The 44,104-nt window shown below is 64.9% G+C and carries 31 protein-coding genes; 10 read left to right on the top strand and 21 right to left on the bottom strand.

The genetic code is table 11. The features are described from left to right. Both VMR39_RS20075 and VMR39_RS20070 read left to right on the top strand, forming a co-directional pair. The coding region (locus VMR39_RS20075; protein WP_325418368.1) for a GMC oxidoreductase at nucleotides 1-830 on the top strand (830 nt) is incomplete at its 5' end. A 1-nt stretch (nucleotide 831) separates the two neighbouring features. After that, the gene (locus VMR39_RS20070; protein WP_325418366.1) at nucleotides 832-2,007 is read left to right on the top strand and encodes a hypothetical protein; all 1,176 of its coding nucleotides are present in this window, start codon (nucleotides 832-834) and stop codon (nucleotides 2,005-2,007) included. Nucleotides 2,008-2,014: 7 nt separating this feature from the next. Here VMR39_RS20070 and VMR39_RS20065 read toward each other — a convergent pair whose 3' ends face one another. Genes VMR39_RS20065 through VMR39_RS20045 form a run of 5 tightly spaced genes read right to left on the bottom strand, consistent with a single transcriptional unit; the run spans nucleotide 2,015 to nucleotide 6,173 of the window. Beyond that, nucleotides 2,015-3,445 carry a hypothetical protein gene (locus VMR39_RS20065; protein WP_325418364.1) on the bottom strand — a complete coding sequence of 477 codons (1,431 nt, stop codon included), beginning with the start codon at nucleotides 3,443-3,445 and terminating at the stop codon, nucleotides 2,015-2,017. Further along, nucleotides 3,442-4,713: a hypothetical protein gene (locus tag VMR39_RS20060; protein ID WP_325418363.1), complete on the bottom strand. Its 1,272-nt coding sequence runs from the start codon at nucleotides 4,711-4,713 to the stop codon at nucleotides 3,442-3,444. The genes VMR39_RS20065 and VMR39_RS20060 overlap by 4 nt, the downstream gene beginning before the upstream one ends. 8 nt (nucleotides 4,714-4,721) lie before the next feature. After that, nucleotides 4,722-5,159 carry a hypothetical protein gene (locus tag VMR39_RS20055; protein ID WP_325418362.1) on the bottom strand — a complete coding sequence of 146 codons (438 nt, stop codon included), beginning with the start codon at nucleotides 5,157-5,159 and terminating at the stop codon, nucleotides 4,722-4,724. Between the two features lie 36 nt (nucleotides 5,160-5,195). Further along, the gene (locus VMR39_RS20050; protein ID WP_325418361.1) at nucleotides 5,196-5,384 is read right to left on the bottom strand and encodes a hypothetical protein; all 189 of its coding nucleotides are present in this window, start codon (nucleotides 5,382-5,384) and stop codon (nucleotides 5,196-5,198) included. A 12-nt stretch (nucleotides 5,385-5,396) separates the two neighbouring features. Then, nucleotides 5,397-6,173 carry a hypothetical protein gene (locus tag VMR39_RS20045; RefSeq protein ID WP_325418360.1) on the bottom strand — a complete coding sequence of 259 codons (777 nt, stop codon included), beginning with the start codon at nucleotides 6,171-6,173 and terminating at the stop codon, nucleotides 5,397-5,399. 227 nt (nucleotides 6,174-6,400) lie between these two features. On the opposite strand from VMR39_RS20045, the gene VMR39_RS20040 reads away from it, so the two are divergent. The 3 genes from VMR39_RS20040 to VMR39_RS20030 all read left to right on the top strand — a co-directional run bounded on the left by VMR39_RS20040 (nucleotide 6,401) and on the right by VMR39_RS20030 (nucleotide 13,906). Next, nucleotides 6,401-9,277 (top strand): CHAT domain-containing tetratricopeptide repeat protein, encoded by a 2,877-nt coding sequence (locus tag VMR39_RS20040; protein ID WP_325418359.1) that lies wholly within the window; start codon nucleotides 6,401-6,403, stop codon nucleotides 9,275-9,277. Between the two features lie 158 nt (nucleotides 9,278-9,435). Beyond that, a complete protein-coding gene (locus VMR39_RS20035; protein WP_325418358.1) occupies nucleotides 9,436-10,728 on the top strand; it encodes a surface lipoprotein assembly modifier in 1,293 nt (430 codons plus the stop codon). A gap of 13 nt (nucleotides 10,729-10,741) precedes the next feature. After that, nucleotides 10,742-13,906, top strand: a complete 3,165-nt coding sequence (locus VMR39_RS20030) for a hypothetical protein (protein WP_325418357.1) — start codon at nucleotides 10,742-10,744, stop codon at nucleotides 13,904-13,906. Between the two features lie 373 nt (nucleotides 13,907-14,279). On the opposite strand, the gene VMR39_RS20025 is transcribed toward VMR39_RS20030, so the two are convergent. From VMR39_RS20025 to VMR39_RS19955, 15 genes are all read right to left on the bottom strand, one after another. Then, complete coding sequence (locus tag VMR39_RS20025; protein ID WP_325418356.1) at nucleotides 14,280-17,612, bottom strand: glycosyl hydrolase; 3,333 nt, start codon at nucleotides 17,610-17,612, stop codon at nucleotides 14,280-14,282. Between the two features lie 20 nt (nucleotides 17,613-17,632). Then, nucleotides 17,633-18,073: a hypothetical protein gene (locus VMR39_RS20020; protein WP_325418355.1), complete on the bottom strand. Its 441-nt coding sequence runs from the start codon at nucleotides 18,071-18,073 to the stop codon at nucleotides 17,633-17,635. Further along, nucleotides 18,070-18,978: an alpha/beta hydrolase gene (locus VMR39_RS20015; protein ID WP_325418354.1), complete on the bottom strand. Its 909-nt coding sequence runs from the start codon at nucleotides 18,976-18,978 to the stop codon at nucleotides 18,070-18,072. Before VMR39_RS20015 ends, VMR39_RS20020 begins: the two co-directional genes overlap by 4 nt. Before the next feature lie 13 nt (nucleotides 18,979-18,991). Next, on the bottom strand, nucleotides 18,992-20,296 hold the full coding sequence (locus VMR39_RS20010) for a family 1 glycosylhydrolase (protein WP_325418353.1): 1,305 nt from the start codon (nucleotides 20,294-20,296) through the stop codon (nucleotides 18,992-18,994). A 27-nt stretch (nucleotides 20,297-20,323) separates the two neighbouring features. Next, nucleotides 20,324-21,172 (bottom strand): alpha/beta hydrolase, encoded by an 849-nt coding sequence (locus VMR39_RS20005; protein ID WP_325418352.1) that lies wholly within the window; start codon nucleotides 21,170-21,172, stop codon nucleotides 20,324-20,326. Beyond that, on the bottom strand, nucleotides 21,163-22,152 hold the full coding sequence (locus tag VMR39_RS20000; protein WP_325418351.1) for an MBL fold metallo-hydrolase: 990 nt from the start codon (nucleotides 22,150-22,152) through the stop codon (nucleotides 21,163-21,165). Before VMR39_RS20000 ends, VMR39_RS20005 begins: the two co-directional genes overlap by 10 nt. A gap of 80 nt (nucleotides 22,153-22,232) precedes the next feature. Continuing rightward, a complete protein-coding gene (locus tag VMR39_RS19995; protein ID WP_325418350.1) occupies nucleotides 22,233-24,569 on the bottom strand; it encodes a TonB-dependent receptor in 2,337 nt (778 codons plus the stop codon). Between the two features lie 38 nt (nucleotides 24,570-24,607). Continuing rightward, nucleotides 24,608-25,438, bottom strand: coding sequence for a fumarylacetoacetate hydrolase family protein (locus tag VMR39_RS19990; RefSeq protein ID WP_325418348.1), 831 nt, complete (start codon nucleotides 25,436-25,438; stop codon nucleotides 24,608-24,610). Then, nucleotides 25,438-26,373: a VOC family protein gene (locus VMR39_RS19985; protein ID WP_325418347.1), complete on the bottom strand. Its 936-nt coding sequence runs from the start codon at nucleotides 26,371-26,373 to the stop codon at nucleotides 25,438-25,440. The genes VMR39_RS19990 and VMR39_RS19985 overlap by 1 nt, the downstream gene beginning before the upstream one ends. Further along, on the bottom strand, nucleotides 26,370-26,813 hold the full coding sequence (locus VMR39_RS19980) for a GlcG/HbpS family heme-binding protein (protein ID WP_325418345.1): 444 nt from the start codon (nucleotides 26,811-26,813) through the stop codon (nucleotides 26,370-26,372). The genes VMR39_RS19985 and VMR39_RS19980 overlap by 4 nt, the downstream gene beginning before the upstream one ends. Further along, complete coding sequence (locus tag VMR39_RS19975) at nucleotides 26,810-28,309, bottom strand: bifunctional 3-(3-hydroxy-phenyl)propionate/3-hydroxycinnamic acid hydroxylase (RefSeq protein ID WP_325418343.1); 1,500 nt, start codon at nucleotides 28,307-28,309, stop codon at nucleotides 26,810-26,812. Before VMR39_RS19975 ends, VMR39_RS19980 begins: the two co-directional genes overlap by 4 nt. Before the next feature lie 16 nt (nucleotides 28,310-28,325). Beyond that, nucleotides 28,326-29,561 carry an amidohydrolase family protein gene (locus VMR39_RS19970; protein ID WP_325418341.1) on the bottom strand — a complete coding sequence of 412 codons (1,236 nt, stop codon included), beginning with the start codon at nucleotides 29,559-29,561 and terminating at the stop codon, nucleotides 28,326-28,328. An 80-nt stretch (nucleotides 29,562-29,641) separates the two neighbouring features. Further along, a complete protein-coding gene (locus VMR39_RS19965; RefSeq protein ID WP_325418339.1) occupies nucleotides 29,642-30,538 on the bottom strand; it encodes a LysR family transcriptional regulator in 897 nt (298 codons plus the stop codon). A 130-nt stretch (nucleotides 30,539-30,668) separates the two neighbouring features. Further along, nucleotides 30,669-31,400, bottom strand: a complete 732-nt coding sequence (locus VMR39_RS19960; protein WP_414712560.1) for a UTRA domain-containing protein — start codon at nucleotides 31,398-31,400, stop codon at nucleotides 30,669-30,671. Between the two features lie 2 nt (nucleotides 31,401-31,402). After that, nucleotides 31,403-32,782 carry a formimidoylglutamate deiminase gene (locus tag VMR39_RS19955; protein WP_325418335.1) on the bottom strand — a complete coding sequence of 460 codons (1,380 nt, stop codon included), beginning with the start codon at nucleotides 32,780-32,782 and terminating at the stop codon, nucleotides 31,403-31,405. Between the two features lie 87 nt (nucleotides 32,783-32,869). Here VMR39_RS19955 and hutI point away from each other — a divergent pair, with 87 nt between their 5' ends. From hutI to VMR39_RS19930, 5 genes are all read left to right on the top strand, one after another. After that, nucleotides 32,870-34,066, top strand: coding sequence for an imidazolonepropionase (gene hutI / locus VMR39_RS19950; RefSeq protein ID WP_325418333.1), 1,197 nt, complete (start codon nucleotides 32,870-32,872; stop codon nucleotides 34,064-34,066). After that, entirely contained in the window at nucleotides 34,063-35,592 is a 1,530-nt protein-coding gene (hutH, locus tag VMR39_RS19945; protein ID WP_325418331.1) for a histidine ammonia-lyase, read from the top strand. Before hutI ends, hutH begins: the two co-directional genes overlap by 4 nt. Then, nucleotides 35,589-36,398 (top strand): N-formylglutamate deformylase, encoded by an 810-nt coding sequence (gene hutG, locus VMR39_RS19940; RefSeq protein ID WP_325418330.1) that lies wholly within the window; start codon nucleotides 35,589-35,591, stop codon nucleotides 36,396-36,398. The genes hutH and hutG overlap by 4 nt, the downstream gene beginning before the upstream one ends. Nucleotides 36,399-36,403: 5 nt before the next feature. Beyond that, nucleotides 36,404-38,071, top strand: coding sequence for a urocanate hydratase (hutU, locus tag VMR39_RS19935; RefSeq protein WP_325418329.1), 1,668 nt, complete (start codon nucleotides 36,404-36,406; stop codon nucleotides 38,069-38,071). Nucleotides 38,072-38,238: 167 nt separating this feature from the next. Then, nucleotides 38,239-41,187, top strand: a complete 2,949-nt coding sequence (locus tag VMR39_RS19930; RefSeq protein WP_325418327.1) for a TonB-dependent receptor — start codon at nucleotides 38,239-38,241, stop codon at nucleotides 41,185-41,187. Nucleotides 41,188-41,302: 115 nt separating this feature from the next. Here the strand turns inward: VMR39_RS19930 and VMR39_RS19925 are convergent. Next, nucleotides 41,303-44,104 (bottom strand): acyl-[ACP]--phospholipid O-acyltransferase (locus VMR39_RS19925; RefSeq protein WP_325418325.1); only part of this gene is annotated, 2,802 nt, incomplete at its 5' end.

Raw genomic sequence — 44,104 nt, 5'->3', positions numbered from 1 at the left:
GCATCGGCGAGGCTGCGCATCTTGCAGATCATGGCATCGTATCGCGTGTCGACCTGCCCGACGTCGGCCGCAACCTTCAGGACCGGTATGAGATAAGCCTGGTGCATCGGATGCGGCGGCCCTGGCGTTCGCTGAAGGGCGCCCGGTTCGCGCCGGGCGATCCGCTGCACCGGGCATGGCGGCAAGGCCGGGGCATGTATATCTCGAACGGCGCCGCGCTGGCGGCGCTGCGTCGATCCAGCGGCGCGCGCGACAGGACGCCCGATCTGTTTCTCATGGGATTGATGGCGCGGTTCAAAGGCTATTATCCGGACTATGCCAAAGCGCTGATGGAGGGGCTGGACGGGTTCAGCTGGACCATCCTCAAGGGCCAGACCGGAAACCGGGCGGGGCAGGTCAGGCTAGCATCAGCCGATCCGCGCGACGTGCCCGACATCGACTTCGCCTATTTCGAGGAGAAGGGCGAAGAGGATCTGGCCGGGCTGGTCGAAGGCGTGGACATGGCGCGCGCGCTTGCGCAACCGCTGATCGCACGCGGAGTCATCGCCGAAGAGGAATTGCCGGGACCGGGGCTGGACGGCCCGGTGCTGCGCGATTGGGTGCGAGCAAACGCCTGGGGACATCATGCCTGCGGGACGGCGGCGATCGGGCCGGTGCTCGATGCGGCAGGACGGGTTCATGGCATAGAGCGGCTGCGTGTCGTCGATGCCGCGATCTTTCCGCGCATTCCGGGCCTCTTCATCGCTGCGCCGATCTATTTCGCGGCGGAGAAGCTCGCCGCCGACATTCTCCGCGCCAGTCCCGCGCCGAATCAGCGAAAGGACGACTGAGATGCTGCATTTCCTGCATCGCCTGCTGGAGCTTGGCCTTCACGCCGAGCGGCGTTTCGATCCTTTCTTCCGGCCGCTGGTCGACCGGCCGCTCCGCATGTCGCTGACGCGCTTCTTCAACTGGACGATCAACCTGACGCGCGATCGCGATGTGCCGCCGATCGCGGGAGAGCGGATCGCGCCCGACGAAGACATCAGCCTCGACGCGATCATCGCCGAAATGCAGCACCATCTCGATCTGGACTTCACGCCCGGCCATTATGAGCGCGCCGGCAACACCAAGACCCATGGGCTGGTTCACGGCATCTTCACCGTCCTGCCCGACCTGCCCGCCCATGTGCGGCATGGCATCTTTGCCACCGAGCGCAGCTTCCCGGCGTGGATCCGCTTTTCCAATCCCGGCCCACATGTCGAGCCGGACATTGACGATGTCGGCTTCGGCAGCATGAGCGTGAAGCTTATGGATGTACCCGGCGCCAAACTTATGGAGGATGAGCGTCACACGCAGGATCTCACATCCGTCACCGTCATCACCTTCCCCACGCCTGACACGCGCGAAAACGCGCATCTGCAATATTGGAGCCGGCGCGAGATGGCCGTGTGGTATTTCCTTAATTTCAAGCGCCCGCATGTCCGCGATTTCATCATGCAGGCCCTGTGGAACCGCACGCTCGCCAATCCGCTGGCCAATGACTATTTTTCCTGCACGCCCTATCTGCTCGGCGAGGGGCAGGCGATGCAGTACAGCTTTCACCCGATCGGCAAGATCGATACCCGCATCCCGCGTCTGCCGCTGCGGCCGCGTGACAATTATCTGCGGGACAATCTGGCCGCATCACTGCGGGCCGGCGATGCGCGCTTCGAAATGCGCGTGCGGTTGCAGCAGGATCCATTCCTCCAGCCGATCGAACAGGGCGCGGTGTTGTGGGATCCGGCGAAGACACCCTATATTCCCGTCGCGCAGATCATCATCCCGGCGCAGGAATTCCAGTCCGCGCAGCAATTTGCCTTCGCCCGCCAGCTGACCTGGAATCCCTGGCACTGCCTGGCTGAACACCGGCCGCTCGGCAATCAGAACCGGGCGCGCCGACGGCTCTATCTGGAAATGTCGCGCTATCGGCAGGGCAAGAATGGCGAGATGCATGTCGAGCCGACAGGAGCGGAACGCTTCGGCTGACCCTGCGTCAGTCGCGCAGGATGCGCGAGAGACCGGCAATGCCCGGCAGGAAGAAATAGGCGCCGCCGACGACGGTCACGAAATGTGGCATACTGGAGAAAAGACGTGGGTTGCCGCTTGCATCATGGCAGGCGAAGGCATCGGTCGGCAGGCCCCCATTCGCCGGGCAGCGATTGCCCAGCAGCGGATCCTGCTCCCCCGACAGTCCGGCAAAATAGGGGCTGGAAATCCAGCTACCCTGCACGAATTCGAACTGCCGCGCGAGGCTGGCGTTGAGGCAGATGAAATGCAGACCGCTTTCTTCCACGAGGTCCGGGGAGACCGCCGGCATCATGCTCGCCCACGGGTCCGGTACCGGACCATAGGGCCGACCACGCCGGAGCAGACGATGGAAGCGCGCCGAGGCGACGGCATCATGCACGGCCGTGCCCTTGAGACCCAGAGAAGAGAGGATATCGTTGAGGAAACCCTGCCTGCCTTGCGGGTCGTCGCCATTGCGGGGGTTGGCGCGGCGAATATGCGCGCCGATCGGGCAGGCGATCCCGTCAGGGTCCGCGCCGAACAGGAATCCGTTCCGTCCCTTCCCCGCCTGCTCCAATGCCGGGAGAGGATCGCCATCGATGCGCCGACCGACCATCAGTTCGGCCAGGGCAATCGCCTTGTTCCTGCCCGCCTGCTCCGCGATCCAGCCCCAGAAGCCGGCGACATCCTGCTTCAGCTGGCGATAGACGAGATAGGTGCCGTTTCGGCCGATGCCATCGGCGACCGGATAGTCGGCAACGAAACCATATTCGTTGGGATAGCCCAGCACAAATTCGCCCAGTGCGATACGGTCCCGATAGAGCCGGTCTTTCGCGCCGCCGGGCCGAAGCGTTCCGCCCCAGTCCACATTCGGCTGCGAAATACCATCCACGAAACCGAATGGCTCGCGATCGACATGGGTGCTGGCGGCGTTGATGGCGACCAGCGTGCAGGCCGCGTGCGGCATCGACTCCAGCGTCTGCGCCAGATGATCCTCTATGGCGTCCTCCTCCGCCAGCAGGATCAGCAGCATATGCGGCTCTGCCGCGCCATACCCCCAGCGCCAGTAGGACGGATCGTTCGGTCCGACATCGCCCAGCCTGCGAGACCGGGACGGATCGCCCGCCAGCCCGTCGAGAAACTCCGGGGCGAAGCCGGGGATGCCGTCGACCGGCACGTCCAGCGCGCGCAGTCCGGCGGCCGTAAAGGCGATCTGACTCACCTGCTTGAGTCGACCGACCTTCGCCGCCGCCAGGCTTGTGACGGTCAGGCTGCGCAACCACAGCCTCGCCTCCCGCGCGTCGCCGGGTGCGTCGCCGACGCGCAGCAGCACATAGCGCGCGCCGTGCAACGAGCCAAAGCCGCGTTCGACCAGCGCCTGCGCATCCTCCGGCGCGAAGTCATGCCTGCCGCTCATATTTCCGCAATCCAGCGGCGCAGCGCCGCCCCGACCGGCGCGGCCTCGAACCCCGCGCGAATGCGGGCGTTTCGCGCCATGTCGTAGTTGGATAGGCCGGGAAACGCCTTGTACCAGACCTGGGTGGGGATCTGGTGGTGGAAGAGATAGCGCTTGAAATCCTGTTCATGGCGCGCGCCGCCCAGGATCAGCCAGTCGGTGCGCGGGTAGCCGAGGCCATTGGAAAAGGAGAGGTTGAGGCCGAATGCCACCTTGTTGATGAAATCGTCATTATAGGCTTCGCGGCTGCCGTCATAATTGCTGGCGAAATAGACGCGCCGGCGATCGTCGAGGAAGGTCCAGCTTGCAAAATGGATGGTGTTGACCCGCGCCAGCCGCCCCTTGCGATAGATATGGCGCGCGCCCCAGCCAATCACCCAGAGGATCGCAATCGTCAGCCAGCGGCGGAACAGTCCCGGCTTGAGCGAGCCGATCGCGCCATATTGGTTGGTGATGTCATGATCCTCCTGCGCCGAAAGCAGGCGATTGCGCGCGCGATCAGGGACCGGCGCGAGGATGGGATCGGTGCGCTCGCGGTGGCGCAGAAGGAGGATGAAGGGAACAAGACCGATCAGGATCAGCGGCAGCAGGACCAGCCCGATGACAGGGAGCAGCAGGAAATGGCCAAAATCGCGCAGTCTCGACGCGATGCCGGGGCGGTCCAAGGGCGTGAGAGGAACGGCCCGCCCAGCTTCCGCCAGCTTCGGCCAGAGCGCTTCGGGCGCGGTTCCGTCATGGGCGATCCGCACCGCGCGCAATATCCGATGCAGGGCCACTTCCTCGGCGATCTGCCTTGTGCCGCGACCGGGCCAGTTGATGTAATTGGCGGCCGAGCGCACCGCGTGGCGGCGCATCCATTGGATCAGGTCGGTGTCGTCATCAAAGTCGATACAACAGGAGAAGATTTGCCTCAGCCCTGTGGCCGCCAGCTCGGTGATCGCCCGAACGAAATCATCCTCGTCACCGTCGAAATCCGCCACGAAGGCGAGCCGGACGGGTTCATGGATCGGCAGGCTTTCGGCCAGCGCGATCCGGTCGGGCAGCGAGGGATCGTCGAGCAGAACGAAGCGTGCGACATGAAGCTGCTCCAATTGCCCGAAGGGAAGCAGCGCATTGTCGGGGTCGGCCTGGCCCGGCGCATGCGTCATCGTCGCCAGAAGGCTTTCGAGATCATCGCGCAGCCCCCGGCGGATCGGCGCGGCGACGAAGAGGTGGCCTTGCCGGACCACCGCCGCATTCACCCGTCAAACTCAAGCGCGAAGTCGATCAGGCGCCTTTTATCCCAATAGACCTTGCCCAGATACAGGCCCGGCTGGATCATCCGGATTTCGTCGCGAATATGCGAGGCCAGCAGCGAGGTTTCGGAATAATCGAGGACGATGCATTCCTTGCCGTCGAGCCAGCTTGGTTCCTTGTACACTTTCGCGACGATCGCCTTCAGCCCGAAGGGCAGGATCGTGTTGCGCAGAAAGCCCCGATCGGCGTCGAACAGCTTGCCCTGCCATGCGAAGATGTTGATCACTTTGGCGATCTCGTCGGAAAAGGTCGTGCCCGGTACGATGATGGCCGTCCCTTTGGCCTCTCCGTCCGGAATCGGGCCGGCGTCATGGGCGGAAAAAAGCGTGTCGAGTTCCGCTTGCGACATTTTGAGCCAATCGGAAACCGTCTGTGTCATGGCATCTCTCCCAAATCCGTTTTTCGATATGCTCCCTCATCGCCTTCGCCAGAGCGCGTGCAGTTTCCCCACGATCGCAGCCACCAGATAGACAAGGGCGAAACAAGCGACGAAAAGGAGGATGATCGATGCGATGGGCAAAGGGCTGAGCCAGGCGGACAGCAGCAGGCCTAGCAGAAAGGCCAGCGCGGTCCGCCAGTCGGCAAGGCTCTTGAAGACATCCATCTACGTTGCTCCTCACTTTACGGTTGAGGCCGAAGCGGTGGGGATCGGCACGAGGCGGGAGACGACGAGGGCGACATTGCCCAGATCCTCGCCGACGAACTTCCGCATCTGCTGCCGCAGATTTGCCTTCTTGTAATAGGCCTGCTTCCAGATCGCCGGATTGCGGGACATATATTTGACGACCGCATCAAATTGCCGGTCGAATTCGTCGGCCGGCAAGGCCGAAAAGTCGAACAGCGCCATCATCTCCCGGTCTTCCCGGATGATCATGACGAACGGCCCTGCCCCGGCCATACGGTCGGGATCGGGTACGTTGGACCAGGCCCGATCGAAGTCATAGCTGCGCAGCAGGGTTTCGCACGTCACCCGATCGGGAGCGCGGGTCACGGGCCAATAGATGGGACGCCGGTAGAGGAATATCCCGTCGACAGCGTCAGCCCGCCCGTCGACGGGCGCGACCTCGAACGTCAGAACCCTGCGCATCGCCTCGCACGCCTGTCTGTTACGCGGGCCAGCGCGATTGATCAGGATGATGCCATAGCCCCCGCCTTCCGACGCGAGCGGCATCGCCGGCGGCAGGATGCGGCCGACGGCAGAAAAGCGGTTCTGGCTGCTACCCTGTCCTCCTCCCATCGTCGGCGTCCCCGCGATTTCCAGGGTCAGGCGCGCATCCTCGACTTCCCTTGCACATTCCGGATGGCTGGCGATGAACGACCGGATCGCATCCAGCGTGCCTGCCCGGCGGGCCGCGGCCCATGCCTCGACGCAGGTCTGATCCGCGGCACTCATCCTCGGACGGGCCTGACCGGATTGCGCCTGGACCGACGGGGTGCTGCACATGAGGGCAATTGCGAGAGTGAAGACGTTCAGAAGAGAAAAGGAGGATCGCATTTCAAACATCACCATGAAGTGTGTTTCACGACTCAATCGCAATCATGATACAGAATATACAATTTTTCTTTCATTCTATTAAAGGTAAATCCCTATGCGCATGATATCGCGGATTTAATCATGCCATGATCAAAAAAATCCTGCCGCTGGCCTTATCCGTGGCCTGTATCCCTGCGAGAATTCTTGCCTGTGAACCGCCACCGTTCTCGCCTGCGCCGCCCTCCAGCCGGCCGGACATTGATCAGGCCCTGTTCGAATTGTCCGCAAGCAATGGCGTGGAAAGGGTCGGACGGGCGCAAAAGCTGTCGCGGCAGTTGGTCGCGCAAGGAAGGCCGCAGGAGGCGATCGCCCTCCTGAAAGCAGAACGCGACCGGGCCGGATTCAGCGGATCAGATCAGCGGCAGGTCGCCTTTCTGGAGGTGGACCTCGCGATCGCGTTGTTGCGCGCCGGCGCAAGTGATGAGGCGGAGGCGACGGCTTCGCGCGCCGCAGGCATCCTTGGTACCGCCGCCTATGGCGCAACCACCCATATCGCTGCGCTGCTCGCCCTTGCACGGAGCGAAAATGCCCGTGCAATGTCTCAGGAGGCGACAGCGCATCTGGAAACGGCCAGCCAGTTGGCGCTGCGAGGCGGGTACAAGCTGTTGCTCGCGCAGATACGGGAAGTCCAGGGCAACCAGTTGCTGGTGCGCGGCGATGGCGTGAACGCCCGAAAAGCCTATGAAGAGGCCCTTTCCCTGTTCGAACAAGGCGGGACCAGCGAGAGCAGGCTGCATTCGCCGATGGTCGGACTCGCCAACGCCGAATTTCTGTCGGGCGATTTCGAGCGCGCCAATGTCAGTTTCGACCGGGCGGTGGCAGCCGCGGCACGATCCTGGGGAAGCGGTTCGATACAGGTGGCCCGGGTCCGGATCGAGCAGGCGCGACTGCTGACGGCCACGGGCGACTTTGCCGAAGCGGCTTGCAACGCGCAGCAGGCGCGAGACAGCTTGGCTGCCGACAAGGATTATGATCGGGGCCTCGCTTCGTCCGCCCTCGGCTTCGCCGAAATGGGAAGGGGTGACCTGAACGCCGCGTTCGAGAGTTTCCGCGAGGCGGCCAGCGCCATCACTCGCGCGCGGGGGGACGGCTCGCCCGACCTGCCCCCGTCCCTCATGCAACTCGCGAAAATCTCGATGAAGCGAGACGCACCGCAGGTCGCCGAAAATTACGGCCGAACCGCACAGGCCATATTGGAACGGCAGGATCCGGGTTCGCCCCAACTGGCCGAGGCCATCAGCCTGAGAGCCGAGGCGCTGCTGGCGATGGGCGATGGGCGGCAGGCGCTCGCGCTGGCGACGCGCGCGCGCGACATCATCAGGGCGCGCGGCACCAGCCTGGAGCGCTTCACGACCAGCCTCGCCCCGGCGCTCAGCGAACAGGTCAGCAATCGGCTGATCTACGAACGCTATCTCGACATCGCCTATCAGGTGGGCGGCAAAGCCGCGATGACGCGCGACGAGGCCTTTGTTACCGCGCAGAATCTTCATCGCGGGAAGACCAGTTCCGCCCTGCTGCGCCATCTGGCTCAGTCCGCGGAGATGTCACCGCAACTTCGTCCATTGCTGGACCAGCGGGCCGAGGTTTCGGCACAGTTGGCCGACGCCATCGCCCGCGAGGATGAAGCCTATCTTTCCGGGCCGGCCAATGCCCCGCCGAACCGGCTCGATCTGTCGGGTCGGCGCCGCGAACTGAGCGCCAGGCTGGACGATCTGGACCAGCAGATCGGCGCCGCGGCCCCCGACTTCGCCTCTGCGCGGTCCGACCTTGTGAGTGCGGCCGAACTGCGCAAGGCGCTGCGGCCGGGGGAAGCCTTTCTGATGCAGGCGACGACGGAGCGGGCGACCCATTTGTGGCTGGTGAAGGCCGACGACCCGGACCTGCATTATGCCCGCACGGATGTGGCTGGCGCTGCGCTGCGCCGCCTCGTGCAGGCACTGCGCGCCAGCCTCGGCTATAAGCAGGACGGACTGGCGCCGCCCTTCGACGCCAGCAGCGCCTTTCACATCCATCAGGCTGTCCTGCACCCATTTGCCGGGCAACTCGCGGATGTCCGCACCCTCGTCTACTCGCTGGATCGACAGGCCGAAGCGCTGCCGCTCGCCATATTGGTCGCGACCGACCCCGCCGGCCAGACCGAACCGGACCGACTGGATTTCCTGGTCAGGCACCATATCGCCACGGCCATGGTTCCATCGCCTGGAAGCCTGGTGGCGCTGCGTCAACCGCGTGCCGTCCGGATCGCGCCCCTCCCCTTCCTCGGTATCGGCGCGCCGATCCTGCAAGGCAGCGCCACTACGCAGGCCAGCGCGATGAGGCGGCTGATGGCGCGGATGCGGGTCGCCATCGATCCGTCGGACATTCGCGCACTCGAACCCATATCGAACGGCGCGCAACAGCTGGAAACGATGGCCGCCAATTTCGAGAAGCCTCCTGCCGACCTGCTTCCGGGTGAGAAAGCAACGGAAACCCGGCTCCACGCGACCGCGCTCGATCAATACAAGGTCATGGCCTTCGTCACCCATGGTCTGGTCGCAGGGCAATTCTCCCATCTCGCCGAGCCGGGCCTGGTCATGACCCCGCCGGATGCGCCAAGCCCGACCGATGACGGATTGCTGACCGCCAGCGAAGTCGCGAGGCTGAAGCTGAACGCGGACCTCGTCATCCTGTCCGCCTGCGACACGGCCGCGGGGGACGGCAGCTTCAATGCCGACGGATTATCCGGTCTGTCCCGCGCCTTTTTCGCCGCCGGGGCGCGGGCCTTGATGGTCAGCGGCTGGCCCATCAAGCCGCAGGCAGCCACCCGATTGACGTCGGAGGTGCTGCGGACCCTGTCCGCGCCCGACCCACCCGGAAAGGCCGAAGCGTTGCGCGCGGCAATGGAAACTATGCTGATCGGACAGGTGTCGGTCCTGAAAGAACCATCCATGTGGGGGTCGCTCTTTATAGTCGGCGATCCGTGAGCGTCTGTGATCCGTGCAAATTAATGCCTCAATCTTGGTAAATTAGCAGGCGAGATTGCGATGCTTTCGACAACGGTCGAGAATATTCATTCGATAATCATTCAATCATGACCCCATAATTCCTTTATAGTTCGCTCCCCAACAAGGGGGCGGTATCGATGAACTCTTCTGCCAGCTGGCTGGCTTTATGTTGTGCGACGATGCTTCTGGCAGAGGCCGATGCTCATGCTCAGGCGGTCGAGCAACCAGCCCCTTCAAGCGACGACGTGGCGATCGTCTATCGCGCAGCCCGTCAGGCTGCGGAAGCCGGAAATGTGGCGGCCGCGATAGCGAATCTCGAACGTCTTCTCCTGCTCAGTCCCAACCTCCCCAATATCCGGTTCGAACTCGGCATCCTGTATCTGCAGGCTGGCTCCCCACAACTTGCAGCCTATCATCTCGACGCTGCCCTCGCCGCCCCCGCCATGCCGCCTGCCATCCGCGCCCGCGCGCTGGAAGCCCGGGCGCAAGCCGCCAGCGCAATGAGCAACAGCTTCTTGACCGGCGTCCTGGCGATCGGCGCACGTTACGAGAGCAACGCCAACGCAGGGCCGGCCAGTGCAAATATATTGTTGTTCGGGCTTCCCGCGACCCTCGATGCAACCAGCATGCGCGATGCGGACATGTCGTTCACCGGGCAGGTTTCGATAACCTACGCTGTCGGCCTGGGATCGCAGCGGGGCCACCTGCTGGAAACGGACCTCGATCTCTATTCGAGCAGCTATGCCGACCGCGACGATCTTAACTACCAGATTGCGGCAGTACGCATTGGCCCCCGCTTCTTCCTGTCCCGACCGGGCACGACGTCTCACTCGATCCGGCCGTTCGGGACGGCAAGCTACCAGCGCCTGGGTGGCGATGATTATCTGCTGACCTATGGCGGGGGCGTCAACCTGCGCAGCACGCTCAACAGCCGTGTCCTTTTGGCCGCATCGGTCGAATATATACGCGAGGATTATCAAACGTCTCCGGACCGCTTCCTCGCCGACCGGACCGGGCATGCCTTCACGGGAACGCTGGATCTCAATATCATTGCCTCACCGCGATTGTTGTTGCGCGCAGGCCTGGTCGGTCGCCACGACGACGCTGACGCCGCCTATCAATCCTATGATCGATATGGAGCAAGTGCAGGCGCCACCTACGCCCTGCCGACAAGACACCTGCCTGGCCCTCTCGCGCTCAGCGCGAACGCGCTCTACCTGCGTGCAGACTATGAGGCGCCGGACCCCACGATCGATCCCGATACGCGCCGCGCGGATGATCGCGTCGAAGCCACGGTCGCGCTCAGCATGCCTGTCGGAAAGCGTGTCGCGGTGGTGCTGAGCGGAACATGGATAGACAATGCGTCCCGGCTCGCACTTTACGATTACCAGAACAAGGTCGCGCGGATGGAGGTTCAACTGCGTTTCTGAAGGAGAAACGACGATGAAACAGCATTTGACGGTGGCGGTTGGTCTCCACCTTGCGTTGGCCATGCCTGCGTCAGCGCAGCAGTTGTCTGATCAGGTCGTCAGGATCGGCGAGACGAGCATCCGCACCACCTATGTAAGCGACGCCACGGCGCGTGACGTCATCGCTTCGCCCGGCGAAACGGTCGAACTGGTCTTCAGCGATGGCACGTCGGTGACGCTGGCGGCCGGCGCCTCGCTGCGGATTGAAAACTATCTGTGGCAGGACAAGGCGGGACGACTGGCCATGACATTCCAGTCCGGCGTCGCTCGCTTAGCCGCAGGGGAAACGGCGGCGTCGAACGACCTGCATATCGTTGCGGGGCAAGCCGAAGTCCGGCTCGGCAAAGGCGACGCCATATTGGTCGATTTGCGGCCGCAAACCGCCGGGATCGTGCTTCTCGTCGGGCATACTGCCGAAATCTCCATCAATGGAGACAGAAGCAGGATCGAGCGCCCCGGATATGCCATGATGCTGGGTGGAGACGATCCAGGTTCGATCCGGCGCTATGCGACAACCAGCCTGCGGACCGCGATGGAAACGCTGAATCCGGGCATGGCTTCCACCGGTGGCGGTTCTGCCGCGACGATGACGAACGCCCCGCTTGAGGGCGATGCCCGCGACCTTCGGCAGGGGACGGAACTGGCGAGACTGGAATTGGGTCCGGCCGCCTCCCGGATCGCGTCCGGGTCGATCAACGGCGGACTGCCGCCCGCTACGGAGATCCTTGGCGAACCGATCTTCGATCCGGACCTGCCGACCATCAATAACGCGTCGATATTGAGAGGCCCCGCGACCCAGACGATCTTTCAGGATCCGGCATTCTCCCCTGCCAGAGGACTTGCCTGTACCAGTGGCGGCGTGGCGACGGCATGCAGTCAGTCGCAGGCCAATATCTTCACGACCTTTCAGCGCACTGCCGGCGAACAGCAGAGGGCAGCGGGCGCATCGGTGTCGCTTGTCATGGCGAAGGGCGGAGCAGTCGGCCCTGCCATATTGCAAGGCCTGTCGGGTAACGGGACGCCGCTCAGTGGAGCCGTTCCAAACTCGGTCTATGCTTTCTCGCTCGACGATTTCAAACAGCCATTCACGGACAGCGACGGCAATATATTTGATGTCACCGTAGAGCGCCTGGTTCCGATGCTGGCGATTTTTGACTCGAAACAGGAACGGCTGGATGATGACTTCGGCCGCACCGTTTCCGGATCATCGGATATAAATGACGATGACGGCAATCCACTCGGCAACGCTTCCGTCCAATCGAAGCAAGCATCGGTCGCCGACTTCGGATCGGACGGATCGTTCAAGTTCAGGATCGACTCCTTCATGTCCGCTCAACAATCCCGGCTGGGCTTCACCAGTCAGGATGATGGCGTTCTCTTCTCCTATCTGGTCGAAAAATCTCTGCCGACGGATAATACCAGAGATATTTTCCAGAGTACGCCGTTCGGATCGGCCTCCGTCTCGTTGGTGCAAGCGGGATTCCGCGGCTATCGGGGCGTCACCGACGCTACGACGCCGGTTACGCAAAGCGGGCCACTTGCCGCCGTGGAATTTCTGCTCATCGACAGGCTCCCCGAAAACTTCCTGGCCGTGCAGATAGACGAAATAGCATCCGGCCCGATCACATCCGACTGCGCCCTGACGGCCTGCAATGGGTATGAATATTTCTTCGCAGCGGGAGACGTGGCGGCCCGTCCCGCCCAGGACCGTGCGTCTGTCGACACATTCTTCCTGACGCCCGGTCTGACCGGATTTGGCGAGGCGGACGGGCCGGTTCAATTCAGGGCATTTTTCCCCGGCACGCCGTCTTCAGGCATGCTGGGAAGGGAAGACGCGACAGCCTATGTGGTTACGCCGGCATCCGGGGATACGGCGAAAGTCGCGCATGCCGATTTCACCTACAATCTCGACGCGGGGCGTATCACCGGACTGAGCATCGGCGCGGCCATCGGCGATCTGACCTACACCGACTATTATGATGCGGACGGCCGTCCGACCGCTGCCGGTTCCGGGACGCGCGAAGCCGGGCGGCGGCAGTTTGCCGGCACGATCGGGCGCACCCTTGGGGCGGTCGATGGCAATGGCGGGAACGCCTCCATCTACCATGCCACATGGGATGTGCTTGCGTCGGGCGGCGGCAACCCGAACCTTCGCCAGGTCGACCCGAATGACCGGGCCTCCAATACTCAATCACAGGGACGGGCAGGCTATATCCTGTTCAATGCCCAGGCCCCCGGCGGCGACGAGGGGCTTCTGCGCCTGGCCCAGGGCATCGGAACGCAGGGTGTGGCGGAACTGGATCGCACGGGCGGGCGGTTCAACGGCTATCTCGCAGGCGTCGTCCAGATCGGCAATTCAGGTGAGCTGGCCTGGCTCGATGGCATCGACAGCGGCAATCTGACATTGGAAATTGCGAACGACATGGTTGCCGCAACCCTTTCGCCCCGCACAGTTGTGAATGCACCGGCAGGAAGCTTCACCTTTGGCGGGGCCGATAATGGCGCATTCATTTCCCGTGATCGCTTCCTTGCCTTCTCGCCCGAGGACACGGCGATCGACGGGGTGCTGATCTCTTCTGGCTTCCTCGCGCCGTTTCAGGGGAATGACGATCCACTTGGCACATTCGATGCCGCCGTTCCCGAATATGCCCGATGGGGCGCCTTTCTCGGCGATCTGGCGGCGGGTTCGGGCAGCGGTCAAATCGCCAGTTTCGCGCCATGGGTCGCGGCGCCGATCGTCGAGGCGGCCGCCCTGCCTGCGCGCGGACAGGCCATCTACTCGGGTAGCGCCCTGGGCGATGTCGCGGTTCAGGATGCCGGGCGGACGACAACCTATCTCGCCGGCGGCAGCTTTACCCATGACTGGTCGTTCGCCAATCGGCGCGGGACGTTCGACATGCGGTTCGACAGTCGCGACTATACGGCGCTGACCGGCGCTGCGCCGACAGGCTTCGCGTTCAGCGGGGCGCTGCGCAACAGCGGGACGACGAGCCAGATCGGGGCCGTGAGCGGCAGCTTCATTACCCCTTCGGACGCGGCTGCCGGCGCGATCCCGCAAGGCACGATCGGCCAGTTCACGATCAACCAGTCGGGCGGCTATATCGCTGGTGGCGTGTTTGCGGGTGGCCGGTCGCAATAGCCGACCGGGGGATTGCCGTGCCGCGTGGAGACACGGACGGTCATGGCGGATTCTCTTTGCGCGGGATCGGTAAGAATATGTGGCGCAGGGCAGCGAAGGAGCCGATCAGAAATAGGAGATTGCGCCCTTAACTTCTCACATTTCCCGCCGATCCTGATATTTCCGGTCGGGTGTTGGAAATTAAATTTCCTATTCCAAGCGAATGTCCGAACGGGATCTGCAATCCCGTTTCATAGGAACGGGATTGCAGATCCCGCGAGGCTATCATGGCCGCCGCCAATAGGACAGAAATGTCCCCGCCGCCCGCTTCTGACCCGGAAACGCGGTGAACCAAAAGCCCGGAGCAGCCGATGCGATCGGATCGGAAACCGCTCTAACGCGCCTCCGCCTCCAACGTGACGGGACCGATCAGGCCGGACGGGCGCAGCGGCGCGTCGGGCTTGTAGGTCGGGGCGGCGGTGAAGGTGATTTTCTGCGCGCCGGGCTGCTGGTCGCCGATCAGGCGATTGACCCAGAGATTGGCGACCTTGACCTCCAGCGCGTTATTGCCCGGCTTCACCAGCTTGCCGATGTCGAGGCGGTAGGGTGCGAACCATGTCGTGCCGGCGGGCTGGCCGTTGACGCGCACCTCCGCCACGTCGCCGATCCTGCCGAAATCGATCCAGAGCGGCGCGCCGGGCCTTACGCCTTTGGGCAGGGTGAAGCGGCTGCTGTAAGTCGCTTCACCAGAAAAATAGCGTACACCCTTGTCGGCATTGCTTTCCAGCGGTGTGAGCGTGGGCATCGCGATCTGCGCCGGTGCGCCGCGTCCGGGCTGGAAGCGGACGGTCCAGGGATTGGCGAGCGTGGCGACCGGGCGGATCGCCTTCGCGGCGACCGTGGCGGCGGGCAACGTCGCGGGCGTGCGGAACAGGATGAAGAAGGCATCCTCCGCCCCGACATCGAGCGGGATCACCGTCTCGCCGCCTTCGGTGCGGTAGGAGAGCGGTGCCGCCGAGCCGTCGATCGCGCGCCAGAGTTCGGGCTGCTTGCCGGTCACGCGGAAGCGCGCCTCGATCCGTCCCGCCTTTTCGGTCCGGTTGTTGACGAAATAGAGGTCGCCGTCGGTCAGCTTGCGATGAAGGAAGCGATAGTCCGCATCCGCCGCACCATCGGTGATGCGGAAGTCCGGGCCGACGCCGGCGCTGGCGAGCGCGGCTTCGGCGTCCTGGCTGGCGATGACCCGGCCCTTGCCGACCGGGCCGCCGCTCCAGAGACGGTCGGCCAGCGCCTTGAAGGCGGCGGCGTCATCCTGAAGGCCGGGCGCGCGCTGGGGCGCGGCGCCGATGACGGTCGCGCCGGCCTCCGCCAGCGCAGCGATGCGTTGCAGCGTCGCCAGCGTCATCACCCGGCTCGATCCACCAAGATAGAGCGCGCGATAGCGGGCATTGCCGGCGACCAGTTCCCCATTGTCGACGCGCATGCGGTTGGCAAGGATGTCGGCATTGACGAAGTCATAGGCGTAGCGGGTCGGCAGGTCGGCCGGCACGCCATGTTCGAACAGGGAGGTGATCGGCGCATCCTCGCCGTAGAAATAGGCGAGGTCGGCATGGTCGCGCCCCTGCTGGAGCAGATAGCCGGTGCGCGACATGTAATCGACCCAGGGCTTGGCCATGTTCGCCCAGCTTTCATGCCGGTTGAAATATTGGCCGAAGATCATGAGGCTGAGGCCCGGTAGCTTGTCGTCCACCGGCTGATGCACCGAGGTGTGGACGATCGGGCGGTTGACGCCTGATACGAACTCCAGGTCGATGACGCGCTTCAGGTCCGATGGCGCGAACGCCCAGGGCGCGAAGGCCGAGGTCATGCTTTCGGCCGAGACGATATTCTGGCCGTAAATGTGGGCGACCGAGGCCGCGCCCTTCATGTCGCCGATCAGGGTCGGTCGCGGGGTCGCGCCGCGATTGAAGGTCCACATCGCGGCCATCGGCACATCGGCATGGGCGCGCATGGCGAGATCGTCGCCCAGAACCGGGCGGCCATTTTCGAGCGCCTCGCCATAGACGGTCAGGCCATTTTCATGCGCGACCTTCGCCACCGTGCCATAATGGGCGTCGGCCAGTAGATCGGCCAGCGTCTGACGATAGTCATGGAGGAAGGCGTCACTACGCGCCGCCGACCCCACCACCGCGCCAGTCAGCGTAGGCAGGAAGGGCACGGGATCATAGCCGCGCCGCGCCTTGAACTCATCCACCACGCGCGGGGTCCAGTTGGATGCGCCGACCTCGATACTGTCGGTCAGCAGGGCGCGGATGCCCTTCCGGCCGATCCAGTCCGCGCCCACCGTGTCGCGATACATGCCGAGATAGGTTTCGAGATAGCGGCGGACGGCGGCAGCGTCATATTTGTCGACTTCAAGGCCCGTAGCCTCTGGCGTGGCGGGATGGTTGGTCTTGCCGGTAAGCGAATAGCCCATGCGGACGATGCGCCAGTCGCCGCCCTTTGGCGCGGTCCAGTCCAGCGTGCCATCGGGACGCAGCCGATCGGTCAGGTCGATAACCTTTGCCGGGTCGATCGCCGGGGCGGACGGCGCGACGTCGTCGCTCAGCCGGTTATAGTCGGGGACGATCGCATAGCCGGCCTTGGCTTCATATTGATGGATCTTCGCTTCCGACGAGAGGCGCAGGTCGCCGATGCCGAGCGTCGGGCTGTCGGGGCGGGCGAAGACGTCCATCATGACCGCGCCGGGCGCGCCATCACCCAGTCCGGGAGATTTGGGCGCATCGTTCGGCGACAGGATCAGTCGGAAACGCCGCGCGGTGACGGGCGCGAAACCGATCGTCGCGGACACTTCGGTCAGGGCGAAGCGACCGACCGGCTGCCAGCCCTGCGCCGTCTCCGCCTCCAGCGTCGGACGATAGGCCGGATCGCCGAAGGGCGGGCGAGCATGGGGTACGAACAGGCTGGCGGACCGGATGGTGACGGGCCTGCCATAGTCGAGAATCAGCGCACCGGGATTTGCGGCGTCGCCCTTGGCCACCTGCGCCGCGGTTTCCAGATCATTGTCGAGCAGCGGCCCGGCGGCGAGCGTGCTGCCATCGGCTTGCGTCACGCGCGGCTGTGCCAGCGGTGCGGCACTGACCGGATAGGCAAGGACGCGGGCGTCGGCATAGAAGCTGGGCAGCGCGCCACTTTCGGCACCGGCAGCCAGCGGATCGCTGAACCTGGCGCTCTGGAACGGACCGGTGACGGCGGGCGGCGCGGGGAGCGCGCCCTTCAATCGCTGGCCACCGAGCAGGTCGGTTTCGCTCCAGACCAGCTTCTTCATCGCATCCTGTGGCTTGACCCAGGGACCACCCGTCTCGCTCCAGCCCGGCGAGGCGGCGATGGCGAATTCCAGCCCCTTGGCATCGGCCGTCTGGACGGCATGGCGGAACGCGTCCTTCCAGCCGTCGGTCATGTAGATCAACCGATCCTTGACGATCTGCGGCGTCATCAGGCTCGCATCGAAATTCTGGATGCCGCCGATACCCATGCGGGCCATCCAGTCCAGATCCTTGTCGATCCCCTCCTTGGTCACATTGCCGTTCATCCAGTGCCACCAGACGCGTGGGCGCGCCGACTGGGGCGGGTTCCGGAAACCATCAGCCAGTTCATCCGCCAGTGCGGGCGCGGCAAGGACGGTGCAGGCCAGCAGGGCGGCGATGCGAAGGGTGCGGGATGTCATCAGCGGGAGATCCTCTTTTATCAAAGCGCGCGAGCGGACGACAGCAGCCGTCGCAATGCCAATGTGGCGACCAGCGCACCGAGCGCGCCGCCATAGGCGATCTTGATGGTCAGGGCCGCGCCCCAGCCGATAGTCGGAAAGGCTGTCGCGCCGACCGAAAAGGCGAGCGAGCCGCCCAGAAGGCCGCCCGCCAGAGCAAACAGGACGGCACGGACCAGGATAGGCCGCAGCGCTGCCCCATTGCCCAGCGTTTTTCGCGCGACCAACGCCGGCACCAACGCACTCATCAGCGCGACCGCAATGCTTTGCGGCACGAAATCCAGTGCCAGATTGTCTGGCGCCATCCAGCCGAGCGGACGCGGCGCAGTCCCAAACATGCCAAGGAAGAAGGCGAGGCTCAGCACGCCGTTGATGACGACGCTGATCGCCGCCTCCCGCCGGATCGAAATATCTGCCGTCATGGCGCGGTCTTCCGGTTCAGAAGCCCGCGCATTTCCATCCATGACAGATATTGCGGCAGCAGGCCCATGGTCGTGGTGTCCGGCTTGCCCATGCCGAAGCCGTGGTCGCCGCGCTCATAGGCATGGAGTTCGACCGGCACATGGGCGCGCCGCCAGCTTTCGACCAGCGCATAGGAGGGATTGGGGAACAGGCTGTCATCATTGGCGATGGCCGCGAACATCGGCGGAGCGTCGGCGGGCACCTCCCGCGCCAGCATCGGACCATAGATATAGCCGATAAAGGACGGACGGTCGCCGCCCTTCCCTTCCAGCGCCGCGTTGAGCGTGGTCATCGCGCCGGCGGAAAAGCCGACCATGCCGACTCTCTGCGCATCGACGCCCCATTTTCCGGCGTCTGCGCGCACCAGCTTGAGCGCCGCCAATGCGTCAAGGGTCGCACGCGGTTCCTTGATCAAGGGCGGCGCGGCGGGATCGCGTAGCGACTCCGCCATGCGCTTGCCCATATAGGCGGAGGCTTCGGCGGTATCGGCCGGGGTCGGGTTCAGCCGATATTTGAGGACGAAGGCGGCGACGCCATGATCGGCCAGCCAGCGGGCAATATTCCAGCCCTCATGGTCCATCGCCAGCAACATGAAGGCGCCGCCGGGCGCGACCACCACCGCCGCGCCGGTCGCCTTGGCAGTATCAGGCAGGACGGGGGTGATGGTCGGCACGGTGACATTGCGGACGGCCAGATCCTTGCCGAACCGCACCCAGTTTTCGGTCGACCCTTTGGGCGCCTTCATGTCCGGATAGAGCGGAATGGCATCGGGTTCGGCCGGCGCCTGAGCCGGGACCGGGACGGGCATCTGCGCGGCCGCCGGGGCAGCGAGCAGCAACAGGGCGGCTAGGAGACGGCGCTTCATGGCGGATGCTTCCTTAGAGCGCGTTGCGGCGGGCGATGGCACCATAGACGGCAGCGCTGGGCTTGGGCGTGCGGACGAAGGTGACGGGATCGACGCTGTGCAGCCCGAATTTGGGCTTGTAGCCGAAGATCCATTCGAAATTGTCGAGCAGCGACCAGTGGCAATAGCCCTGCACCGGAACGCCGTCGTCCATGGCCGCCTTGAGACCGGCGAGCGCTTCGGGGATGAATTTCGCGCGGATCGCATCATCCTCCGTGCCGACGCCATGTTCGGACACCAGGATCGGCACGCCGGTCGCTTCATGGGCGTAGCGAACGGCACCGGCGAGCGAACCCGCCCAGACTTCGGTGCCCGACCAGTTGACGGTCGACCCCTTGGGCGCGGGCAGCCGACCCTTGTCGCCCCAGAGGGCGCGCTCGTAATTCTGCACCCCGATGAAATCGTCGCCCTTCGCAATGTCGAGCCACTGGCCGTAGAGTTCGCCGCGCATCCGGTCGCGCACCGACGCCTTGCCCACCGCCTGATCGTCCATCATGGCGAGCGAGATGCCGACCGGTAGGTCGGGCCGCACTGCCTTGATCGCGGCCTTGCCCGCCTTGTGCGCGGCGGCGAGGCCGGTTTGCAGCGCAGGCAGATCGTCGAAGCCGGCGACATTGGCGCTGACGAACTTGGGTACGCCCAGCCGCTTGGCCGCGGTTTCCAGCGTCAGTTTCTGAATGTCCCAGACCTGTTGGGGCAGCATCGGCTTCAGCAGCAGCAGGATATTGGGTTCGTTGAAGGTGATGACGCGGTCGATCCCCTGCCCCAGCGCGCGGGTCGCCTTGTCGCAATAGCGGGCGAAGAGAGACGCGCTTTCCGGGTTGGTCCAGCCGCCTTGCGCGCTGAACCAGCGCGGCGCGGTGAAATGACTGTAGGTGACGACGGGGGTCAGACCGCGCGAGCGGCAGCCGTCGATCACCGCCTTGTAATGATCGAGCATCGCTTGGCTGAACAAGCCCTTTTCCGGCTCGATCCGCGCCCATTCGATGCCGAAGCGATAGCAGTTGAGACCCATCGCTCTGGCAAGATCAAGGTCGGTTTCCCACAGCGCGAAGCTGTTGCAGGCGTCGCCCGACGGCTGGGTGAAGACGGTGGGCTGCTGGTTTTCCAGAAACCAGAGGTCGCTGGCGATATTATTGCCCTCGATCTGGTGCGGCGCGGTCGCCGCGCCCCACAGGAAACCCTTGGGGAAGGCCGGGTCGGCGCTCTTGCGCGCGGCCAAGGCGGGGGCAGCCATCAGCGCGGCGCCGGTGGCCAGAAGGGTTCTGCGGTCCAGCATATGTCCGTCTCTCCGATTATAGATTTGTCAGGCGGTGGTTTCGCGCACGAAGGCGCAGATTTCGTCGGCGAGCCGCCGGTCGGCGGTGCCGAGGTGCATGGCCATGCTGTAATGATTATGGCCCGAATGGATGTAACCGCGTGGCATGATGCCGTGACGATCGAGCCGGTCCTGCATCAGGCCCAGAAATTCGGCCTGGAACCGCGGCGGGTCGAACTCCGCGCAGGCGAGCAGCAACGGCAGGCCGGTGCCGGCGACCGCGTCCAGCGGCATCCGGTCGGGATAGAGTGCAGCCTCGCCATAATAGAGCATGTCGCGACCATCGAGCGGCGTGTAGCCATAAAGGCCCGACAGCAGGATGGCGGCGCGGACGGCGTCCGTCCCCGCCATGCTGAGATAGCCGGCGACATGAACCGCGCCCGCCGACGTGCCCATCAGCACGATCCGATCCGGATCGCCGCCATGCTCCGCGGCGTGGGCCTTCAGCCAGGCTACGACCGAGCCGACATCCTCCGATCCCGCCGGCCAGACATTGTCGGGCGCGAGCCGGTAGTTGATGACGACGCCCAGGAAACCGGCCTGCGCCGCCATCCGGCCGACATTGGCGTTCGCCCAGTCGGCCGCGCCGCCCTTGTCGCCCTTCAGAAAACCGCCGCCATGGACGAAGACGAGGATCGGCGCGAGGCCTTCGCCCTCCGGTCGGTAGAGGTCGAGGCGGTGGCGTTCATGCGGGCCATAGACCATGTCGACGGCGCTGGCCGGCACCCGCGCCGCAAGATCATGCTGCTGGGCGTCGAACAATGCGCGGCAGCGAGCGAGGATGTCCGGTCCGAGGCCCGTTCCCATCGCGGCGATCGCCTCCCGCATCACCGGCATCCCAGATCGAAGCTGGACAGGTCGCGCGAAAGATCGACGGGGCCGACATAGGCCTTGCCGATATCGGCGCGCAGCGACGGTTCGGATTCACTCAGAAGGCCGGGAACGGCATAATGGGTCAGGACCACCCGGCCCACCTTGGCGCCAGCCGCCATATGCCCGATGTCGGCCGCAAGCAGATGATGGGTGGACAGATGTTTCTGCATCGACGCGAGCATTTCCGCCGATGCATCGACGCGCCGCTGGCGAATTTCCTTCATCAACCGCTCCAGATCGATCACTTCGCTCACCAGCATGTCGCTGCCGGTCGCCAGCGTCGCGACCGCAGCGCTTGGCCCCGTATCCCCTGTATAGGTGATGCTGCGATCGCCCAAGGCAAAGCGATAGCTGAGCGAGATATTGGCCGGATCTGCCTTTCCGTCATGATCGAAATGGCTGTTCGCCGCCGCCTTCACGGTTACGCCACCGTCGAGCGTGATGCTCTGGCCGTCGCGCAGCTCCACGGCGCGAACCGACCCCGCAGGCGCGGGCGGCAGTGCGCCAAGGCCGAAACCGATCCGGGCGGGCGGCGCCATGGAGGCGACGATCCCGTCGACGACCTGTCTGATGCCGGGCGGCCCATAGATGGTCAGTTGCCCCGGAAACTGGTTCATCCAGCGCAAACCAATGACCGCGCCCAGGCCGCCGCTGTGGTCGAGATGAAGATGGCTGATGAAGACGGTGCGGATCAGGCGCATGTCCATGCCGATGCGGGCGAGCTGGTTCACCGTGCCGTCGCCCGTGTCGACCAATATGGTCTGATCGCCCGCGACGAGCAGGTTTGACGGCTCGCTCCGGTCGGCGGTGGGAACAGGGCCGCCGGCCGTTCCCAGCGTCGTCCAGCGCAACGGCGGACAGGCCGGAGCAGCAAGAGCCGGTTCGATGGCCACACCCGAAAATCCGAGGATCGCAGCGATGAGCATCCCATATCGTGCCGCCACGCATAATCTCCCATTATGGCATGTTTTGCACGCCGGTATGATTCTGGACAGGGCGGCCCGCGCGGGCCGCCCCCGGATCGTCAGAAGCGCATTTCCGCCGAAACGCCGAGAGTGCGGCGTCCTTCGCGGGTCATCCAGTTCACGCGGCCGCCCGGATCGCTGAACGGCAGGCCGATGACCGCCGACTGGAACCGCTGGTCGAGCAGGTTGCGGGCGAAGACGCCGATCCGCCAGTTGCCGTCGGGATGACCGATCCCGGCGCTCAGGCCGATCGTCCCATAGCCCGGCTGGTCGGTATAGGCCTGCGCCGCCGCATATTGCACGCGGCTGCGATAGTAGAAGTTCGCCGACCAGTCGAAGGTCAGGCTGTCGTTGATCGGCAGCCGCACGTCCGCACCCGCCGTGGCGCTATATTTGGGTGCCCCCGACAATGGCTCGCCCGCCGCCTGAACCAGGCTGGTCGTGCCGTCGAGATAGCAGGTGTAGCCGCTCTTCACGACGTCGGGACAGGCCGTAATATAATCGGTGAACTTCGTGTCGGAGTAGGTGAAGGAGCCGTTGAGCGCCAATTCCGGCGTGACGCGCCAGGAGCCTTCGACCTCAAAGCCCTTGGCGTCGAAGCCGCCGGCATTCTCCGTCAGGAATTCCAGCCCGTTGAACACGGAGGTCTGGAGATTCTTATACTTGTCGAAGAAGACGTTGGCGTTGAGCGTCACGGTCCGATCGAACAATTGCGATTTCACGCCGAAGGTGACGTCGCGCACCGTCTGCGGCCCGACATCGACCTTCTGCCCGGTAAGGCCCGAGAAAGTGACCGTCGGCCCCAGATAGCCACGCGCGACGGTGCCGTAGAACATCAGGTCGCGATCGGGCTTGAACTGGAAGCCGAAGCGGCCGGACCAGTCGCCTTTCTTCGTCGATCCCGTCGCCAGCGGCCGCGCCTCATAATAGTTGACCTGGCCCGCGACCGGCGGTCCGGGAGGGCTGGGCGGATAGGCGGGATCGATGATCGAGAAGGTCGAGGATTTCACCCAGTCATATTGGTAGCGGAGCCCGCCGATCACCGCGAACTGCTCGCTGACGTTGAACTTGCCGTCGAAGAAGGCGGCCAGCGAGTCCGATCGGGTCTGGGTGTTGCTCTGTCCGGCCGAGATGCTGACGATGAAAGGATTGAAGGGCGCGGCGGGACGCAGCTGGGCGCGGTTGAAGTCATTGTCGTCACCGACCTTGCGGCGCGAACCGTAGACGCCGGACGTGAATTCCAGCGCGCTGCCCGACGGCGAGGTGATGCGCAGTTCCTGGGACAGGAAGCTCTGATCGACACCGCTCTGCTGGGCGGTGAAGACCGGCACGCTGCTGCCATCGATCGCGAACACCTGATCGCCTTCGTCCAGCCGCCGCCAGGCGGTGATCGAGGTCAGGTTATAGTCGCCAAGGCCGAGGTTGATTTCCAGCGACGCGCCATAATTCTGTTCGCTGGTGTAGCCGTCATATTCCTCAGCGGATTTGGTGTTGTCGAAACCCGGCACGATGCCGAGCGCGCCCAGATTGCCGAAGCGCGCCGCCATCAGCGGATTGGCGAGGCTGGGCAGGCGGGCGAGCGTCCAGAGCTGGCCGGGGCCGGTCCGGTCGATCTTCGAATAGTCGCCGATCAGGTAGAAGCTGAGCGTATCGCTGGGTTCGAACAGCAGCTTGGCGCGCGCGCCATAGCTTTTCTCGCCGCCCCAATCCTTGTCGAGCGTGACATTGTGCAGGAAGCCGTCGTTCCGACGGTAGAAGCCGAACACGCCAAGCGCGGTATTGGCGCTGAGCGGCAGGTTGAGGTTGCCGTTCACATTCACTTCGTTGAGTTCGCCATAGGAGGCGAAGAGCTTGCCGCCGATCTTGTCGAAGGTCGGCTTCTTGGTCGTGATGTTGACGACGCCCGACGAGGCATTCTTGCCGAACTGGGTGCCCTGCGGCCCCTTCAGCACCTCGACCCGTTCCAGGTCACCCAGACTGTTGATGGGATTGCCGAAGGGAATGACGACATTATCGACGACCGTGCCGACATTCTGTTCCGACGAGCTGGAGAAGCCGCCCGCCGTGCCGACGCCGCGCAGGCGAAAGCCGCTGTCGTTGGGCGAGGTACCGAACTGGACGCCGGAAAACTGATACTGAATATCGGTCAGGCGCTGGAAGCCGCCTTCGGCCAGCTGGTCGCCGCCGATCGCCGACACGGCGATAGGAACGTCCTGAAGGCGTTCGGCGCGGCGGGTGGCGGTGACGACGATGTCGGCGCCGCCACTGGCCGGCGCATCGGCGGCTTCCTGTGGCGCGCCAGCGGCTGCGGCGGCATCCTGCGCGAAGGCCGGTGCGGCCAGGGCGACAGCGCTCGCACCCGCGAGCATCGCGATGGTCTGGTTGAACTTACGCATGGTTACTCCTCCCCTTCTTATGAATTGGGTTGATCGGGTTATTGTTCGTCGATGATGCGGTTGGTGAGCGTGCCGATGGTGCCGATGGTGACTTCGACCTTGTCGCCGGCCTTCATGTAGAGCGGCGGGGTGCGCTTGTCGCCGACGCCGCCGGGGGTGCCGGTGGCGATGACATCGCCGGGGCTGAGCGGGGTGAAGGCGCTGACATATTCGATCACGGTCGGGATATCCCAGATCATGTCGCTGACCGGCTGGTCCTGAAGCAGTTCGCCGTTGAGGCGGGTCTGGACACGCAGGCTGCCGAGATCGGCGACCTCGTCCGGCGTCACCAGCGCGGGGCCGAAGCCGCCGGTGCCGGGGAAGGTCTTGCCGGGCGTGAACTGGATATTGTGGCGCTGCCAGTCGCGCGCGCTGCCATCGTTGAAGGCGGCATAGCCGGCGACATGATCCCAGGCATCGGCAGCCGCGACCTTGTGCGCGGGCTTGCCGATGATGACCGCCAGTTCGCCTTCATAATCGAACCGCTCGGTGACGGCAGGCTTCACCATCGGCTGGCCGTCGGCGACCAGGCTGTCGGCATAGCGCACGAAGATCGCGGGATGCGCTTTCTGCTCGCGGCCGGTTTCCTTGACATGTTCGGCATAGTTGAGGCCGACGCAGAGGATCTTGGCGGGATCGGGGATGACGGGCAGCAGCACGACATCGGCGGCGGCAAAAGCTGCGCCATCGGCGAGCGTCGACAGGCTGCCATCGGTCAGCGCGGCCTTGAGGCTGGGCGCCGCGTCGGTCGCCAGTTCGACGATGGTTTCGCCGTCGATACGGCCGAAGCTTGGGGTACCGTCGGGGCGGCGAAAGCTGACGTAGCGCATTAGTGATTTTCCTCTGTCAGGGCGTCCAGCGCCGGGATCAAAGCCTTTGCGTCCCAGTCGCGGCGATGGCGGAATTTTTCCTCGGCGGCGCGCAGCCCGGCGAAATCCTTGTCGGACATGCCCCACTGGTCGATCCGGCCTTCGGGCCAGGTCCAGTCTTCGGGTGCGCCGGCCTGATAATCATCGGGCACCTTGTTCACGGCGGTCGAAAATTCGATGACCGGGCCGCCATTGCCAGGGCCAAACGGGGCGATGAAATAGGCGAAGACGTTTGCGCCGGGGCCATGACGACCGGGGCCCCAGGCGGGCACCATGCCATGGTCGCGCAACCGGCCGATGCCGCGCATCACCGCATCCATGTCCGCCATCTCGAAGGCGACATGGTTGAGCGAGGAAATGCCCGCGCGGGCGAAGGCGGTGCTGTGGTGCGAGTCGTTGCAGCGCACGAAAACCATGCCCTTGGTCCGGTCCGACACGCGGAAGCCCAACGCATCCTCGACCAGATGGCCGGTCGCTTCGGCATCGACGCTGTTGAAGACGACATGGGTGAGCTTGACCGGCAGGTCCGCACCCTCGATCGGCGCGACCTCCGCCGCATCGACCAGAAAGCGCAACAGTTCGCACTCTGCCAGTTCGACGACGATGCCATGGCCGCCGCCCGGATCGTTGGAGACGGTCGGCGTCGCGGGCAGGCCGGCGGCAGCGACGCTGCGTTTCAGCTGCTCCAGCCGTTCGGCGGTGCAGACGAAAGTCGTGGAGCGGACGTAAGCGTCAGCGGACTCCTCCAGCGCGATGAGATAGGGATAGCTGCCTGACCCGCGCAGATAATGGATATTCCCCTGCACAGATGCTGGGGCCATGCCCCAGATGTCGGTCAGGAAAGCGGCGGCTTCTGCCGCATGGGGCAGCGCCAGTTCGATGCTGCGCAGTTTCATTTGCTGTCTCCGTGGAAAAGACCGGCGGCAAGGATGCCGGCAACGGCGCAGGCTTCGTCGCAGTCGCCGGTGTCGCCGCTGATCCCGACGGCGCCGATTACATTTCCGGCCTTTGGGCCTTCCATGTCACGGATCAGGACGCCGCCGGGGGACAGAGCGAGCCGGCCGCCGGTGGCGGCGACGACGCTCTGAAAGAAGGCGGGATTGTTGGCCGCGCGCGCGGCGATGATGCGGGTGTCGGCGCCCATGCCGAGCGCGCCCGTCGCCTTGGCCGTGGCAATGTCGAAGCGAAACAGGCTGGCGCCATCCTCCCGCACACAAGCGACAGGGTGGGCGCCGGCATCGAGCACCACGACGGCCAAAGGCTGGGCGGCGTCGGCGCGGCCCTTTTCCAGTGCCGTGTCGATGATGGCGCGTGCCTGGGAGAGGCTGAGGCTCATGCGGCGATCTCCTGCGGGATGGTTCCGGCGATCAGGGCATTCCGGCGGGCGATCAGATCGCCCCCCTTGCCGGTGCCGAAGACATAATGGTCGGGGCGGACGAGTACGGCGTCGGCGTTGCGATCGGCCAGCCAGTCTGCGATCGCGCCATGGTCGCCCAGTTGCGCAAGACCGATGACGGTTACGTCGCCCCCCTCGACCGGGTTGCGGGTGAAGAGGCGCCAGCCGCCGCCGGTGACGTCGTCGAGCAACTGGTCGCCGACGCGCGGCTGGATGAAGCGCTCCCCCGCGCCGGGCGTGCCCGAAGCGACGATGCCGGTGGCGATGGCGGGAATCAGGTCGGCGGCGGTACCATGCTGCGCACCCTTGGCCGCTTCGCGCATCTTTGCGTCGCGTTCGGCGGCGGCTTGCGGATCGAGCATGCAGATATAACGGCCTGCGCCGACGGCGGCAGAGATGACGGCGCGGACATGGGGATCGCGTTCCGGCTGATAGCTATCGAGCAGGCTGTCGGGCGCGCGGCCCTTGAGCACCAGATCCAGTTTCCAGACGAGGTTGGCGGCGTCGCGCAGGCCATGGCACATGCCCTGGCCGAAAAAGGGCGGCGTCTGGTGCGCGGCATCGCCGGCCAGAAAGACGCCGCCCTGCCGCCACCGCTCGGCGATCAGTCCATGGAAGCGATAGGTCGCCGCGCGCACCACCTCGTGCGGAACCCCGGAGAGATAGGGTTCGACAAGGGCGGCAACCGCTTCCGGCTCCATCATTGCCTGGTCGTCCTCGCCGGGCAGGAGCATGAATTCCCAGCGGCGATGATTGCCGCGCCCCGGCACGATGGTCGCCGGACGTTTGGGATCGCACATCATGACCGACAGTTTCTGGAGGTCGGCATCCTGCGGCACGCCCCAGAGGTCCGGGAAGCGGACCGGGCCGTCGACTTCGGCATCGACCACCAGCCAGGGCTCCTCGAAATCGAGATCGTCGAGCTGGATGCCTAGCGCCTTGCGCACGGCGCTGCGGGCGCCGTCGCAGGCGATGACATAGCGGGCCTGTTCGGTGCGGCCGCCCGACAGGCGCAGGGTGACGGCGTCGCCATCCTGCTCCAGCCCCTCGAAGGCGACACCGAGTTGGACAGTCACATTGGAATAAGCGGCGAGCGCGTCGCGAAGATGATCCTCCAGTTCGGGCTGGTAGAAGAAATAGTCGTTGGACCAGCTGAACGGACGCGGGCGGCCTACCGTACCCATATAGCGAATGACGCCATGGTCGGCACCGACATGCAGATGCCCTTCGGTATCGCGCATGTCCGGCGCGACCCGGTCGATGACGCCGGCCGACTGGAACAGGCGCATCATTTCATGGTCCAGATGAACCGCGCGGGGCAGCGGATAGGGGTGTGCTTCCTGCTCGATCACCAGGACCGAGGCGCCGGATCTGCCAAGTAAATTGGCCGCAAAGGCCCCCACCGGCCCGCAGCCGATGATCGCAACGTCGAACATGAAAGCGTCTTTCCGGTCAGGCAATCACGGGCTGGGAGACGGGAGACTTGTGCATCCGTCCGCCCAGCATGATCATCTTGATATTATTGGCGTCCTGAAGGATGCGGACATCCTGGGTCGGGTCGCCGTCGACGAGCAGCAGATCCGCCAGATAGCCGGGCTTCACCTGCCCGACCTGCTGCCCCATCAGCTGTCCGCCCAGCATGGTGGCGGCGCTCAACGCTTCGGCCGGGGTGAAGCCATAATAGGTGACGAAATGTTCCAGGTCGCGGGCATTGCGGCCATGGGGGTTGAAGGGAAAGCCATAGTCGCCGCCCGGCAGGATGCGCACGCCGCGCGCCTTGAGCTTGGGCACCAAGGTCTTTTCCAGTTCCAGCCGCTCGGCGGCGCTGGCCTTCATCGACGACATGTCGATGTGTGGTGGCGGGCTGGCCTCCAGCGCGGCGACCGAGACGCCGGGGCCGGGCGCATAGAAAATCTCGTCCTTCTTTGCCGCCATCGCATCAATCGCGGCATCGTCGGCAAAGGAGCAATGATAGAGGATGCGCGCGCCGGCTTCGAGCGCCAGCCCGATGGCGCGTGGGGTATAAGCGTGGGTGGCGATCCACAGGCCCGCTTCCTTCGCCGCCTCGCCCGCCGCCTGCATTTCTTCATCGGTGTAGAGGATATCGGCCGACGATCCGGGCTTGAGCGCATCCTCGCCCGAAATGACCAGCTTCAGCGATTTCACGCCTTCGTCCGCGCAATAGGCGACGAAGGCACGCATCGCTTCGGGACCACGGCCGTTGAAGACGTCGCCGGTTTCGACCCCTTCCTCACCTTCCGGGCTGCGCTCCAGCGTCGAGGGGACGAGGCGCGGGCCGGGGGTTTCGCCGGCTTCGATGGCGCGGGCCAGTTCGGGTTCGATCTGGTCGCCCAGCGCACCGGCCGAATAGAGGCTGGTATAGCCATGGTCGAGCAGCACGCGGGCATTGCGCCAGGCGGCGACCTTCAGCTCGTCGGGCGGGAGGATGAACTGGTGATAGATTTTCTCGACCGAGCTGCCCCATGTCAGATGGGTGTGCGCATCGACCATGCCGGGCATCAGGGTGGCGCCCCGCCCGTCGATGACGCTGTCGGCCTCGACCGCCGCGATGGCAGCTTCGTCATGCAGGACAGCGGCGATGCGATCGCCTTCGACGATCACGGCGCCGGGCGCTGGAGCGCTGCCCCTTCCGTCGAAGATCGAAATGTTGCGGATCATCTGCCGCACGGCCTGCTCTCCCCTATGCTCTTGTCGGGATGCTTATGCGCCGTCTTTGCCCCAAAGAAAAATAATGATTTTTGGGAACGTCATAGGCTGGAACTATGGATAATCGCCTCCAGCAGCGCTTCACCGAGGCGTGAGAGGCGGCCGCCAGCTATACGACGGATGCCGACGCTGCGAGGAAAGGCGGATTCGCGGATGTTGATGGCGCGCAGCACGCCGATCGACAGTTCTGCTGATGCGACCTTCATCGGCAGGATCGTGACACGGCTGCTGCCGCGCACGATCGCCTTGGTACTGAGCAGGGAATCGCAGCGTATCGCATCCTGCGGCACGGGCACGTCGGCGGCCATGAACAGGGCGTCGATCTGGCGACGGAAGGCGCCGCTCGCCTCGGGCAGCACCCAGCGCATCGCCCCCATGTCGCGCAACGAGAGTTCCGCGGGCAGATGATCGTTGCGACGCCCCACGATCAGCGCGAAGGGATCCCGCGAAAAGGTCGTTTCCTCCAGATCGTCGGGCGGCGCCTCGATCCCGGTGGTGACGAAGGCCAGTTCGATCTCGCCCGCGCGAAGCATGGCGGCGAGGTCATGATCGGCGCGTTCGACGACGTGCAAAGTGAAGCGGCCCACCCGGTCCTCCAGCCGCCGCACCGCGTCGGGCAGCAGGCTGACGAGCGCGCCGGGCGTGCCGCCGACCCGCAACGGCCCTGTCACGCCCTTGCGTGCGAGCTGCATTTCCTCCTCCGCCTCGCGCAGGACGGAGTCGATCGTTTCGGCGCGGCGCAACAATATCTCGCCCTCTGCGGTGAGGCTGATGCCGGTGCGCGACCGTTCGAACAGGGTCGCGCCGACCGATTGTTCCAGCTGCGCGATCGCGTTGGAGACGGACGGCTGGGATATGTTGAGCAGGCGCGCGCCGCCACTGATGGAATTGGCGCGGCATACGGCCAGGAACATCCGGAGAGCGCGGGGATCGATCATCGCCCGTGCATCGCAGAGGGCGGGGCGATAGACAATAAGGTAGGCGCGTGTAGCTCAGTTCCCCTGGCCAGAGCCTTTTAGAAGCAGACGGAATCGCCTGCTGGCTCGGAAAACGCGGAAAACCAGAAGCTCAGAGCTGCCGAGCCGATGCAATCGGATCGGAATCTGCTCTGGGGCCGAAACGCGCGACCATGTCGTAAGCATCGCCCAGGAAAAGCTGGCGGACATAGGTGATCCGTTCCGCGCCGCGCCATGTGCGGCGTTCGACGCACAGGCAGGGTGATCCGGCCGGAACGCCGAGCCAGGCCGCCTCGTCCGCCGATACGCCCACTGCCGAGATACGCGTTTCCGCTTCGGTCCAGGGAACATGCTGCAACAGCCAGGTGCCGGGGGGTACGGTGTCGAGATCGGCATTGACGATTTCGGGTACGGCGGCGGCACTGACCAGACGAAATTCGATGCCCAGCGGATTGCCGTCGGCCAGATGCAGCCCATCCAGCTGCATCAGCGCGCCCGATCCGGCCAGCAGCCTTTCCTCCTCGTCTGCCGGGACGGGGCGCAGCCTGCGCATCAGCGGACGATAGGCATAATCCTGCCCCCGTTCCTGCACCTGCGCGGCGATGTCCGGCACGTCCAGCACCATGGAATGAACTTTGGGTCGGGCGACGAAAGTGCCCGCCTTCTTGCGCCGGTCGATCAGCCCGGCGGTCACGAGCGCCGACAGCGCCTTGTTCACGGTCATGCGCGAACAGCCATATTGCTGCATCAGATCCTGTTCGATCGGAAGGCGTTCACCCGGCGCCAGATCGCCGCCCAATATGCGGCCCTCGAAATCCGACCTTATCCGTTCATGAAGGGGCATTTTCACGCGATCAGTCGCTCCAGCACCCGGCCATAGTCCCGGACGACCCGGTCGCGAATGCGGTGCCGTCCTCCCCTAACCAGCTTGGTACCGTGGCGCCAGACGCAGTCGATGGCGGAGCGGCCCGCCGCGAAGACGAAGCTGTCGGTGATCGCGTCGTCCTGCCGGTGGGCAAGCGAAGGATGGTCGAGATCGAGACTGATGATATCGGCGGAAAGCCCCACCGCGATGCCGCCTGCTACGCCCAGCGCCGCCGCGCCGCCCGCCAGCGCGCCGGCATGCAGGTCAGCGCCGGTCGAGCGCCCGGCCCCACGCGCCATCATGTTGCGCCCGCGCCGGGTCAGGCGCTGGCCATATTCCAGCAGCCGCAATTCTTCCGCGCAGTCGATCAGTATGTTGGAATCGCTGCCGACGCCATAGCGACCGCCTGCCTCCAAAAAGGCCTCGACGGGAAAGAGGCCATCGCCCAGATTGGCTTCGGTGATCGGACACAGTCCAGCGACGGCCCCGCTGCGCGCCATCGCCTGCGTCTCCGCGTCGGTCATGTGGGTCGCGTGGACGAGGCACCAGCGATCGTCAACGTCGACATGGTCCAGCAGCCATTCGACCGGCCGCTGCCCGCTCCAGGCGAGACAGTCATCCACTTCCTTCAACTGTTCGGCGATATGGATATGCACCGGGCGGCCTTTCGCCAGCGCAGCCAGATCGCGCAGTTGATCGGGTGAAACGGCGCGCAGGCTGTGCGGCGCGACGCCGACCACTGCGTCCGGCAGCGTGCGCGCATGGACGTCGGCACGGTCAAGCAGCCTTGCATAACCATCCATGTCATTGATGAAGCGCGCCTGCGCCGGCTGGGGCGGCTGCGCCCCGAAACCCGCGTGGCTGTAGAGCACCGGGAGCAGGGTCATGCCGATTCCGCTGTCGGCGGCGGCGGCAACGATCGCTCCGCACATTTCCGCGATGTCGGCGAAACGCCGTCCTTCGCGATCGTGATGGAGATAGTGGAACTCGCCGACGCGGCTGAACCCGCTCTCCAGCATCTCGACATAGGCGAGCGTCGCGATGATGCGGACATCATCGGGCGTCATGCGGTCGACGAAGCGATACATGATGTCGCGCCATGTCCAGAAACTGTCGTCGGTCGGCCCGCGACGTTCCGCCAGCCCGGCCATGCCGCGCTGAAAGGCGTGGCTGTGCAGATTGGGCATGCCGGGCAGGCCGCAGCGATGGCGTTCGTCCCCCGCTGCCGGTCGCGCGCCCGGCTCAACTGCCGCGATCCGCCCGCCCGCCAGTGCGACGCGCACGTTCCGTCCCCAGCCATCGGGGAGGAGGAGATGGTCGAAGAACAATGAACCGGACGAACCGGCAACGCCTTTCGGCATGGGTTTCTCCTTGTCGTCATTTTTTGTCTATACATTATTGGGCAGGGGTGCAATCATTATGGCGAGGACAAGCGAGGCCCCTGAGTCATGCATTGCGATACGATCTGGAAATCGGCGCGCCTTGCCGCGATGGCCGGCAGCAGCCTGGGCATCGTCGAACGCGGCCTGATCGCCGCCAAGGACGGGATGATCATCCATGCCGGGCCACAGGATGATGCGCCTGCGCTGGAGGCCGATCGGGTTGTCGACTGCGGCAACCGCTGGATCACGCCGGGCCTGATCGACTGCCACACCCATCTGATTCATGGCGGCAACCGCGCACAGGAATTCGAGATGCGGCTGGACGGCGCCTCCTATGAGGAGATTGCGCGGGCCGGCGGCGGCATCCTGTCCACCATGCGCGCCACACGCGCAGCGAGCGAGGACGCACTGGTCGCCTCCGCCCTGCCCCGCCTCGACGCGCTGATTGCCGAAGGCGTGACGACGGTGGAGGTCAAGTCGGGCTATGGCCTCGACCGCGATAGCGAAATCCGCATGCTGCGCGCCGCGCGGCGGCTTGGCGCGGAGCGGCCGGTCGATATCGCCGCGACCTTCCTGGGCGCCCACGCCCTGCCGCCCGAATTTGCCGGCGATGCGGACGGTTACATCGCGACGCTGTGCGACGACCTGTTGCCCGAAATCGCCGCGCTGGGACTGGCCGATGCGGTCGATGCCTTTTGCGAGGGGATCGGCTTCACGCCCGAACAGACCGATCGCATGTTTGCCGCCGCCGCACGGCATGGCCTGCCGGTGAAGCTCCATGCCGAGCAATTGTCCAACCTGCATGGCGCGGCCCTCGCCGCCCGGCACGGCGCTCTGTCCGCCGATCATCTGGAGCATCTGGACGAAACCGGCGTTGCCGCCATGGCAGCGTCGGGGACCGTCGCGACCCTGCTGCCGGGCGCCTATTATTTCGTGCGCGAGACGAAACTGCCGCCGGTCGACGCGCTGCGCGCCGCTGGCGTGCCGATCGCACTCGCCACCGACTGCAATCCCGGCACGTCGCCGCTCACATCATTGCTGCTGACGATGAACATGGGGGCGACATTGTTCCGGCTGACCGTCGCCGAATGCCTGGCGGGCGTCACCCGCAACGCGGCGCGCGCGCTGGGCATGGCCGATCGCGGCACGCTGGAGCCCGGCAAGCGCTGCGACCTTGCCATCTGGGACGTCGAGCGTCCCGCCGAACTCGTCTATCGCATGGGGTATAAACCGCTCCATGCCCGCATCTGGAGTGGTCAATGAACAACATCCTGCTCGTCCCCGGCCATGTCGTGCTGGCGGATTGGCGCAATCTCTATCGCGGCGCGCCCGTCCGGCTGGATCCCGCCTGCGCTACGAGGATCGCGGAAAGCGCCGCCGCCGTTGCGCGCATCCTTGCCAAGGGGCAGCCGGTTTACGGGATCAACACCGGGTTCGGAAAACTCGCGAGCGTGCGCATCGGCGACGAGGATCTCGCGACGCTCCAGCGCAATATCGTGCTCAGCCATGCAGCGGGCACGGGCGCGCCTTCGCCGGTGCCCGTCATCCGCCTGATGATGGCGCTCAAGCTCGCCAGCCTGGCGCAGGGCGCGTCGGGTGTGCGGCCGGAGACGGTCGCTCTGCTGGAAGCGATGCTGGACAAGGGCCTGACCCCTGTGGTGCCGTGCCAGGGTTCGGTCGGCGCGAGCGGCGACCTGGCTCCGCTGGCGCACATGGCGGCGACGATGATCGGGGTCGGGGAGATGTTCCTGGGCGAGGACCGCCTGCCCGCCGCAGACGCACTTGCCCGTGTCGGCCTTCAACCGATCGAGCTTGGCCCCAAGGAAGGGCTGGCGCTGCTGAACGGCACGCAATTTTCTTGCAGCCTTGCGCTGGCGGGCCTGTTCGAGGCGGAATTGCTGTTCCGTTCCGCCCTCATTACCGGTGCGCTCTCGACCGAGGCGGCCAAGGGGTCCGATACGCCGTTCGATCCGCGCATCCACGCCCTGCGCCGTCACAGGGGCCAGATCGAGGTCGCCGATGCGTTGCGCGACCTGATGAGTGGCAGCGCCATACGCGCCAGCCATCTGGAAAATGACGCCCGCGTGCAGGATCCCTATTGCCTGCGCTGCCAGCCGCAGGTGATGGGCGCGGCGCTCGACCTGTTGCGGCAGGCCGCGACCACGCTGGAGATCGAGGCCAACGGCGTTTCCGACAATCCGCTGATCTTCGCCGACACGGACGAGGCGCTGTCGGGGGGCAATTTCCATGCCGAGCCGGTCGCATTCGCCGCCGACATGATCGCCATGGCCATATGCGAGATCGGATCGATCGCCGAACGGCGCATCGCCCTGCTGGTCGACCCGGCGCTGTCCGGCCTGCCCGCATTTCTGACGCCCCATCCCGGCCTCAATTCCGGCTTCATGATCCCGCAGGTGACTGCTGCCGCGCTGGTCAGCGAGAACAAGCAGCGCGCCTATCCCGCCAGCGTCGATTCCATCCCGACCTCGGCCAATCAGGAGGATCATGTCTCCATGGCCGCACATGGCGCGCGCCGTCTGCTGGACATGGCCGACAATGCCGCCGCCGTGCTGGGCATCGAACTGCTCGCCGCCGCGCAGGGCATCGATTTCCATGCGCCGCTGGCGTCGAGCGGTGCGCTGGAATCGGCGCGGGCCGCGCTGCGCGAGATCGTACCGATGCTGGATGACGACCGCCATTTCCATCCGGACATGGAAGCGGCCAACGGCCTGATCCGGTCCGGCGCGCTGGTCATGGCGATCGAGACGCTGTTGCCGGGGGTCGCGTGAGCGACTGGATCGACATCGTCGAGGGAGAGGCGCCGCTGATCGTCGCCTTTCCCCATGTCGGGACCGGGCTTGCCGATGTCGGCGAAGGGTTCCGTTCGCCCTGGATCGCGCGGCGCGACGCCGACTGGTGGGTGGACAGGCTCTATGGCTTCGCCGCCGACATGGGCGCGACGCTGATCGGCACGCGCATCTCGCGCAGCGTGATCGACCTCAACCGCGATCCGTCGGGCGCATCGCTCTATCCGGGGCAGGCGACCACGGAACTGTGCCCGACCACGACATTCGACGGCGAGCCGCTCTATGCAGGAGCCGCCCCGGACGAAGCCGAGGTCGCGCGTCGGCGCACGCTGTGGTTCGATCCCTATCATGCAGCGCTCCGGGCGATCGACCGGCTGCGCGAGCGCTACGATCGCGTCGTCCTGTATGACGCCCATTCGATCCGCAGCCATGTGCCGCGCCTGTTCGACGGCGAATTGCCGCAGTTCAACATCGGCACCAATGGCGGCATGACCTGTGATCCGGCGCTGAGCGCTGCCGTCGCGTCGATCTGTGCCGCGAGCGGGGAGAGCCATGTCGTCGACGGGCGCTTCCGCGGCGGATGGACGACGCGCCATTATGGCCGGCCCGAACAGGGCGTTCACGCCATCCAGATGGAACTCGCCATGCGAGGCTATATGGACGAGCCGACGACACCCGACGCGGCGAACTGGCCGCCGCCTTTCGACCCGGCCCGCGCAGCCGCGCTTACCGCCATCCTTTCCCGGATCATGAAGGCGGTACATGCCTTCGCTCTTCAGGAGGTCTGATCGCCATGACCCGTATCGACAATAGCCGCATCATCAAGCCCGCCACCGGCACGCAGCTCAGCGCGAAGTCCTGGCTCACCGAAGCCCCGATGCGGATGCTGATGAACAATCTGCACCCGGATGTTGCCGAGCGTCCCGAAGAGCTGGTCGTTTATGGCGGCATCGGCCGTGCCGCGCGCGACTGGGAAAGCTACGACCGGATCGTCGAGACGCTGAAGCGCCTTGAGGCTAACGAGACGCTGCTGGTGCAGTCGGGCAAGCCGGTCGGCGTGTTCCGCACCCATGAGGACGCGCCGCGCGTGCTGATCGCCAACAGCAATCTGGTGCCGCACTGGGCCAATTGGGAGCATTTCAACGAACTCGATAAGCGCGGCCTTGCCATGTACGGCCAGATGACCGCGGGTTCGTGGATCTATATCGGCACGCAGGGCATCGTTCAGGGTACCTACGAAACCTTCGTGGAAATGGGTCGCCAGCATCATGGCGGCGACCTGTCTGGCAAATGGCTGCTGACCGCCGGTCTTGGCGGCATGGGCGGGGCGCAGCCGCTTGCCAGCGTGATGGCGGGCGCATCCTGCCTTGCGATCGAATGCCAGCCGAGCCGGATCGAGATGCGCCTGCGCACCGGCTATCTCGACAAGGCGGCTTCGACGATCGAGGAAGCCATGGCGATCATCGAGCGGGCGAATGCGGAAAGGACACCCGTCTCGGTCGGCCTGCTGGGCAATGCCGCGGAGATATTGCCGAAGATGTTCGCGCGCGGTATCCGCCCGGACCTGTTGACCGACCAGACCAGCGCCCATGATCCGGTGAACGGCTATCTGCCCGTCGGCTGGACCGTGGCCGAATGGATCGAGCGGCGCGAGCGCGAGCCGGAGGCTATCGCCAAAGCCGCCAAGGCGTCGATGGCGCAGCATGTGCGCGCGATGCTGGACTTTCAGGCCGCGGGCGTGCCGACCACAGACTATGGCAATAATATCCGCCAGGTCGCGCTGGACGAGGGTGTGGAGAACGCCTTCGACTTCCCCGGCTTCGTCCCCGCCTATATCCGCCCCCTCTTCTGCCGGGGCATCGGCCCGTTCCGCTGGGCGGCGCTGTCGGGCGATCCGGAGGATATCTACAGCACCGACGCCAAGGTGAAGGAACTGCTGCCCGACAACGCCCATCTCCATAACTGGCTCGATATGGCGCGGGAGAAGATCCACTTTCAGGGCCTGCCCGCGCGCATCTGCTGGGTGGGCCTGGGCGACCGCCATCGGCTCGGTCTCGCCTTCAACGAGATGGTGGCGAAGGGCGAACTGAAGGCACCGGTCGTGATCGGCCGCGACCATCTCGACAGCGGATCGGTCGCCTCCCCCAATCGCGAGACGGAGGCGATGATGGACGGTTCCGACGCGGTGAGCGACTGGCCGCTGCTCAATGCCCTGCTCAACACCGCGAGCGGCGCGACATGGGTATCGCTGCACCATGGCGGCGGGGTCGGCATGGGCTATTCGCAGCATAGCGGCATGGTGATCGTCGCCGACGGCACGCCCGAAGCGGCGGCCCGGCTTGAGCGCGTGCTGTGGAACGACCCGGCGACCGGGGTCATGCGCCATGCCGATGCAGGCTATGCCATCGCCCGCGACTGTGCGGTCGAAATGGGGCTGGATCTGCCCGGTATATTGGGGTGATCGACGGCGGGACGGTGGAAGAATTCCGCCACCGTCCCCAGCCTGTCATGGTCATTTAGACTGTTTCGTCCCTTAACTCGCTCCATTCGTCTCCCGTTACGGGGGAGAAAGGATCGAAGCCCTGCCCAACCCGTTGGATGTTTCCGATAAATGTCCGAGGGGATGGAATGAGGGGTTTCCGAACGGCCTATCTGGCCGCCACGCCGTGGCTGCTGGGTACAGCCATCTGCACCAGCTTCGCGTTGATCGCACCGGCCGCGGCGCAGACCACGACGGGGTCCATCCGCGGCATCGTGTCGAGCGACGGCAAGCCGGTCGCCGGCGGCGAGGTCAGCGCGCGCAATCTGGCGACGGGGGCCACCCGACGCGCCGCGATCGGCGCAGGCGGGCGATACGCCTTGTCGGGGCTTCAACCGGGCAGCTACGAGATCGACTACAAGGCGTCCGACGGGGCCTCGACGCGGCAGCAGGTCACGATCGGCGTCGGGCAGGTCGCGACACTGAACGCGCAGGTGCAGACCGCGGCCGCTGCTGCCGAAAGCCAGCCGGCGACCTCCTCCGGCAGCAATATCGTCGTCACGGCCGCGCAACTGGTGGAGACGCGCACGTCGGAAATCGCGACCAACGTGTCGACCCGGCAGATCGAGAATCTGCCGCAGTCGAGCCGCAACTTCCTGAACTTCGCCGACCTCGCGCCGGGCGTGCGATCGAGCAACAGCGAGACGCGCAAGACCTTCTCGTCCGGCGGAGTCAGCCAGGGTCGCGATGGCGAAAGCCTCGCCGCGCCGCAGGTCAATGTCTTCATCGATGGCGTCAGCCTGAAAAGCAACGTCCAGCAGGGCGGCCTCGTCGGGCAGGACAGCAGCCGGGGCAATCCCTTCCCGCAGGCGGCGGTGCAGGAATTCCGCGTCCTCTCCTCCAATTTCAAGGCGGAGTATGAGGATGCGGGCACGTCCGTCATCACCGCCATCACCAAGTCGGGCGGCAATGATTTCCATGGCGAGGCGTTCGGCTTCTACCAGGACGCCGGATTGCGCGCGAAGGACTATTTCCAGAAAAAGAACGACCTTGCCGAACCCGCCTACAAGCGCAAGCAATATGGCGCGTCGCTGGGCGGGCCGATCATCAAGGACAAGCTGTTCTTCTTCGCCGCTTATGAAGGCAATGACGAGGATCGGGCGCAGAATGTCCTGATCGGTCAGGCGGACCCTGCCAATCTGGCGCGGTTCGGCCAGTATCAGGGCAGTTTCCTCAGCCCCTTCCGCGAGGATCTGGGCTTTGCGAAGCTGAGCTGGCAGGCGGGCGACAGCGACCGGATCGAACTGGCGGGCAGCATCCGCAAGGAGAAGGAGATTGCCGGTTTCGGCGGGCAGGTCGCCTATGACGGCGCATCGGTCAACCGCAACAAGGTCTATACCGGCAATCTGCGCTGGACCCATGATAAGGGCGATTTCCTGAACGAAGCCAGCGTCGACTGGCTCTATTATGGCTTCACCCCTTCTCCGCTCAACCCCGACATGGTCGGGCAGGATTATGAGGGGGTGATCCGGCTGGGCGGTGGATCGACCGCGCAGAAGGTGGTGCAGAAGGGGCTGACCTTCCGCGATGCCGCGACTTTCTCCAATGTCGATTTCCTCGGCGGCAGTCATGTCATCAAGGTCGGCGCCAAACTGTCCTTGCAGGACTATGAAGTCACCAACCAGCTGAATTTCAACCCCGTGTTCAACTATCGCATCAGCGCATCGCAGGGGCTGGACTATAGCTTCCCCGCCGAGGCGCGGCTGGGCACCGGCAATCCCACGGTCGAGGCGAAGAACACCCAGATCGGCCTGTTCGTGCAGGACGACTGGGAAGTGGACGATCATCTGACCGTCAACCTCGGCCTGCGCTGGGACTATGAAACCAACGCCAAGAACAACAATTACGAAACCTCGCCCGCCGCGATCGAGGCGCTGCGATCACTGGAAACGCAACTGGCGGGGCAGCCCGGCAATATTTTCCGCGCGGACGATTACATCTCCACCGGCAATAATCGAAAGCCCTATTGGAAGGCGTTCCAGCCGCGCGTCGGCCTGTCCTACGACATTAAGGGCGACCAGAGCACGGTGCTGTTCGCAGGCTATGGCCGCTATTTCGATCGCACCCTGTTCCGCAACGCGGCCGAAGAAGCGCTGCTCGACCAATATGAGGTCCGCACCTTCTTCTTCTCGCGCGATGGGCTACCGCGCAACGGCCAGCCGACGATCCAGTGGAACGACGCTTATCTGAGCCGCGACGGATTGCAGGGGCTGATCGATTCCGGGATCGCGCCCAATGGCGAACTGCGCGTCATCCGCAACGACACGCGCCCGCCCAGCACCGACCAGTTCAGCGTCGGCATAAGGCAGAAGGTCGGCGTGCTGCGGACCTCGCTCAGCTACACCCATATCAAGGCGAAGGATCAGGTCGGCTATACGCCGCTCAACCGCAGCACGACGCCCAACGCCAACGGCTTCTACGATACGATCGTGGTACCCGGATATGGCACGGTCGTGGGCCTGACGCAGGCGCGGGCGAGCAAATATGACGGCATCTTCCTGACCATCGACAAGCCCTACAGCAAGTCCAGCCCATGGTCGCTGAACCTGGCCTATACCATGGCCTTCTCCAAGGAGCGGGGCTATTCGTTCAATTTCGATTTCCCCAGGGTCGAGGAACAGCCCTATCGCCCCAATGCGGGTAATGAACGGCACCGCGTCGTCCTGTCGGGCATGGTCGACCTGCCATGGGGCATTCAGGCGTCAAGCCTGATGCAATGGGGTTCGGGCCAGCCCTATCTGGTAACGGATCAAAGCGCGGGCGAAGGCGTCAACCAGATCATCGCCAGCACCGGCAAGACCAAGGATTTCCGGCAGGTCGACCTGCGCCTGACCAAGACGGTCGCGCTGGGCGGCGGCAAGGAGATCCAGTTGATCGCCGAAGCCTTCAACATCTTCAACCGCGCCAATTTCGGTGGCTATGACGGGTTCATCCCCTATCCGGTCAACGATCCCGACGGCAATCCGAACTTCGGCACGCCCAACAGCCTGGCCGGACCGCCGCGCAGCTTCCAGTTCGGGGCGCGGTTCCGCTTTTAGAGGCTAATATTTAACTTACCGCCGTTCGTTTCGGCCTTAGTTGAGAAACGCGAGCGTAGCGCTTTCCGCTTCTCGACTACGCTCGAAGCGAACGGATTACGGTAAGGTCACATCGTTATACGCCCGCCAGCGCGTTCATCGCGACATAGTCGAGCTTGCCCGTGCCCAACACCGGCAGCGCGTCCAGTTCGCGAATGTCGCGCGGGATGGCGAGTTCGGTCACACCGTTGGCGCGGCCCCAGGCCTGAAGGTCGCCCGCCTTCGCTCCCTTGCGCGTGGTGAACAGCACCAGTTGTTCGCCCTTGCGTGCATCGGGGCGGGTAACGACGGCATGCTCTGCATCGGGCCAGAGCGCGGAGGCATAGCCCTCCACCGCCGGGAGCGACACCATCTCGCCGCCGATCTTGGCGAAGCGCTTGGCGCGGCCTCTGATGGTGACGAAGCCCTCGGCGTCGAGGGTGACGATATCGCCGCTGTCGTGCCAGCCGCCCTCCGGCGGTTGCAACACACCCGGCGCATCGGCCTTCATATAGCCCGCCATGATATTGGGACCGCGGATCGACAGTCGACCACCTTCGGTGATGCCGGGCACATCGTCCAGTATCGCCTCGATCCCCGGCAGCAGGCGGCCGACACTGCCGGCACGGAAATGCATCGGCGTGTTGACCGCGATCACCGGGCCGGCCTCGGTCGCGCCATAGCCTTCCAGGATGCGCAGCCCGAACTTGTCTGCATAGGCCTTGCGCGTTTCGTCGCGCACCCGCTCCGCGCCCGCAAAGATGTAGCGCAGCGAATAGAAGTCGTAATTGTGCGCCATGCGGGCATAGCCGGACAGGAAGGTATCGGTGCCGAACAGGATCGTCGCATTGCTGTCATAGGCGAGCGCGGGAACGATCCGGTAATGCAGCGGGCTGGGATAGAGCAGGGTCTTCACCCCGTGCAGGATCGGCAACAGCGTGCCGCCGGTCAGGCCGAAGCTGTGGAAGACCGGCAACGCGTTCAGCACCATGTCTGAGCTGTTGAAATCGATCCGCGCGGCCAGCTGGCGACAGTTGGACAGAAGATTGCGGTGGGTCAGCACGACGCCTTTGGGCAGACCTTCCGATCCGCTGGTGAAGAGGATGACCGCAGGCGCGTCGGGGCTGATGCGCAGGCGGCGATGGCTGTAGCCGGCAAAGCGGCTGGCGATCAGCGCGCGCAATTTAGCGCCGGTGCCGATCGCCGCGCCGATATCCTCCAGCCAGAGGATGGTCAGCCCTTCGGCTTCGAGCGCGGCGACGATATCGCCCAGCTTCGCCTGATCGACGAAGGCGCGGGCGGTCACGATGGTGCGGATCTGCGCGGCGGTGCAGGCGGCCTTCAGATTGGTGAGGCCGGCCGTATAGTTGAGCATCGCGGGCACCCGGCCATGCGCCTGGAGCGCGAAGAAGGTCGCCACCACGGCCGACACGTTGGGGAGCAGCACGCCGACCGCCTCCCCCTGACGGGTTGTCGCGCTGAGTGGACGGCCGAGCGCCAGGCTGCCGACCACCAGCCGGTTGTAGCTCATCGGCTCGCGCTTGACGTCTTCCACGACCGGCGACGTGCCGCCATTGATCGTGCGGGCCTCCAGCAGCGCCTCGAACAGCGTCTCCTCGGTGCGCGAGGTGGCGAAGATCATGGCGCTCATTTCGTCATAGAGGCGGCGGCCGGCGATGGCGCGGCGGGCGCGGGCGGTCATCTCGCCCTCTATGCTGAAGCGGCGGGGCGGTAGAACGGTCAGCCTGATCTTCGGGAAGCTGCGCAGTCGTACCTTGCCGCGCAGGCGGGAAAATGGCGTATATTGCGCGCCGTCGATGCGCACGGGGATGATCGGCGCGTCGGCCTTGTCCGCGACCATGCCGGGACCGTCGAATATCTTCATCAATGCGCCGGTGACGGTGATGCGGCCTTCGGGAAAGATGACCAAAGTCCGCCCTTCGCGCACCGCCTTCACCATCGCCTTGGCCGCCATCGGGTTGGTCGGGTCGACCGGAAAGGCGTCGAACAGAGGGAGGAAAGGCTTCACCCACCAGGCCTGCGCGATCCGGGTATGGACCGCGAAGGTCGGCTTGCCCGGCAGGAAGGCGGCGAGCAGCAACCCGTCGAGGAAGGAGACATGATTGACCACGACCACGGCAGGCGTGCCGGCGCGGGGCATATTTTCTTCGCCCCAAACCTCGATCCGATAGAGGAAGCGCAGCGTGCCGCGCACGATCGACTTGATGACGGTTTCGGGCAGCAGCCAGCAGGAAATAAGCGCGATGGTGAGCGTTGCGAAGCCCATCGTGCCGATCACACCGGGGACGCTTTCGCCCCGCGCCAGCATCAGGGTCACGACCAGAACGACGGCGACGCTGACGGCGGCATTCAGGATATTGTTGGCTGCGATGGTGCGCGATCGTTCCTCACGCGGGGCGTGGGTCTGGAGGATCGCGTAGAGCGGCACGATGAACATGCCGCCGGCAAAGGCGATGCCGAACAGATCAAACAGGATGCGCCAGCTGCCCCTCGTTTCGATGAAGGCGGCGATTCCGGCATCGGCGGTGACGGGCACATAGGCGCTGGTGGAGAGCCATAGATCGACCATGAAGCCGGCCAGCGCCAGCGCCGAGATCGGCACGAAGCGGGCGGAGACTTCACCGCCCAGCAGGCGGTTGACCAGCAGCGATCCCAACGCGACGCTGAGCGAGAAGACCAGAAGGAACAGGGTCGCGACCTCCTGCTTCGCTTGCAGCACGCCGCTTACCAGCGGCGCGAACTGGGCGAGAAGGACGGCGCCCACCGCGAAGAACCAACTGATCCCCAGGATCGACAACCAGACGCCGCGACCATGGCGGGCGGCCTTCAATATCTGCCATGTGCTGCGAAAGATATTGGGGTCGATGCGCAGCCCCTG

This window comes from Sphingobium sp. (assembly GCF_035511395.1).
Classification (GTDB): Bacteria; Pseudomonadota; Alphaproteobacteria; order Sphingomonadales; family Sphingomonadaceae; genus Sphingobium.
This window is presented reverse-complemented; position numbering and strand designations above follow the sequence as displayed.

Bases quoted from the DNA above. Each gene is read 5' to 3' on its own strand.
- VMR39_RS20070 (WP_325418366.1), top strand. From the start codon at position 832: ATGCTGCATTTCCTGCATCGCCTGCTGGAGCTTGGCCTTCACGCCGAG.
- VMR39_RS20065 (WP_325418364.1), bottom strand. From the start codon at position 3,445: ATGAGCGGCAGGCATGACTTCGCGCCGGAGGATGCGCAGGCGCTGGTC.
- VMR39_RS20055 (WP_325418362.1), bottom strand. From the start codon at position 5,159: ATGACACAGACGGTTTCCGATTGGCTCAAAATGTCGCAAGCGGAACTC.
- VMR39_RS20050 (WP_325418361.1), bottom strand. From the start codon at position 5,384: ATGGATGTCTTCAAGAGCCTTGCCGACTGGCGGACCGCGCTGGCCTTT.
- VMR39_RS20045 (WP_325418360.1), bottom strand. From the start codon at position 6,173: ATGAGTGCCGCGGATCAGACCTGCGTCGAGGCATGGGCCGCGGCCCGC.
- VMR39_RS20040 (WP_325418359.1), top strand. From the start codon at position 6,401: ATGATCAAAAAAATCCTGCCGCTGGCCTTATCCGTGGCCTGTATCCCT.
- VMR39_RS20035 (WP_325418358.1), top strand. From the start codon at position 9,436: ATGAACTCTTCTGCCAGCTGGCTGGCTTTATGTTGTGCGACGATGCTT.
- VMR39_RS20030 (WP_325418357.1), top strand. From the start codon at position 10,742: ATGAAACAGCATTTGACGGTGGCGGTTGGTCTCCACCTTGCGTTGGCC.
- VMR39_RS20025 (WP_325418356.1), bottom strand. From the start codon at position 17,612: ATGACATCCCGCACCCTTCGCATCGCCGCCCTGCTGGCCTGCACCGTC.
- VMR39_RS20020 (WP_325418355.1), bottom strand. From the start codon at position 18,073: ATGACGGCAGATATTTCGATCCGGCGGGAGGCGGCGATCAGCGTCGTC.
- VMR39_RS20015 (WP_325418354.1), bottom strand. From the start codon at position 18,978: ATGAAGCGCCGTCTCCTAGCCGCCCTGTTGCTGCTCGCTGCCCCGGCG.
- VMR39_RS20010 (WP_325418353.1), bottom strand. From the start codon at position 20,296: ATGCTGGACCGCAGAACCCTTCTGGCCACCGGCGCCGCGCTGATGGCT.
- VMR39_RS20005 (WP_325418352.1), bottom strand. From the start codon at position 21,172: ATGCCGGTGATGCGGGAGGCGATCGCCGCGATGGGAACGGGCCTCGGA.
- VMR39_RS19995 (WP_325418350.1), bottom strand. From the start codon at position 24,569: ATGCGTAAGTTCAACCAGACCATCGCGATGCTCGCGGGTGCGAGCGCT.
- VMR39_RS19990 (WP_325418348.1), bottom strand. From the start codon at position 25,438: ATGCGCTACGTCAGCTTTCGCCGCCCCGACGGTACCCCAAGCTTCGGC.
- VMR39_RS19985 (WP_325418347.1), bottom strand. From the start codon at position 26,373: ATGAAACTGCGCAGCATCGAACTGGCGCTGCCCCATGCGGCAGAAGCC.
- VMR39_RS19980 (WP_325418345.1), bottom strand. From the start codon at position 26,813: ATGAGCCTCAGCCTCTCCCAGGCACGCGCCATCATCGACACGGCACTG.
- VMR39_RS19975 (WP_325418343.1), bottom strand. From the start codon at position 28,309: ATGTTCGACGTTGCGATCATCGGCTGCGGGCCGGTGGGGGCCTTTGCG.
- VMR39_RS19965 (WP_325418339.1), bottom strand. From the start codon at position 30,538: ATGATCGATCCCCGCGCTCTCCGGATGTTCCTGGCCGTATGCCGCGCC.
- VMR39_RS19960 (WP_414712560.1), bottom strand. From the start codon at position 31,400: ATGCCCCTTCATGAACGGATAAGGTCGGATTTCGAGGGCCGCATATTG.
- VMR39_RS19955 (WP_325418335.1), bottom strand. From the start codon at position 32,782: ATGCCGAAAGGCGTTGCCGGTTCGTCCGGTTCATTGTTCTTCGACCAT.
- hutI (WP_325418333.1), top strand. From the start codon at position 32,870: ATGCATTGCGATACGATCTGGAAATCGGCGCGCCTTGCCGCGATGGCC.
- hutH (WP_325418331.1), top strand. From the start codon at position 34,063: ATGAACAACATCCTGCTCGTCCCCGGCCATGTCGTGCTGGCGGATTGG.
- hutU (WP_325418329.1), top strand. From the start codon at position 36,404: ATGACCCGTATCGACAATAGCCGCATCATCAAGCCCGCCACCGGCACG.
- VMR39_RS19930 (WP_325418327.1), top strand. From the start codon at position 38,239: ATGAGGGGTTTCCGAACGGCCTATCTGGCCGCCACGCCGTGGCTGCTG.